This is a genomic window from Chitinolyticbacter albus (assembly GCF_024437655.1).
GTDB lineage: Bacteria > Pseudomonadota > Gammaproteobacteria > Burkholderiales > Chitinibacteraceae > Chitinolyticbacter > Chitinolyticbacter albus.
This window is the reverse complement of sequence record NZ_JANBVF010000004.1, coordinates 54853-110109: the sequence shown is the minus strand read 5'-3', so window position 1 is coordinate 110109 and position 55257 is coordinate 54853. Positions and strand designations below refer to the sequence as shown.

Genomic DNA, 55257 nt, shown 5'->3' with positions numbered 1-55257 from the left:
GCTCGAGTCGCTGAACAAGATCGTCTCGCAGCAGCAATTGCAGCTTGATGCGCAGCAGGAACAGCTGCGCGAGCTCTACCGCCAGCTGCAAGCCATGGAATTCGGCCCGCGCGGCGCGCCGCAGCAGGAAATTCCGCCGCATTACTGAGCGGGCAGCGCCACCGTAGCCTCGCTCGACACGGCATAGACGCTCTCGTCATGGCCATTGGTGGCGAGCACCAGCCGGATCGTGTTGTCGCCCGGGGAGAGCGGCGGCAGATAGAGCGGCTTCTCGTTGACGATGGGGCCGATCAGCCTGCCGTTCACGTAGAGGTGCACGTGCCCTTCGCCGGCGATATGCGCGCCGCCGTAATGGGCTTCGGAGAGCAGCAGATCAGTCTTCGCTGCCACCGTATAGAGGCCGCCCTCGGTCTGGATCACCGTTTCCAGCTGGTAGCGATGCGGTTGCGGCGCATCGCTGGTGCTCGTTGCCTCATCGCAATGTGCGGCCCAGCCGACCGGTGCAAGCAGGCTGCCCAGCAGCCAGAACATCGTCGTCTTCATCGTTTCTCCACGCCTCGCGCTATTGCCAGGGATATGACGATGGACTCTAATTGCCGGCTTCATTTCGATACAGCGCACGACGAAAGCAAAATCGTCCTTTTGCTTTCGCGACGAAAGGAAAACCATGGTGGACCATATCGATCGTCGCATCATCGCGCTGCTGCGCAAGAATGGCCGGGCGCAGTGGAAGCAGATCGGTGACGAGATCGGCATGAGCGGCCCGGCGGTGGCCACGCGGGTGCAGCGCCTGGAAGAAACCGGCGTGCTGGAGCGCTATACCGTCGCCGTGAACGACAGGGCGCTGGGCGATACGCTGTGCGCCTTCATCACCGTGCAGATGCGCGACTACGCGCACACCAAATTCGAAGCCTTCCTCAAGACCCGGCCCGAAGTGAAGGAAGCGCATCGCGTCAGCGGCGAGCCGTGTTTCATCCTCAAGGTGGTGCTGGCGGTTCAATCGAAGCTGACGCAACTGCTCGACGAGATCCTGGTGTACGGCCACTACAAGATCAATATCTCGATGGCGCAGAGCATCTAGTCGCGGCTGGCTTGCCCCGCCTACGGCACCGGTTTGACGGTCAGCACCGTGCCTTGGCTGCCGGCGTAGAACACCACCAGTTTCACCGGCCCCGTGCCCACGTTGCGGCCGTTGTGCAGCGTGTCGACCACCTCGGCCAGCGCCTCGCCGGCCTTGATCCGGTTCTTCCTGCCATTCTTGAGTGACACCTCCAGCTCGCCTTCGAGCACATAGCCGAACGACGGTACCGGGTGGCTATGCCAGCCCGTTTCGCCGCCGGGGGCGATCGTTATCAGCAGGCCGCTGATCTCGGCTACGCCCGCCGGATACACCAGCGGCGTACCGTTCCAGCTGGTAGTGGTCTTCAAGATCGGCGTGGCCTCCACGCTGACCGGGAGGTCGAGCGCCTGGGCGGAAGCGTCGAGGGCAAGCAGCAGCAAGGTGACGGGGATCAGGCGCATGGCGGGTTTTCCGGGTCGTCGATGCGCCTAGCATAGCCGAGCGCCATGGGGAGCAGCGGCCATTGCGGCATCGCGATGGTGGCAGCGATCGGCGGCGAGGTCTGCGGCTTGGCGTGCGGCACCGCCGGGCAAGGCGGCGCTGCGCGATGCGGGTGTGACTCAACGCAGCGCCTGCTGCAGAAAATCGATGAGGCTGTGCAGCTTGGGCCGCGGGCGGGGGTCGGGCAGGTAGACGAGGTGCACCGGCAGCGGTGCGGGGACGTAGTCGGCGAGGATGGCCTGCAGCCGGCCGGTGGCCAGATCGTCTTCCAGCAGCACCTGCGGCTGGCGCAGGATGCCGTGGCCGGCGAGTGCTGCCTGGCGCAGCGCGTGGCTGTCATTGCTGGCGTAGCGGCTTTGTACCGGCCAGGTATCACCGTTGCCGTCGATGAAGCCGGTGCGCTCGTTGCGCTCGCCCTGCAGGAAGTGGGTCAGCCAATGGTGGTGGATCAGCTCGGATGGATGATCGGGCGTGCCGTGGCGTGCCAGGTAGGCGGGCGCCGCGCACACGGCGAAGCCATACTGCCGCAGCGGCCGCGCCACCAGATTCGCTTCACCCAGCGGGCCGATGCGGATTGCCAGATCGAACCCGTCCTCGATCAGGTCGATCCGCCGGTTGCTGAGCATCAGCTCCACCTGCACCTGCGGATAGGCCGCGAGGTAAGCGGCAAGCAACGGCGCGATCACCATCTGCCCCAGCGTGACCGGCGCGCTCAGCCGCAACAGGCCGCGTGGCGCCGCCTGTAAGCTTTCCACGCCGGCCTCGGCCGCGCGCACCTGCTCCAGTACCTTGCGGCAATCACCATAAAAGGCCTCGCCCGCCGGCGTTGGCCGCTGGCGGCGCGTGGTGCGCTCCAACAGGCGTGTGCCGAGGCGTTCCTCCAGCTGGCGCACATGCTTGCCCACCATCACCGCGGAAATGCCGAGCACGCCGGCCGCGGCGGCAAAGCCACCGCGCTCGATCACCGCAACGTACACCTCCATGCTGCGCAGCCTGTCCATCACTAACCTTTGGTTCGGAATGAACAAATTCTAGCGTCATTTATCGACATCGATGGTTTGGCAGAGACTGCGTGCATCGCGGCCCGGCCGCTTCGCTTGGGAATGACCATGGATATCGACGCGCTGATCGAACAACGCTATTCCGCCAACCACTTCGATGCCACGCGTCATGTCGACGACGTCACGCTGACCGAGTTGCTGCGGCTGGCCACGCTGGCGCCCAGCGCCTTCAACGCGCAGAACCGCCGCTTCGTGGTGGCGAGCAGCGTTAAGGCCAAAGAGCGGCTGCTGCGCCACGCCAACGGCCAGGACAAGGTGGTGCACGCCGCCGCCACGGTGGTCGTCGTCGGCCGGCTGGCACCGCACGCCACGCTGGCGGCCGCGCTGCAGCCCTCCGTGGACGCGGGCGTGATCGATGCCGACTTGCAAGCCACCTTGGTGCATTACGCCGATGCGATGTACCGCGACCAGCCGCAAAACCAGCGCGACGAAGCGATCCGCTCCGCCTCGCTATCGGCAATGACACTGATGCTGGCGGCGCAGGGCGCGGGGCTCGTCTCCTGCCCGATGATCGGTTTCGATGCCGCCGGCGTGCACCGCGAGTTCGGGTTAGGCAATGACGAGATCCCGGTGATGCTGGTCGCCATCGGCCATGCCGCCGCAGGCAACTGGCCGCAAAAACCGCGGCTGCCGCTGGCCGACGTGCTGGCCTGGCAATAGCCGGGTAGGGTGGAGCGGGCACGCGGCCCGCTCCACCTTAACGCCTTACGGGCAGACCTGGCGCCAGGCGCTCAGCTCGCGTCGCTTGAGGATGCCGGAGTAGCCCAGCTGCGTGGCCTGCGGGCAGAACTTGGCGGTACTGCCGGTCAGATCGGTGTACTCAGCCATGAACACCGCCTTGCCCGCCGTCACGTAGGGCTTCAGATCGGCGCACCAGTCGTAATACGCGCAGTCCTCGGTCATCGCCCAGTCGTACACATCGATCAGCGCGGTAGTCAGCTCCGGTGCGTTCTTCTGGCCGATGGACAGGCCGCGCGCATGCGCCTCGGCGGCCAGCCAGCGGTTGTACGCGATCTGGTCGGCCCGGGTCAGCGGGTAGCCGGTGTTGTTGGTGTAGCCCTCGATATTGTCCGGCTCCACGCCATCGAAGCCCTTGTCACGGCACAGGTCCAGCCGCGCGCGCATGATGGGCGCGAGCAGCTCGATCTGGCGGATATCCAGCCAGCGCTCGCCTTCCCAGCCCTCGTATTCCTTGCCCAGCACCGAGGCGGGGAAGGCATCCTTGTCCTCGCGGTATTCCTCCCAGGCGCCGGCGTTCAGGTAACAGATCACCCGCTTGCCCTGTGCCTTCAGCTGCGCCACCCGCTGCGCCGAGGTCTCGAACAGGTCCAGATCGTAGACAGCCGCCTCCTGCGTGGCATCGAAATTGCCCTGCAGCTGCCATTGCCAGGTGGTGCCGGGCTTGGGCAGCCAGCGGTTGGCCACCGGGGTTGGCACGGGCGTCGGACTCGGTACCGGAGTGGCGATGGGTGTCGGTCGCGGCGTGGGCACCGGAGTGGCGATGGGCGTCGGCCGTGGGGTGGGCACCGTCGTGATGATCGGCGTCGGCCTTGGTGTCGGCACGGCCGTGATGATCGGTGTCGGCACCACGGTCGGGCGCGGCGTCGGAGTCGCGGTGGGCCGGGGCGTGGGTTGCGGCGTGACGCGCGGGGTCGGTGTGGCCGTCGGCCTGGGGGTGGGCGTGGCCACGCGGCTGATGCGGTAGGACGAGGCGGTGTCGTTGAAGCGCAGCTCCACCAGGTTGGTCGCATTGCCGGTCAGCGTGAGGCTGCGCCCGCCCTGACTGACGTGCTCGAACAGTTGCAGCTGGTAGCCCGGCTCCAGCTTCACCGAGGAAATCCGGTCGTTCCAGCGGCGCAGGTCCACATTGGCCGCGCTCTCGCCCGCGCAGAAGCTGGCACCGGCGTAGCCGACGTGTTCGAAGAAGCAGGCCGGCGCGGCACCAGCCAGGCTGGGCAGGCCGATCGCGGCGACGGCCAGCGCGAGTAGCGCCTGGCCACGCGCGCGGCGTAACGGGAAATGGTTCATGGGTGTTCTCCTCAAGACGGCATGGATGAACACACTGCGACCCGACTCCGACCATCCCGCGCGCGATGCGCGAGCCGGGCCCTGTAGCGGGCCTCTGGCGTGGCAGCCTGCCGACAGCCGGCGCACCACGCAAGCGGGGCAGGACGGCTACCCGGATTTGCCGCATGAGCGGTCGTTTCCCTGACGATGGCGGCCCGGCCGATCGCGAGCTGCCGTGTGTGGCGCCCGAACCGCCACGAGCCTGTAGGCTGGGCCGAAAATGGCTGTCTACTATGTTGCACGTGGTTCCCTCCCCTTGGTGCAAGGGGGTAGAGGCTTAGCGCCTGCGGCGCGGCGTTGGGATGCCGGTTCCGCCCGGCGGACGGGTTCATTTCTTTTGCTTCGCCAAAAGAAACGAACCAAAGAAAAGGCGACCCCGCCTTGCGGCCCTCCGGGCTGCCCTCAGTCGATCGCGAGCCTAGGTCTCGCTCCGCTCCTTCGGCGCTTGGCACAGGGGGTGGAAAACCAAGCGCCGGGATGTGTGGCAAAGCTCATCAGCATGGAGGGCGCCACTTCTTTTCCACCCGACAAAGCGCGACGGCGGTGAGCGAAGCGCGCTGCTTGATGCAAAATAAACGCCCCACAACGTGAAGATCACGCGCCGATGAAATGGCTTTTGCTGGTACTGGCTTTGGTTGTCGGGCTTGTCGTTGCCGTGGTACAGCCTGCCGTCCAGGAGGACATGCAGCGCAAGCACGTGAAAGCGGCGCTCGCGGCAGCGAAGCGGCTGGCGCCGCAGCTTGCCGCCTACCGCACAACACACCAACACTGGCCGGCCACCTTGGCGGAGGCTGGGCTGGACGGCGGGTTTTACGATGCCGAGCATGGGCAAAGCGGCAAGCTGCAATGGCATGCTGGCCGGGCCGAATTGTCCGCCCAGTTCGACAACATTCCAGGTGCAGCGCTGTATTACCAGGCGGTATCTGGTGGCGACGCAGGAATGCTGTGGCGCTGTAGCCAGCGCGGCCTGCCCGAGCGTGCCAGTCATTGGCATCTGGATTGCGAAGCCGTCCGATAGATAAAAGGCGGGATGTGTAGCGCCTGCGGCGCAGTGTTTTCATGCCGGTTCCGCCCGGCGGACGGGTTCATTTCTTTTGCTTCGCCAAAAGAAACGAACCAAAGAAAAGGCGATCCCGCCTTACGGCCCTCCGGGCTTCCCTCAGTCGGTCGCGAGCCTAAGGTCTCACTCCACTCCTTCGGCGCTTGGCAAAGGGGAGGAAACCATGTGCCAACGCTTGGGCCATGATGAAGTGCCTTTGAATCTGGCAATTCGTGATCGCCCCACTGTTTACATCATGTGCGCCCCGCTGGTCATTCGATCAGAAGTCAATTTGTCAGCTTGCCAGCCATAGCGGATGTCGCTACGCATCGACCCTGGCGTCCGCTTCCGACCCAGTGCGGTTCTTTGACCAGTCATGCTGAGTGACTGCTAAGTAGTAGTGGATGCTGTTTGTCCGCCGTTTGAGAGCTAATTGGCTTGCTGGCCAAGGGCAAGCATTGCCCAATGACCGGTTACGGCTCTCCCAAGCTCAGCACTACCCACCAGCTCAATTGGCCTGCCTTAGCTACCGGCCAGTACGATCAGTCAAGGGGACTGAAGTGCTAACCTCGGTTGAATTTCAAAGCCCTTAGGCATAACTAGGTCGATATCTGTACTGATTGGCGGATCGGTTTCAATGGTAAACGCCCATTTGGGGATCGCAAGCTCATCTGAAATTTGATCTCGTATGTGCTCTGGGCTGATTTTTGCCGTGCGGAGCATGCGTGACCAAATGTTCGGCTTCTTAGGCTCTGATTCGTGCAAAAGCTCCACGCCGTCAAACAAGACCGAGCGAATCTCGTGAGTTGGCGGGAAAGGTAAGCCTTCGAAGGTCTGTGAAGCATCGGTTGCGGGGATCGGCAATGGTGCCGCAACAACATGGATCAACTTGCGAGCCTGGTCCCCGGGCATGAACGTGAGACGATCCCCTTGATTTCGCAAGTAATAGTTTATGAATTCCAGCACATCAGCGAACTCCGCATTCGTTGCCACTGAGAGTGGCTTGTCGGCATAGCTAAATTTGACCTCATCTCGGAACTCGCCGCGTGAGTTGAAATACACCTCGAACAGCATTCCGGCGAGTAGGTGCTGGGCAGTATCCTGCGGAAACTGTCGGAGCTGCGATTCGAGCCCTGCCATGAATTCCATCGCCTTCTGGGAGTTGCCGCAAGCTGTCTGATAAATGTTGCGACCGAGAACAAACCACGAAGAGGGGGGGAACTCATCCTGCCGGATGGCACGAATTCTGGTAATGGCGGGATTCTGGGTGTACCAATTTAGGGACTGTAGATCACGGATGATCTCGTTTATTGCAGTGGGAGCATCTGCCTGGTATTCACGGTCTCGGAGCGCCTCCTGCTCGTATACGAGTCGTGGCGCCGTAGGGTCGACAGGCTCTGGCTGCGCTTTAACTGGCGGTAGGGCAGCGTCGGCGGCAGCTTCCTCCGGTTGCCCGTTGATTGGCGCCTCCGGTTCATTGGCTGGGGGTAGTACGGATGCCAACTGCTCAATGTTAATTTGAATCGCTGCTGCTAAGTGGGCGAATAGCGCGGAGTTGGCCTTTGATAAGCCCTCAACGAGGGTGTCAATGCTAGCTATTGTTATGTTGGTATGTCCGGTCGCACGGCGAAACTCAGTGACGAGTCTTGGGTCTGCGAGTTTGATTTCGGGGCGGGAGTTGCCGACAGCCTTACGGTCGCCCTGCACCAGTTCCATGCGCATCTTAGGCGCATAAACCCAGTCATTCTTCTCGTCTCTACTGATGAAAAGAACCTTGGGGAAGGTCTTCGCACTGCTGGCGGACTTTTCGAGTATCTCGAACCAGATAATGAGATCGCCAAGGCGATTCTCAAGTTTGTCTGCGTCACGAAAGCCCGGGGGCAGCCTGTGTTCAAATCTTCCTGCGCCTTCTTGAGTAGCGCGCACACAAAGGGCCGCAAGATCTGAGTCTAGAATAGCCGGCGACAAGTGTGCCTCGATCTGTTGGTGTATGACCCCGGAGTCAAAGTCCTGCGAGAAAACACGCGTAAACGGGGCCAGCGCGTCGATAGCTGCGCGGAACCCTGTGATAAAGGTCGCACGATCCTTGGAATAACCGATCCTCTTAAGCGAGGTTTCGTCAACGAACAAGGATGCTGTTTCGAAGAGGCCGTCGAGGATCTTCGTCGCTTGGTTGGCCTCTTTACTTTTGGGCGTGTAGGAGTCGAGTGTTTTAGATGTCACTCTGGCCAAGTACTCGTTGGCAGCCCATGCCGGAACGACCATCCGGTTTGCTGCTAATACTGCGTCTGACCAAGCAAAGAACTCACGTCGCGCCGCTTCGTGCAGCTTGTATAAGTACGAGAGGATGTTGGTATCGAGAAAAATGAGCGTCTGCGAATCGTTTGCGAGATTGGCAATATCGCGGACATGCTCATCAACGGTCTTATCAATGGAGTGGTGGCCAAACAGCATCCAATGCTTCCCTTCTATTGAATAATGCCGAGTTATGTGGAGGCGATGTAGCCTGTATGCGCCACTTAAGTCAAGACAGGGGGCTCTAGTACAAGCGGATAACATCCGCTTCGGCCGATTAGCAGCTTTTGAGAGTACAGATCATCTCCGAGAAGCGAGGTTATTACGAGCGCTAGAAAGGATGCTCACGAGTGACGAGCTTCCCCACTCCTACAAGGGGCATAGAATGCCTAAGGGCACCTTGCGTTCAGAGGCTTACGCTTTGGCAGCGATGTTTGTGCGGGGTCTTCTCCCCCCTGTGCCAAGCGCCGAAGGAGTGGAGCGAGACCTTAGGCTCGCGACCGACTGAGGGTAGCCCGGAGGGCCGTAAGGTGGGGGTCGCCTTTTCTTTGGTTCGTTTCTTTTGGCGAAGCAAAAGAAATGAACCCGTCCGCCGGGCGGAACCGGCATGCAGACCCGGCGCCGCAGGCGCTAAGCCGAATATCCAGCAGTGGCACGCACGCAAAAGCAGGCAGCTCGTTCAGCCAAATCCCCCCTCGCCCCCCTTGCGCCAAGGGGGCGCAGTCAGGCTCGGATCATGCGCTCAATGCTGGAGCGCAAGCGGGCTGACCAATCAGCCCAGCCCCTTAATCCACCCCTTCACCCCTTCCCCCGCCTGCCTGCCACTGGCAAAACAACCCGTCAGCAGATAACCCCCGGTCGGGGCTTCCCAATCGAGCATTTCGCCGGCGCAGAACACGCCGGGCAGGGCGGTCAGCATCAGCTGGTCGTCCATTGCATCCCAGCGCACGCCGCCGGCGCTGCTGATCGCCTCGGCTATCGGGCGCGGGGCGGTCAGGCGTAACGGCAGCGCCTTGATCGCCTGGGCGAGCGCGGCGGTGTCGGTGAAGGTGTCCTTGGGCAATAGCTCGCGCAACAGGCCCGCCTTCACGCCGTCGATATGTGCCTTGCGCCGCAAGTGGTTGGCCATGGAATCGGCACCACGCGGGGCGGCGAGCTCCATGGTCAGCCGCTCTAACGTACGCCCGGGGGCGAGATCGAGCGTGACGGTGGCGTGGCCGTCCCGAGCAATCGCGTCGCGCAAGCGGGCGGAGGCGGCGTAGATCAGGCTGCCCTCGATGCCGCCGGTGGTGACGACGAATTCGCCCTGGCGCTGCCAATCGTCGTGGTGCAGCACTACGGCCTTCAGCGGCTGGCCCGCGTGCTTGTCGGCAAACCAGGGGCTCCAGCCCACATCAAAACCGCAATTGGCCGGCTGCAGCGGGGCGATCGCTACACCGCGCGCGGCGAGCAACGGTACCCAACCGCCGTCCGAGCCTAGCCGAGGCCAGCTGGCGCCGCCGAGCGCCAGTACCGTGGCATCGGGCTGCACGGTGAATTCGCCGTCGGGGCCGGCGAAAAGCAGCGCGCCTTGATCGTCCCAGCCCAGCCAGCGATGCCGTACGTGAAACGCCACGCCGGCCGCCTTGAGCCGGGCGAGCCAGGCGCGCAGCAGCGGAGCCGCCTTCATTTCGCGCGGGAATACCCGCCCGGAAGTCCCGACGAAAGTCTCGATGCCCAGGCCATGGATCCAGGCGCGCAGCGCGTCGGCATCGAAGGCGCGGACCATCGCTTCGAGCTGCGGGCGAGCGTTGCCGTAGCGATCTAGCAGCTGCTCCAGCGGTTCGCTGTGGGTGATGTTCATGCCGCCGACGCCGGCGAGCAGGAACTTGCGGCCGACCGAGGGCATGGCGTCGTACACGTCCACCCGGTGGCCGGCGCTGGCCATTACTTCGGCGGCCATCAGCCCGGCGGGGCCGCCGCCGATCACGGCGATGCGTGCGGTTTTTGGGCCTGTGCTCATGCCGGGCAGGCGCCAAAGCGCTCGGCAAGGCTCTCCAGGCCGAGGGTATCGAGCAGCTCAGTGAGCCGCGCGGCGGGCTTGGCGCGCGGCAGGCCCTTGTATTCGGCGACGATCAGCTCGTTCTTCATCGAATGCTCCCAGCCGACGAGCTCGGTCACCGTGACCTGGTAGCCGTGCGCCTCCAGCTCCAGGCAGCGCAGCACGTTGGTGATCTGGCTGCCGAACTCGCGGGTATGGATGGGATGGCGCCAGATCTCGGCCAGCGGGCTTTTCAGCGCACGAGTCTTGTTCTGCCGCAATACGCTGGCCACTTCGGCTTGGCAACATGGCACCAGCACGATGTGGCGCGCCTGCTTTTCCAGTGCGAAGCGGATCGCATCATCGGTGGCGGTATTGCAGGCATGCAGCGCGGTCACCACGTCGACGGTGGCGGGCAGCTTGTCGGACGTGATCGAATCGGCGACCGACAGGTTGTAAAAGCGCATGCCCTGGGCAAAGCCCAGCTTCTGCGCCAGCGCCATTGAGCTTTGCACCAGCTCGTCGCGGGTTTCGATGCCGTAGATGCGACCCTCAGGCGCGCGGTCCTTGAAGAACAGGTCGTAGAGGATGAAGCCGAGATAGCTCTTGCCGGCGCCATGATCGACCAGCGTGATGTCGTCATGCTCGGCCACCCGCTCTGCCAGCAGCGGCTCGATGAAATTGAACAGGTGATACACCTGCTTGAGCTTGCGGCGGCTGTCCTGGTTGAGCTTGCCGTCGCGGGTGAGGATATGTAGTGCCTTCAGCAGTTCAATGGACTGCCCGGGGCGGATGTCGTGTTTCTCGGTCATGGTGGCGTTCCTCGCTGCCGGCATTGTACCGCGCGGCTTGCGGTGCGGATCGGTACCGCGGCTCGATCGAGGGTGGGCGTTGTAAAACTACCGGTATTAATGCCTTGAGACTGAAACATAACTACAGTAGATTACGTAGCAATACTACGTAGACCAGGAGTTGCATCATGTACTCGTTCTTTGCCGCCATCGTGAACTTCGTGTTGGGTCATCGTGACAACATCGCCGTCAACGCCCGCGTCAACCGCACGGCCGGCCTCGACGGCGCCGAGAGGATCGACGGCCGCGTGCTGAAGATCTTCGGTGATCGGGCTCGCGTCTGCTGGCCCACCGGTCAGAAGACCAACGAAGAGCTCGCCAGCCTGGTGCTGATCGCCGAGTAAGCCGCACGCTGGCCAGATCGCCAGCTGCCTTATCGCAAAGCCGGGTTCTACCCGGCTTTTTGCTGCCTGTCGGCTATGTGGGATTCAGATTGCCCAGCGCTGCCACAGCATATCGAAACAGCCCTGGAAGGCGTGCACGAGACCCGGGTCGTTGCAGACCACCAGGTTTTCCTCGTTGGTGGTAGCGGCAGAGCGCGTCCAGTTGTAGCTGCCGTTGATCAACCAGCGGCCGTCGATCACGGCAAACTTGTGATGCATATGGGCGCTGCTGCGATCGCACGCCAGTGGTACCCCGGCATTGCGTAGCCAGTCCACGTCACTGCCGGCGTCGAGCGCCTTGTCGTCGTCGGTGACCACGCGTACCGCCACGCCCCGGCGATGCGCGGCGACAATGGCTTCGGCAATGCTGTCATCCGAGATGGTGAACACGCAGATGTCCGCCGTGCCGCGTGCCTGCTGCAGCCGCTGGACAATGGCGGTGCGGCAGGCGGCGCCGGGGCTGAAATGGGCATGTGCCTCCGGAATGACTTCGCCCGCGCGGGTGAGGTCCAGCGTACGGACTATGCCTTCCAGCCACTTCAGCGCGCCCATCTGTTCCGGGCTTTGCAGCGTGCCGCGCAGCGTATCGAATGCGGCGTTGCGCAACCGGCGCAGGCCGTCCTCGGGCGGATTGGCTTCGCGCAGCGCGGTGGCGAAGGCGCGGCGCTCGTCGTCGGAAAGCTTCAGATCGGCAAAGCTGGCGTCGATCTGGGCAAGCAGCTGCTGCATGGGCATGGAAGATACCGTCATCCGGATGGCATGCAGCGTAGCGGCTGAAGCGGCGGATTACAACGCGCCCACGGCTGTTTGCCCTGCTGTGGCGCGCTGATTTGCGTGCAGATCAGCACACCTCGCCGGGCGGTGCGGATCAGGGGATGCGCGGCTCGGCAGACTTACCTGAAGTTGACCATATCCTGTTATTCTCCGCCGCTTTGCCCACGCGGAGAAACTCAAGATGTATGCTCGCCACCTGATTCCGGCCCTGCTTGCCGGCCTGCTGATTTCCAACGTCCACGCCTTCGATCTGGGCGGTATGGTCAAGGCCGGTTCCAAGGCGGTCCAGGCCGCCACGCTGTCCGATGCCGATGTGCAGAGCCTGTCCGACCAGGCGTGCGTGCAGAGCGATGCCGAATCCAGTATCGCCCCGGCCAAGGACAAGTACGCCAAGCGTCTGGACAAGATCGCCAAGGGCCTGGGGAGCGAGATCAACGGCCGCAAGGTCAACTACAAGGTCTATCTGACCAGCGAAGTGAACGCCTGGGCGATGGCCAACGGCTGCATCCGTGTTTACAGCGGCCTGATGGACCTGATGACCGACGACGAAGTCACCGGCGTGATCGGCCACGAGATCGGCCATGTGGCGCTGGGCCACACCAAGAAGGCGATGCAGACCGCCTACGCCGTGTCCGCCGCGCGCGATGTCGCCTCGTCGTCCGGCACCCGCGCCGCCACGCTGGCTGATTCGGAGTTGGGCAACTTCACCGAAAGCCTGATCAACGCCCAGTTCTCGCAATCGCAGGAAACCGATGCGGACAACTACTCGTTCGATCTGTTGACGCAGAGGAAGCTCAAGCGCGAAGGCCTCGTCACCGCGTTCCAGAAGCTGGAACAACTGGGCGGTGGCGATCACAGCATGCTGAGCTCGCACCCGGCCTCCGCCGATCGCGCCAAGAACATCGAACAGCGCCTGGCGGCCGAGAAGAAGTAATCCAACGACGGCCCGGGGGAACATGGTGTTCGAACTTGCCTTCCAGTTCTGGTGTGTTGCCGGTCTGGTGATGCTGATCGCCGCGGGCGTGCTGTGGCATCGAACCCGTACGCCGGCCACGCTGATGTTCTTCCTGGCGCTGCTGGGCCAGAATGCAGGGCAGCTGTCGTTCTGGCTGATGCTGGACTTGATAACCCCCACCGGCATGCTGTTGCTCGGTACCTGGGGCCTGGTTGTCACCAGTGTCGTCGCCAGTGCCAGCTTGCTCGCCCATGTATTGAGCCTGCCCCGGCGCAGCCAGCACTGAGGCCGTCGCCAGACCAACAACAACGGGAGCCTGGGCTCCCGTTGTTGTTGGTTCAGCTCACCGCGCGCACGCGGTAGGCCACCCAGATTGCCGCAAGGCCGAATGCGCAGCTCATCAGGCCCACCCAGCCGTAGCCGAGCAGCTCGCCGTGCGGGCCCTGGCTCATCATCCACCCTGCGACAAAGGCGGCGACGCCGGAGGCGAAGTTCTGTACCGCCGAGTTGAACGCCATCAACCGGCCGCGCAGCCGGGCCTCGGTGGCGCCGGTGACGAGGGAGGACGCGGGAATGAAGCGGCCGCTGACGAACACGAAGAACAGTGTGGAGAACAGCAGCTGCCAGGCGAACGGCAGCGGCAACGTCTGCGTCACCAGCACGATGGGCACGAAGCTGGTGAGCACCAGCACCGCGAATACGTGTGCGTGGCGGTGGCGGTCGACCAGGCGCCCCACCAGCGGGCGCGTGAACAGCGTGGCACCGCCGCCGACGAAATAGACCCAGGCCAGGTAGCGTGGATCGAGGCCGACATTGGCGACCAGCGACGGCGAAATATAGGGAATGACCGAGAAGCCGGACAGCATGGTCAGCGCGGTCACGCCGCAGGCCCACCAGTGGTTGGGCACCGCCAGCAACTCGCGGTAGCCCTGCCACAGGCCGGTCGGGGCCTGCGCCAGGTGGCCACGCACGGCCGGCACCAGCCGCCACACCGTGAGCCAGACCAGCGCGCTGGCCCCGGCGAGCACGGCAAACGGCGCGCGCCAGCCGTGGTGCTCGGCGAGGAACAGGCCCAGCGGCACGCCGGCGACGGCGGCGAGCGAGAAGCCCAGCATCACCCAGCCCATGGCGCGGCCGCGCCGCGCCGGCGGCACCACGTCGCCGACGATGGCCAGCACCACCGAACCGATCACGCCGCCAAATACGCCGGCTACGGTGCGGGCGATCAGCAGCGTATAGAAGTCCACCGCCAGTGCGCAGCCGAAGGTGGCGACGGTGAGGCCGGCAAAAGTGAACAGCAGCGCGTGGCGCCGGTCGTAGCGATCAGCGATCGATGCGGCCAGCAGTGATGCCGCGCCCGCGGCGAGCGAGTAGGCCGATACCAAGAGGCCAAAGCGCGGCGGGTCGACCTGGAACTGGGACATCAAATAGGGCGAGAGCGGCATCAACACCATGAAATCGACGATGGTGATGAACATCACGGCCGTCAGCAGCAGTAGCAGGCCCAGCTCGCGGCGCGAGTCGAGATCGGTCATGGGGGCTCCAGGCAATCCCCGAATCTAGACCATGTGCATGACACGCCGCGTAACGCTTGTTGCACAGCGCCGGCAATACGCTTGAAACGCGGGGATTGGGGTTTTCGCCAGCTGCATGCAGCGGGGCGCACCCGACTACAGTGTAGGGATGCCGATTGCAGGACGACGCACGATGCTGCAGCAAGACCCGCTGATGGAAGCGCTCGACGCCGGCTTCGGCCAGGCCCGCGCCCTGGCGCAGGCGATACTCGATGGCTTCGACCATCACTACCGGTTGTTCCGCGCGGTGAGCCAGGCGGCGCAGGCGCATTTCGAGGCGGGCCAGGCGCAGGCGCAGCGCGATGCGGTGCGTGACCGGATCGCCTTTTACGACGCCCGCGTCTATGAAGCCACCGAGCGCTTGATCAGCGAATTCGGCGCGCAGCGGCTGACCGACACCACCTGGGCGCGGGTGAAGACCGAATACATCAAGCTGTTGATCAACCACAAGCAGCCCGAGCTTGCCGAAACCTTCTTCAACTCGGTGTGCTGCCGCATCCTTCACCGCAGTTATTTCCACAACGAGTTCATTTTCTACCGGCCTGCTGTCTCGACCGAATACATCGAGGCCGAGACACCGGCGACCTACCGCACCTACTATCCGGCCGAAGCGGGGCTGGCCGCGACCATCTCGCGCACGCTGCGCGATTTCGGCTTCACCTTGCCGTTCGAGGACGAGGCGCGCGACGTACGCCGCGTGCTGCGCTCGCTACACCGGCATCTGGGCCACTGGCCCAAGCTGGCGTTCAACGCCCATATCAAGGTGCTGGCGACGCCGTTCTTTCGCGGCAACACCGCCTATCTGATCGGGCGCGCGGTCAATGGCGACCTGGAGCTGCCGTTCGCGCTGGCGCTGTACCGCAGCAGCGACGGCGGGCTGTATGTCGATGCCGCGCTGTTCGAGCATCGCCATATCCGCCACCTGTTCTCGCTGTCGCGCGCCTATTTTCTGGTCGACATGGAAGTGCCGTCGGCCCACGTGCGCTTTTTGCAGAAAATGCTGCCCGACGTATCGCGCGCCGAGCTCTACACCATGCTGGGGCTGGGCAAGCAGGGCAAGACCATGTTCTACCGCGAGCTGTTTCACCACCTGAAGAACACCAGCGATCGCTTCGTGTTCGCGCCCGGCATCAAGGGCATGGTGATGATCGTGTTCACGCTGCCGTCCTACCCCTTCGTGTTCAAGGTGATCAAGGATGTGATCCCGCCGCCCAAGGATGTATCGCGCGAGACGGTACGGCAGAAATACCTGATGGTGAAGCGCCACGACCGGGTGGGCCGCATGGCCGATTCGCTGGAATTTTCCGACGTGGCGCTTCCGCGCGTGCGCTTCGATCCGGCGGTGCTGGCCGAGCTCAAAGCGCTGGCGCCGTCGATGATCGAGGAGGATGGCGACGATGTGGTGATCCGCCACCTCTATATCGAGCGGCGCATGCTGCCGCTCAATATGCTGCTCGATACCGCCGCGCCCGATGTCGTCGACACCGTGATCCAGGACTACGGCAACGCGCTGCGCGAGCTGGCGATCGCCAACATCTTCCCCGGCGACATGCTGTTCAAGAACTTCGGCATCACCCGCGCCGGTCGCGTCGTGTTCTACGACTACGACGAGATCGAATACATGACCGATTGCAGCTTCCGCCGCATTCCGCCGCCGTTGGCGCCGGAATACGAGCTGTCGGGCGAGGCGTGGTACACCGGCCACAAGAACGAGGTGTATCCGGAGGAGTTCGCCACTTTCCTCTTGGCTCGGCCGGACGTGCGCGCGGCCTTTATGCGCCACCACGCCGATCTGCTCACGCCCGGGTTCTGGCAGCGCGCCAAGGCCAATATCGAGGCCGGCATCGCCGAGGATTTCCACCCCTATCCGCAGGCGCTGCGCTTTCGCCGTCCGGCGCGCTGAACCCGCGCAGAGCCGACGCTGCGCTGCGCGAGCGCGCAGGCCGTGGCGGCAGCGCTTTTGCCGCATAGGGAGGATGGCCCCGCCGCGCGACAACGATGCGAGGGAGGCGCGACGGCTCACGTCCCAACGCTGGAATTTCGATGCAAACAGACGGCCGCCGAATGAGCCGGCGATGCCCCGGGTCTTTACGTTCAGCAGGTTTTGCCGCGATCAGTCGCCGCGCTGCGCCGCTTGCGTTAAGCTGCGCCCCGACTCCCCCTTGTGTCATACGCATGAAATATCTACTCGTACTCTGCGCCGTCCTACTGGCAGGCTGCGCCACCCAGGTCCAGCAGCCGGGCGAAGGCCATGCCATGCCCACGGTTTCCTTCCAGCAGCAGGGCCTTGCGCCGCGCAACGGCGGCCAGCTGGTCGATATGAGCGCATTGGCGACCGGCGATATCCTGTTGTCCGCCACCAATGGCATCACCTCGGCCGGCATCCGGCTGGCCACGCTGGCGCCGGTGAGCCACGCCGCGCTCTACATCGGCGATGGTCAGGTGGCCGAGGCCGTCGGCAGCGGTGTGCGCGTACGGCCACTGGCCGACGCGCTGGCGGAGGAATCGGTGGTGGTGGCGTTCCGCCGCGACGAGCTGGACGAGGCCCAGGCTGCGGCGCTGCGCGCCTTTGCCCAGGCCCAGGTCGGCCGGCCGTACAACTATGTTGGCGTGGTGCTGCACGCACCATTCTCGCTGCAGCGGCGCATCTGCGAGTTGCCGCTGTTGCCCGAGATCACGCGCGATGCCTGCCTGCGCGGCATTGCCACCATCCAGCTTGGCACGCCCGACAATCAGCGCTTCTTCTGCTCGCAGTTCGTGCTGGAGGCGTATGCGGCAGCCGGCCTGCCGATCAGCGCGGCCAATCCGGCGTGGATCAGCCCGGCCGACATCCTGCACATGCGCGAGGGCGATGTGCCGGCGATGCAGGTGCATCGCCCGCTCACCTATATCGGTCACCTCAAGTTTCCGCCGCCGTCGCAGCTGGTCGAAACGGTGCGCCATTGATGGCGTGAAGCATGGCCCTGGCGTGCGTGCTGCATGCCGGCATCTCGCCGCGTCGGCGGCTGGCGCGATGGCCCCAGCCGCTGGTGCTATTCGTACTGCCAGCGGCCGGATTCTTGCGCGCTATCCTGAACTACCCCGAACGCAGCTGTGAAACAATGGATGGCACGCCCTAAACAATCTGCCGCTAGACGGAAACACCATGTCCCAGGATGAACTGACCGCCGAGCCGGTCTCCGCGCGCATCCGCGCCCGTATTCGCGCCGCCGGCGCGCGCTTTCACGCCAACGACAATATCGCCGACTACCTCGAAGGCGACGAGCTTGATGCGTTGCAGGCGGAGGTCGCCAGCAAGCTCGAAGGCGTGCTCGAGAGCCTGGTGATCGACACCGAGAGCGATCACAACACGCAGGACACCGCGCGCCGTGTCGCCAAGATGTTCGTGCGCGAGGTGTTCCACGGCCGTTACCGCGCCGCGCCGCCGGTGACCGAGTTCCCCAATATCGAGCGGCTGAACGAATTGATGATCGTCGGCCCCATCACCGTGCGCAGCGCCTGCTCGCACCATCTGTGCCCTATCCTGGGCAAGGTGTGGGTTGGCGTGATGCCCAACGAGCACTCCAACCTGATCGGGCTATCCAAGTACGCGCGGCTGATCGAATGGATCATGAGCCGGCCGCAGATCCAGGAAGAGGCGGTGTCGCAGCTGGCCGATACCTTGATGGACCGGCTGCAGCCCGATGGCCTCGCCATCGTGATGGAAGCCGATCACTTCTGCATGCACTGGCGCGGCGTGAAGGATATGGAAGCCAAGATGACCAACAGCGTGATGCGCGGCTCCTTCCTGCGCGATGCCAACCTGCGGCGTGAATTCCTCGCGCTGATGAACAAGGGGTGATGCCATGCTTGTCCGCCTGATCTACGCCAGTCGTGCCAGCGCGCCGATCACCGTCGAATCGGTGGAGGCGATCCTGCAGGCGTCGCGCGCGCGCAACCCGGAACTCGGCCTCACCGGCGTGCTGTGCTACACCGGCGACGTGTTTGTGCAGGCGCTGGAGGGGGGGCGCGAGCAGGTGAATGCGCTCTACAACCGGCTGCAGCGCGATCCGCGCCACCGCGACCTGGTGCTGCTCGATTACGCCGAGATCCCGGCACGGCGCTACGCCAGCTGGAGCATGGCCAAGATGCGGCTGGACAAGGTCAATGTCTCGCTGCTGCTGAAGTATTCGGCCACGCCGACGCTGGACCCCTACACCATGCCAGGGCCCGCCACCGCTGCGCTGCTGGAGGAACTGGCGGCGACGGCGTCGTTCTGCGGCTAGCGATGGAAATTATCCTGGGCTTTGGTGCGGGGCCGGTCCGTTTCGGCATGACCGAGGTGGAGACTCGTGCGCTGCTCGGCACTCCGGACAAGATACTCACAACCGAGTGCCAGAATCGGGATTGGATCTTCAACCGTGCGAAGCTGGTGCTAAAGTTCGAGCCAGCCAACGATTATCGACTGGGCTGGTTGGAAATCCATCACCGCAAAGCGCGATGGAATGGCATCGCGATTTTCGAAGCTGGCCAAGACCAGTTGCTCGCTGAGTTGTCCAGTGTGCTCGGTGAACCATGGCGCCACGACGATTACGGGACGCTGGACACCTATTTCTTCGCAGATAACGGGGTAGAAGTCCAGTACGAGCTGGGTGCGTTGCGTTGCTTCAATTTCGGGGTGGCCTACGATGCAAACGACACCCCGCTCTGGCCGATACAGCACTGAATAAAAAAACGCCGCGATTGCGGCGTTTTTGCTTGAGTGGACCCACTTACTGCGGTGCCACTTCGTCGATCATCTTCTGCAGCTCGCCGTTGGCGTAGAGCTCTTTCATGATGTCTGAGCCACCGACGAACTCGCCCTTGATATAGAGCTGCGGAATGGTCGGCCAGTTGGCGTAATCCTTCACGCCCTGGCGGATATCCTGGTCGGCCAGCACGTTGACGGCGGCGACGCTGGCGCCGCAGTTCTTCAAGAGCTGGATGGCGGCGGCCGAGAAACCGCACTGCGGGAAGGTCGGCGTGCCCTTCATGAACAGCACCACCGGGTTCTCGGTGACGATCTTGTGGATTTCGGCCTGGATGTCGCGTTCGCTCATGGCGGCTTGCCTCGAATTAGTCGATCAAATTAGTCGGGAATTGTAGCGATTCGGCATGCACTCGACAAGCGAGGCTTACAAGCGGATGCCGCCGCTCACGCGGTCCAGCCCAGCCAGATCCTGCCAAGTCTGCGTTGCGGAAAAACCGGCGGCAGCGAGCAGCATACGGCTGGCGGGGCCCTGGTCGTAGCCGTGCTCGAACAGCAGCCAGCCGCCGGGATGCAAACGGGATACGGCGCCGGCGATGATGGTGCGGATATGCGCCAGGCCATCGGCATGGTCGGTCAGCGCGGCGATGGGCTCGAAGCGCAGGTCGCCCTGGGTGAGGTGCGCGTCGCCCGCGACGATATAGGGCGGGTTGGAGACGATGAGGTCGAACCGCTCCTCGCCAAGCGCGGCATACCAATCCGATTGCAGCAGCCTGATCTTGGCACCGAGCCCTTCGGCGTTGCGCGTGGCGATGGCGAGCGCGTCCGCGCTGATGTCGAGCGCGGTCACGGCGAGGTCCGGGCGCTCCAGCTTGAGCGTGATCGGGACGCAGCCCGAGCCGGTGCCCAGGTCCAGCAGCGATGCGCCTTGCGGCGCGCGTGCCAGCGCCAGCTCGACCAGCAGTTCGGTTTCCGGCCGCGGAATCAGCACGCCGGGGCCGACGCTGAAATCACGGCCATAGAATTCACGCACACCCAGCAGATACGCGATCGGCTCGCCAGCGCGGCGCCGTACCGCCAGCGCCTCGAAACGGGCGACGGCGGCGGCTTCGAGCGCGTCGTCGTCGTGCGCGACGAGCCAGGCGCGGCTCACGCCGAGCGCGTGTTGCAGCAGCAGGCGGGCGTCGACGCGATCGAGGCCGCAACTGGCGAGCAGGGTGCGCACGGTGGGCATGGGTGGGTTCCGCAGAGAGAGGCCGCGATTGTCCGATCTGGCTTGCGCCATCGCAAGCACAGGCGGTCGGGCGATGATGTTGTCGGCATGGAACACGCCGCAAGAAAGCGCTTTCATTGGCGCGCCGCCTGTAGTAAAAACACCACCGCCGGAACGGAAACGGCTTGTCGGGATAGGGCCGGCATGTCGAGAATCGGCACCTGTTAGAAAACGACCCCGACGAGGGTCGAGCCGCCCAAGAGCCAGAAGGCCGGGGCGTTTATAAAGCCAGAGAGTGTGGATAAAACCCGGCGCTAGCGCCGCGGCCTGTCGTGTGCGCCATCGCGCCGCGTCCTGGCCCCTCTTCGGCACCAATAACCGCGCTATGCGGGCCGGAGAGTGGACAAGTGAAACAATTCCCCAAGCTGAAGACACTGTTGCCGTCGCTGTTTGCGCTGGCCGTCGCTGGGTTTGCCATCGATGCAAGCGCCGCCTGCCGCGGTGGCTGGGCCGAAGGGAATACCTATCAAGCCGGTGACACCGTGACCTATGCCGGTGGCACCTGGACCGCGCTGGTGACCCACGTCGCCCACGCAGGTGCGGGCTGGAATCCGCAATCGACGCCCAGCCTGTGGCGCAACGGCGGCAGCTGCAGCAGCACGCCGCAACCGACCCCCGCTCCCACCCCCGCGCCTAGCGGAACCGCCTGCTTCTTCGAGCACGTCGACTATCAGGGCACGTCGACCTGCGTCGGCGTCGGTAGCGGCAACCTGCCGGGTGGCTTCAACGACAAGGCATCGTCGGTGCGGGTGCAACCGGGCTACATGATCGATCTGTTCGAGCACGCCAATCTCGCCGGCCGTGGCCTGACGCTGCTGGCCAATGAGTCCAACCTGGTCAACCGCCAGTTCAACGACATTGTGACCTCCTACCGCGTCGCCGCGGCGCCGGCACCGACGCCGACTCCCGTGCCGATGGGCGGGGCCGTGTGCTTCTTTGAAAACGACAACTACGGTGGCAACACGTTCTGCGCGGGTGAGGGCGCGGCCGAAGTGCCCGCGGGCTGGAACGATATCGTCTCGTCGGTGAAGGTGCAGGCCGGCTACCAAGTCACGCTGCGCGAGCACACCGGGCATGGCGGGTTGTCCACCACGCTGCGTGCCGATACACCGAATCTGGCGGGCATCGCCTTCGACAACCTGCTCACCTCGTTCACCGTGGCGCGCGCCGGTGCGCCCTGCACGCAGAACTGCGGCGGCGATGCCGACGTGACGGCGGTGGCGATCACCAATACCAGTGGCGGCGCGCCGGCGAAGGGCGATGCCTTGCGACTGCGCTTGACCGTGCGCAGCACCAGCGGCGGCACCTTCGCGCTGCGGCCCACGCTGACCAGCAAGCGTTTCAATGACTTCAACGGCGTGGCGCTGGGCCAGACCAGCATCGTGCTGGCTCCGGGCGAATCGCGCCAGATCGTGCTCGATGCCGGGCCCTTCCTCAACGACACCGGGCTGCGCAAGCAATACGCGATCGGTCGCGGCGACTACCGCGTCGAGGCGGTGCAGATCGGGCTGCAGGATGGCCGCAGCGTGGCCGACAGCAGCTTCTCGGGCCGGGATTTCAGCGTGGGCGCCAGCAACGTGGTGTTCAACGCCGTGGTCTACAACCAGGACTACTTCAACAAGATCAAGGAAACGCGCGGCGTCGCGGCGTATCTGACCGAAGCGTTCACCCGGGCGTCCGACCTGTTCACGCCGAGCAACCCGGAGGCCACCGCTGGCAGCTATGCGCGCTACAACGGCGGCTTTGACCAGATCGAAAACGTGCGTCAGCGCTTTCACGGCATCCCCGGCTACAACAGCGCCGCCAACACCGGCCTCGGCCATTGCGAGCGCGCGGCGGAATACGCCACGCAGACGCTGGGCCTGACCCGCACCTGGAACCCGGGCAGCACACCGACCCACGTCGATCACCATGGCTTCGACCTGGTGGTGGCGCTCGATGGCGCCTTCGGCGGCGGCGTGGCGTGCTCGTGGCTGAATACGCAGGTGAGCGGCCTGTTCGATTTCGATCTCAGCCGCAACCGCTCGCAGATCGTCGCAGTGCACGAGACCGGCCACGTGTTCGGCGCGCCGCACTGCGACCCGCTGCAAAGTTATGTGATGTGCGCGGGCGAGAAGCACGCGCGTTACCAGAACGAAGGCATTTTCGTCTGGCTCAAGGATTCGGTGGACAAGATGACGAAACGCTTCGACTAAAACCTGGTCCGTTCCGGGACGTGATCTCGCAGACATGGCCCCTGGTGCTGGAACCGCAATAGCCGGTTCCACGCCAGGCGGACGCGAAATCCGAGTCGCACTTCCTGAATGGATCGGGTACCACCCCGATTTCGGGCTCGCTACCCGTACCCTGCGCACTCTGCGCGACTCCAGGACCACCCCACGGTCAGTCGGCGAGGGCTGACCGCCATGGTCCCATCCTGTTACCCCCTCCCTCACGGGAGGGGGTTTTTTTTGCCACCAAGCCGCTGATCGGCTGTTTTCTAGACGATCGGTCTAGTCTGCGCTAAGCTGCCGCCATGAAATCCGATCGCACCACCGACACCCGTGATCATCTGCTCGCTACCGGCACCGACATCATCCTCGGCAAGGGCTTTGCGGCGGCGGGGCTGTCCGAGATACTCGGCGCTGCCGGCGTGCCCAAGGGGTCGTTCTACCACTACTTCGAATCCAAGGAAGGCTATGGCGTCGCCTTGCTGGAGCGCTATTTCGAGGCGTCGCTGAGCCGTATCGACCAGTTGCTGGCCGATCGCGAGCTCGACGGCCGTGCCAAGCTCGATGTCTATTTCGACGCCTGGCATCCCGAGCACGGCGCCACCGAGAATGAAACGAGCTGTTCGTCGCGCTGCCTGGCGGTCAAGCTGAGTGGCGAGGTATCGGATTTATCTGACGACATGCGCCGCGCGCTGGAGCATGGCATGGCCCGCATCGTCGAGCGCCTGGCGGCCATCATCCTGATCGGCCGCGCCGACGGCTCGATCGGGCCCGGCGAGGATGCCGGCCAGCTTGCCGCCGCGCTTTACCAGCTGTGGCTGGGCGCGGCGCTGGTCGGCAAGGTCAGGCACAGCACGCAACCCTATGCAATCGCCCGCTCCGGCACGGCGGCCCTGCTCAAACCCAAGGAGACATGACGTGCCCTATGTGAATATCAAGGTGACCCGCGACGGCGTCACTTCGGCGCAGAAATCGGAACTGATCGCCGGCGTGACCGAATTGCTGCAGCGGGTACTGAACAAGAATCCGGCGACCACCGTGGTCGTGATCGACGAGGTGGATGCCGACAACTGGGGCATCGCCGGCGAGCAAGTGAGCGAGCGCAGAAAGCGCGGCGGCTGAATCCGAACGATCCTGAATGATCCCCTATGCCTTCGGGCATTTTTTTGAAGTCCAAACTAGACGACCGGTCTATTAAATGGAGCATCACATGGCACTTGATAAATTGCTTACCCCCGTACGCATCGGCAACCTCTCCGTCGCCAACCGCGTGTTCATGGCGCCGCTGACGCGCTCACGCGCCGCCCAGCCTGGCGATCTGCCCACCGAAATGAACGCACGCTATTACGCGCAACGCGCCAGCGCCGGTCTGATCGTGACCGAGGCGACGCAGATCTCGCGCCAGGGGCAGGGCTATGCCTGGACCCCGGGCATCTACACCGATGCGCAGCAGGCCGGCTGGAAACAGGTGGTCGATGCCGTGCACGCGGCCGGCGGCGCCATTTCGCTGCAACTGTGGCACGTCGGCCGCATCTCCAACCGGCTGTTGCAGGAAGACGGGCTGGACCCGGTCGCCCCGTCCGCGATCCGTGCGGCCACGTCCAAGAGCTTTGTGGTGCAGCCCGATGGCACCCCCGGCAATGCGCCGACCGATACGCCGCGTGCGCTGGAAACCGCCGAGCTGCCCGGCATCGTCGCCGACTATGCGGCCGCGGCACGCCGTGCGGTGCAAGCCGGCTTTGATTTTGTCGAAATCCATGCCGCCAACGGCTATTTGCTGCACCAGTTCCTGGCTACCGGCGTGAACCAGCGCGGTGACCAGTATGGTGGTGGCCTGGAAAACCGGGCCCGGCTGTTGCTGGAAGTGATCGACGCCGTGGTCGCGGAGATCGGCGCGGACAAGGTGGGCGTGCGGCTGTCGCCCAATTTCGTTGCGCACGATATCGAGGATGCCGAGTCCGAAGCGATGGCGATCCATCTTGCGCAGCAGTTCAGCCGCCGCAAGCTGGCCTACCTGCATATCGCCGAACCGGACTGGGTAGGCGGCCCGGTGCTGACCGCCGAATTCCGCACCGCGCTGCGCCAGGCTTTCAGCGGCGTGCTGGTGTTCTGCGGCAATTACAGCGCCGAGAAAGCCGATGCGCTGATCGCCGCGGGCACGGCCGATGCCATCGCCTTCGGCCGCCCCTACATCGCCAACCCGGATCTGGTTGCGCGCTTCACCCAGGGCGCGGGCCTTAACACGCCGGACCAGAGCACCTTCTATGGCGGAGCCGAGCAAGGCTATACCGACTACCCGACGCTGGCGGCCTGAGGCAGGGCCTAAGCCAGCAGGCGGCGCAAAACGCGCCCTGCTGGCTGGCCGCAGCATTGCGCGGCATCTGGCGGCGAGCGGACCGATCCGATTGGCAGGGCGAATCGGTCCCCCTATTCTGGCCACGCCGAGCTGGACCAACGCCCCGGCCTAGCGACGATCCTGCGCTTGGGCAATTGCGCTTAGCAGCTCGCCATTCGGGTCGTGCGCGTATTCCCAGATCGTCAGTCCGCCCAGACCTTGTTGCCGCAGGTAGCGCACTTTCTCGCGCAGGCTCTCCGGGTCTTCGTAGCTGACGAAGGTGTCGCCGTTGTACAGCCATGGCGTTTGGGCGGTGGCATCTCACTAGCGGTTAAAGCCTGGCTCGCTCAGGTAATGGGTCTTGATCTCGCTCGACGCGCCATCGGCGGGTGCCGATTTGAATTTTTGGAACAAGGCGATGTGGGCGTTGGTTACGCCATCCAGAACGGGCCGTAGAACGGCGCGCACCGCATCCCGCGTGAATTTTCGTTCATCCCGCGTTGAGCAAGCTGCAAGGCGGCGACGCACAGAATGCCGTTCACCGACCGCCCATTCAGTCGGCTTCCAATATCTCAACAGAGGACTATCCAAATGAACATCGCTACCAAGCTCGCCGCCGCCGGCGTGATCGCCACCCTGGGCGTAACCGCATTCGCTGCTGATCCGACGCCGACCCCGGCGGCCACCAAGCAGGCTCCGGCCAAGCACAAGGGCGCTCACAAGACCGGCGCCGCCAAGACTGAAACCAAGACCAACGCCAAATAAGTAGGCGTCAATCCGGTCGGGGTGGCCGCGCTCCTCCCCCCCTGTGCGCGATGTGCCGGCCCCTCCACCCCTGGCATTGCTCCCCGAACGGCTTCCTTGCGCGGTACCCCTATGCCGGCTTTCCCCTGGGCTGTCAGGCGGGTACCGCTTTTCACTGGCTCGCCGCATTGCCAGCCGGTGTGGGGCAGGCAACAATTGAACGACCGCATTACACGAGGATCACCGTGCGCATACTCGTCGTCGAGGACCAGGCGGCCCAGGCCGAATACACGCAAAAGGCGCTGAGCGAGGGCGGCCACGCGGTCGATCTGGCCCGGGATGGCAAGGAAGGACTGTTTCTTGCCACCACCGAGCAATACGACGCCATCGTGCTCGATCGCATGCTGCCGGTGGTCGACGGCCTCACCTTGCTGCGCACGCTGCGTGCGTCAAAGATCGTGACACCAGTGCTGCTGCTCTCGGCGCTGGCCGAATCGGACGATCGCGTCGAAGGCTTGCGCGCGGGTAGCGACGATTACCTGCCCAAACCGTTTTCCACCGCCGAGCTGCTTGCCCGGCTCGACGCGATCACCCGCCGCGCCCAGCCCAGTGCCGCCGCGCAGGCGCAATGGCTGCAGGTGGGCGATCTGCAGCTCGATCGGCTGGCCCGCCGCGTGAAGCGCGCCAACGCGACCATCGATCTGCAGCCGCGCGAATACCAGCTTCTGGAGTTCCTGATGCGCCACGCCGGGCAGGTGGTCACGCGGACCATGCTGCTCGAAGGCGTATGGGACTATCACTTCGATCCGGGCACCAACGTGATCGATGTGCATATCAGCAAGCTGCGCGCCAAGATCGATGGCCCGGACCTGCCGCCGCTGCTGCATACGGTGCGCGGCGCCGGCTATCGCCTGGGTGAGGCGTGAGCGGGGCGGCCGAGCTGTGGCGGCGCTGGCGCCGCTTTGCCAGCAGCCCGTTCAACCGCTTCGTGCTCATCCTGCCGATGTTCATGCTGGTCGCCACCGGCGGCTTCGTACTGCTCACCTATCACGAATCCCATCGCGCCTTGCTGGGCGAATTCCACGCTGCGCTGAGCGAAGAGGAAAACAACCTGGAGCTGGTATATCGCCAGCAGGGTCTGGGCGCCTTGCGCGAGGAGATCGCCCGTCGCGCCAGCCGCAGCGATGCGCTCTACCTGCTGGTCGCGCCCGACGGCACGTCACTCGCCGGCAACCTGGCGCACTGGCCCGACGGCGTGCCCACCACCAGCGCCCGCTCGATCTCTTTCGCCGACCCGGGCGACGGAAGCACCGTGGCCGCCGAGGTCTTCCTGTTGTACGGCAATTATCGCTTGCTGGTCGGCCGACGCGCGATCTACGAGCAGGTGGGCATCCACCTGCTGCGCAACTACCTGGCGCTCTCCGCAATCGTGCTGACCGCCTCGCTGGTCTGCGGCTGGATCTTCACCACATTGCTGCGCCGGCGGTTGGGCACGATCACGCAGACGGCCAGGGCGATTCGCGGCGAGGCCGGCCACACCCGCATCCCCGGCGGCAAGAGCGGCGACGAGATCGATGCGTTGATCGACGAGCTCAACGCCATGCTGGAGCAGCAGGACAAGCTGCTGGGCTATGCACGGCAATCGTCGTTCGCCATCGCCCACGATCTGCGGCACCCGCTCTCCGATCTGCGCAATGGGCTGTCCGACCTGGGGCACGGTCTCAAGGGGGGACCGCTGGCGGACCAGGTCGATGCGCTGACCGGCAACGTCGACCGCATCCTCGCCGTGTTCTCCGCATTGCTGCGGCTGGGCCGGCTGGAATCGGGGGCGCAGCAGCTGCAACGGCAGGCCTGGCCGCTCGATGAGCTGGTGGATGACGTGGTATCGCTCTACCAGCCACTGGCGGAGGATGCCGGGCGAGTGCTGCGGCTGACCACCGTGCCGTGCACGACCGAGGTGGATCGCGAGCTGCTGGGCCAGGCACTGGCCAACCTGATCGAGAATGCGCTGCGCTATGGCGCCGGGCGCATCGAGGTCGGCGTAGCCATCGAGTCGCGGCATATCGCGCTGTCGGTGCGTGACTACGGTGCGGGGCTCACAGAGGACGAGATGCTGCGTGTGACGGAGCCCTTCGTGCGGTTGGAATCGAGCCGCCACACCCCCGGCAGCGGCCTCGGCCTGACGCTGGTGAAGGCGATCGCCGAGGCACACGGCGGTGAGCTGGTGCTGACGCCGGCCGAGCCTGGCCTCAGGGTGACGATACGGCTACCGCGTAGCGGCCTTACGCCGGACGCATGACCCAAGTCACCACTGCCGCGACGGCAGTTGAGCTGCCAATGGCGCGCGTTTGGGCAGCCCGTGCGGGCTACGACGCCACGAGATGGCTGTGTCGTCGACTTTAGCGGGGTCGTACGTCGATCACGCCGTTTTCAACACGCGTCACCAGGCCGTGCCTGGCACCCAGATCGCTGGCGATGGCATCCCACGCGGTGCACGTGTAGCGCACGGCGGCGGAGCCGGTGACCGCGGGGGAAAGCGTCAGCCGGTTGCCGGAGAAATCGGCAATGATGTTGAACGCCACGGCAAGCGGGATATTGGCAAAGTCCATCGACATTTCCTTGCCCGTGCATTGCCTGCCTTTGGTGCGCTGGTCCGTGGCGGGCGCTGCGGCGGCGGGAGACGATTTCAGTGTCGTTTCCTTGGTGCCCGGTGCCTTGGCGCAAGGCGTTGCCTGATATTCCACCTTGCCGCTACCGGCATCGCACTTGTAAACGGTGGCCCATGCCATCGGCGTAATGGCCATCAGCATGGCCAGAAAGGTGGTCCGGATCATGTACAAAGCCTTGTTTGTCTCAAAGTGAATGCAGATTGCAGGCGTTGCCAGGTGCCTCAAAATTCGCAACCGGCGAGGAAGTAGCGATCTGTCTCGGGGCCTGACATCCCCTGGTAAACCGCCAGCCGCATCTCGTCGAGCTTGCGGCCGTTCACGTCCACCACCTTGCTGGGTTGTGGCTTGGTAAAGGCGTAGATCGGGAATTCAGGGTTGAAATCAGCGGTGGAGATGCCGAGGCGCTTGGCCGTCTTCATGATGTCGTCGGCCGGTTTGGGGCTCGGTACCACGATGAAGACGTGTAACCCGTCGCGAAGACCACATCGCCGCTGATGCCATTGGCGGTGATCGGCTTGGGCAATTTCTGGGCGCCGGAAGGAGCGGCCTTGCTGCGGACCAGCGGATGCTTGTCGCCCAGCGTGGGCAAGCCATCGAGTGCGGGGGCTTTCATGTCGGCGCTCTCGGGACGGCATTCGAGCAGGCGCACCAGCTTGGCTTCATCGAGCTTGGCTGCTGCAAAGGCGGTCGGGGAAAAGGCAGCCGTGGCAAGGACGGCAAATATGGTCAGGCGTTTCATGGCGACTCCGATTCGTTTGAATGCATGCTGATGGCAAGCGCCGGCATTCTGCCTAATCGTATCGTCGTCTGACAAATATTCGACATTGTTATGACTTATTAAGTCAGCTTTGGTTGATTCGATGCTTGGCTGCGGTAAAAAGAAAACGGGGCACGCCCGGATGCCCCATTTGACCGCCTGCGAACTCAGGCCGCATAACCCAGGTTCGGCGCCAGATCGCGCTCGGCCTGCGCCAGGCCCACGTCGCGCTTGGCGGCGTATTCCTCGACTTGGTCCTTGTTGACCTTGCCGACGGCGAAGTACTGCGATTGCGGATGGCTGAAGTAGAAGCCGGACACCGCGGCGGTCGGCAGCATGGCGTAGCCCTCGGTCAGCGTCATGCCGATGCTGTTCGCGTTGAGAATCTCGAACAGGCCGGTCTTGGCGGTGTGATCGGGGCAGGCTGGGTAGCCAGGGGCGGGGCGGATGCCGACGTACGCTTCGTCGGTCAGCTCGTCCACCGTTAGCGCTTCGTCGGTTGCGTAACCCCACAGCTCCTTGCGCACCTTCTCGTGCATGTATTCGGCAAAGCCTTCAGCGAAGCGGTCGGCCAGCGCCTTGACCATGATGGCGCTGTAGTCGTCGTTGGCGTCCTCGAACTGCTTTACATAGGGGTCGATGCCGATGCCGCCGGTCACGGCAAAGGCGCCGATGTAGTCCTGCACGCCGCTGTCCTTGGGCGCAATGAAGTCGGCCAGGCACCAGTTGGGCTTGCCGGCAGCCTTCACGTTTTGCTGGCGCAGGTTGTGCCACACCATCAGCGGCTCGCCGCGCTGGGCCGGATCGGAGTCCGGCGCGTAGATTTCGATGTCCTCGTTCACGCTGGCAGCCGGGAACAGGCCGACCACGCCGTTGCAGCTGAGCCAGTTCTCGGCGACCAGCTGACGCAGCATGGCCTGCGCGTCGGCGAACAGCGCGCGTGCCGATTCGCCGACCACCTCGTCCTGCAGGATCTTGGGGTACTTGCCGAATAGCTCCCAGGCGTTGAAGAACGGGCTCCAGTCGATATAGGGCTCGATCTCGGCGAGTGGCACGCCTTCGAACTTGAATACGCCCAGCTGCTTCGGCGCAGGCGGGGTATAGCTGTTCCAGTCAAAGCCGGTGGCCGGCGCGAAACCGTTGGCGCGGGCATTTTCCAGGCTCAGGAACTTGGTGCGGTCCTTGTTGGCATGGATGGTGCGAATGTTGTCGTACTCGGCCTTTACCTTGGCGATGAAGTCGGGCTTGAGCTCATCGGAGAGCAGGCTGGAGCACACGCCGACGGCGCGGCTGGCGTCGGGTACGTAGATCACCGAGCCGTTGTGATAGCCCGGTTCGATCTTCACGGCGGTGTGCACCTTGGAGGTGGTCGCGCCGCCGATCAGTAGCGGCAGGTCGAACCCGAGCCGCTGCATTTCCTTGGCGACGTGCGACATCTCTTCCAGCGAGGGCGTGATCAGGCCGGAGAGGCCGATGATGTCGGCGCCGACCTCGGTCGCCTTGTCGAGGATGGTCTGGCACGGCACCATCACGCCCAGGTCGAACACCTGGTAGTTGTTGCAGCGCAGGACCACGCCGACGATGTTCTTGCCGATGTCGTGCACGTCGCCCTTCACCGTGGCCATCACGATCTTGCCCTTGGCCGGCGCATCGGCGAGGCCCATGCGGATTTTCTCTTCCTCGATGAAGGGTTCCAGGTGCGCCACCGCTGCCTTCATCACGCGGGCGGATTTCACCACCTGCGGCAAAAACATCTTGCCGGCGCCAAACCGGTCGCCGACTTCATTCATGCCCGTCATCAGATGGCCTTCGATCACGTGGATGGGCCGCTCCACGCTCTGGCGCGCCTCTTCGGTATCCTCGACGATGAAGGTGGTGATGCCCTTGACCAGCGAATGAGTGATGCGCTCCTGCAGCGGCAGCGTGCGCCAAGTCAGATCCTCGCCAGATTTCTGCGCGGCGTCGCCACGGAACGATTCGGCCAGCGTGATCAATGCCTCGGTATCCGCCATCGGATCACTACCATCCATCAACACCACGCGCTCGATGGCGTCGCGCAGGTTGGCCGGTACCTCGTCGTAGTTCTCCAGCGCGCCGGCGTTGACGATGCCCATCGTCATGCCGTTCTTGATGGCGTGGTAGAGGAACACCGCGTGGATGGCCTCGCGCACCTTGTTGTTGCCGCGGAAGGAGAACGACACGTTGGAGACGCCGCCGGAAATCTTGGCGTGCGGCAGGTTCTGCTTGATCCAGCCGGTGGCCTCGATGAAGTCGAGGCCATAGCGCGCGTGTTCCTCGATGCCGGTGGCCACCGCAAAGATGTTGGGGTCGAAGATGATGTCGGCCGGGTCGTAGCCGACCTCGTCGACCAGGATGCGGTAGCTCTTCTCGCAGATCTCGACCTTGCGCGCGTAGGTGTCGGCTTGGCCTACCTCGTCGAACGCCATCACGATCACGGCGGCGCCATACATCTTCAAGAGGCGCGCGTGATGCTTGAACGCTTCGACGCCTTCCTTCATCGAGATCGAGTTGACGATGGCCTTGCCCTGCACGCACTTGAGGCCCGCCTCGATCACATCCCACTTGGACGAATCGATCATGATGGGCACGCGGCTGATGTCGGGCTCGGCGGCGATCAGGTTGAGGAAGGTGACCATGGCCTTGTGGGCATCGAGCATGCCCTCGTCCATGTTGATGTCGATGATCTGCGCGCCGTTCTCCACCTGCTGACGCGCCACTTCCAGTGCGGCCGGGTAGTCGCCGTTCAGGATCAGCCGAGCGAATGCCTTGGAGCCGGTGACGTTGGTGCGCTCGCCCACGTTCACGAACAGATCGCCATCGCCAATGTTGAACGGTTCAAGGCCGGAGAGCCGGCACCTGGGTTCGATCTGCGGAATCCGGCGCGGCGGTAGATCCTTTACCGCCTCGTAGATTGCCTTGATGTGCGCCGGCGTGGTGCCGCAGCAGCCGCCGATGATGTTCACCAGCCCCGATTCGGCCCATTCCTTCACCTGCGGAGCCATGTCCTCCGGCAGCAGGTCGTAGCCGGTGGGGGCCAGCGGATTGGGCAGGCCGGCATTGGCATGCACCGAGACGAAGGTGTCGGAGATGCGGCTCATCTCCTCCACGTACGGGCGCAGCAGGTCCGGGCCCAGTGCGCAGTTCAGGCCGAACGAGATCGCGTCGGCGTGGTGCAGCGAGTTGTAGAACGCCTCGGTGGTCTGGCCGGTGAGCGTGCGCCCGGACTGGTCGGTGATGGTGCCGGAGATCATCACCGGCAGCGCTTCAATGTCTGGGCGATCGGCAAAGTATTTCTTGATCGCGAACACGGCTGCCTTGGCGTTCAGCGTATCGAAGATGGTCTCGACCATCAGGATGTCGGCGCCGCCGGCCACCAGGCCATCGATCGATTCCAGATAAGCCTCGACCAGCTCGTCGAAGGTGACGTTGCGATAGCCCGGGTCGTTCACGTCCGGGCTGATCGACGCGGTGCGGCTGGTGGGCCCCAGGATGCCGGCGCAGAAGCGCGGCTTGGCGGGATTCCTGGCTGTTTCGGCCACGCACAGCTCTTTGACCAGGCGGGCGCTAGCGTGGTTGATCTCCCACACCAGCGCTTCCATGTCGTAATCGGCCATGGCCATGCGGGTGGCGTTGAAGCTGTTGGTCTCGATGATGTCGGCGCCGGCCTCGAGATACTGCTGGTGAATTTCCGCGATGATCTGCGGCTGGGTCAGCACCAGGAGGTCGTTGTTGCCCTTCAGATCGCTCGGCCAGTCAGCGAAGCGCTCGCCGCGATACTGTTCCTCGGTCAGCCGGTACTGCTGGATCATCGTGCCCATGCCGCCGTCGAGCATCAGGATGCGTTGGTTCAACAACTGGTGCAGCTGGGCGGTACGGGTGGACATGGTCGATTGATTCGTAAGCGAAAACGGGCAATTTTAACACAGCCATCACGCCATTCCGCCCCGCACACGCTACCTTGGTGGAGCGACCCCATCCGGCATCAGAGGGTCACATTGCACTGCAACAATATTTACTTGTGCCGGGCGTACGCAGCTGCCATAACTTCGATGTGCTGCTTTGCCCGGCGGCCCGCTTTCGATTGGAGTTTCCCATGCAGATGGACCATGAACGCATTGCCTCCGCCACCACATTGCCGTGGCGCCTGGGCCTGGTATGGCAACGCCGCATGCTGGATGCGGCACAGCAATGGTGGGGTGGGCAGAGCGCGCCACCGCAGGTGCAGATCAGCAATCCCATCGCTGCCGCCTGGGATTACTTCAGCGATGGCGTGGAGAGGCAAATCCTGTTCTGGGATACGTTGCGCCAGCGCGGCGACGATTACATCGAGCACAACCAAGCCGGCAAGCCGCCGCTGCTGCACTTCGACTACGTGCCAGTGCTCGATGGGCGCAAGTTCGCGCGGCCGGTGAATTACGAGCTGGTGCGTATCACGCCGCCCGCTGGCGTCGTGGTCCATGAAAACGAGCGCCCCTATGTGATCCTCGACCCGCGTGCCGGCCATGGCCCGGGCATAGGCGGCTTCAAGGACGATTCCGAAGTCGGCATGGCGTTGCGCGAAGGCCATCCGGTGTATTTCTGCGTGTTCTTCCCCGAGCCTGAGCCGGGGCAGACGCTGGAAGACGTGACACTGGCCGAGGCCGAGTTCCTGCGTGAAATCATCCGGCGCCATCCCGATTCCCCCAAGCCTGCGCTCGTCGGCAATTGCCAGGGCGGCTGGGCGGCGATGCTGGTGGCGGCGCACGCGCCCGAACTCGTCGGCGCGCTGGTGGTCGCCGGTGCACCGATATCGTACTGGGCCGGCAACGATGGCAAGAACCCGATGCGCTATGCCGGCGGCTTGCTCGGCGGGGCCTGGACGGCGCTCTTCGCCTCCGACCTGGGCGGGGGCAAGTTCGACGGCGCCCACCTGGTACAGAACTTCGAGAAACTCGATCCGGCCAACACCCTCGTCAAGAAGAGCTATCACCTCTACGACCAGGTCGATACCGAGCCGCCGCGCTTTTTGGAGTTCGAGCGCTGGTGGGGTGGCTACTACCTGATGAACGAGGAAGAGATCCGCTGGATCGTCGAAAACCTGTTCGTCGGCAACAATCTCACCGAGGGCCGGGCGCAGGCGCGGGGTGAGGTCTACGACCTGCGCAAGATCCGCGCGCCCATCGTGGTGTTCGCCTCGTTCGGCGACAACATCACGCCGCCGCAACAGGCGATCAACTGGGTGCTCGATCTCTACCCGAGCACCGATGCGCTCAAGGCCGCCGGGCAGGTGGTGGTGGGCCTGGCGCACCAGACCACCGGCCATTTGGGCATCTTCGTCTCGGCCAAGATCGCGTTGCGCGAGCACGCGCAGATCGTCGAGCTCCTGGAGGCGATCGAGACGCTGACGCCGGGCCTGTACCAACTGCAGATCACCGACGAGATGGTGGACGGCAAGCTGACGCATATCGCCACCTTGACCGAGCGCAGCGTCGAGGAGCTACGTGGCCTGCAGCAGTATCAGCGCAACGACGAGACGCCGTTCGCCGCGGTCGAGGCGATTTCGGAGTTGACCACTGCCGCCTACAGCACGCTGGTGCGGCCATGGCTCGCGCCCTGGCTGCGCAATGGCGCGGCCGAGCTTGGCCGCCAACTGCACCCGTTGCGCGTGCAGCACTGGGGCTGGTCCAGCCTGAATCCGCTGGCGGTCATCAACCGCCATGCCGCCGAGCAGGTGCGCCAGCTGCGCACACCACGCCAGCCTGAATGGCGGCAGTGGGAGCGCTATGGCGTCGACCAGCTTGCCAGTACGCTCGACGTCTACCGCGAAGTGCGCGACGCGGCGACCGAGGCGCTGTTCTTCGGCATCTACGCGCCGGCCGCCCTCGGCGGTGTGGGCAGTGCCGATGTCCCCGACTACTTGCGCCACACCCAAGAGGCCCCGCTCGGTATCGACGATGCCGCGCTGTTCAAGCAGCTGGGCCAGGGCGATGCGGCCGATGGCCTGATCCGCGCCGCGCTCTTGGTCCGCAAGGGCCTGCCGTCGATCAGGCTCGATCGCCGTGCGATCGCATTCGAGTGGCTACGGGCAGATCCGGTGCTGGCTGAGCTGGCGCGGGATGATCTCAACGCGCGCATCCGCCAGCAGTCGTTGCTGGTATGGCGCTTCCCGGCCGAGGCGCGCAAGGCGCTCCCGGCGCTGTTTGCCGATGAAGCTGGCTTGCGCGGTGCGTTCGAGCGCCTGTCCGGCCTGGCGCAACTGATACCCGAGGCGACCGAGGCACTGGCCAATCTGGCCCAGCTCGAAGCCGACGTGCTCGGTGCCGTGGTGCCCGACACGGTGTACGCGCTGCAGCGGGAGACTGAAGCACCGCCCGCAGTCAGCGCAGCGAAGGTGCAACCCGTGGTGGCCGCCGGTTCGGCCAGTATCGCCGCGCCGGCCAGGCCCGCAGCGCCCAAGCGTACAGCCAAGCCTGCAACAGCCAAGCCACACGCCCCCGCCTCGAACGGCGAGGCGCCCGTGCAGCCGGCGCGCCAGCGCTCCGCAAGCGAAACCGCAGCCCAGCCCAAGGCTGGTCCGGAAACCGCCAAGCCCGCAACGCGCCGTCCGCGCGCCACCAAGGAGTCATGACCATGAGCACGCTTGCAGGCAAGATCGCCCTTGTCACTGGCATCGCCAACGAACAGTCGATCGCCTACGGCATTGCCCGCGCCCTCAAGGCCCGCGGCGCCGAGCTGGTGATCACCTACGCCACCGACCGCACCCGCGACTTTATTGCGCCGCTGCTGCCCGAGCTGGCGCCCGCCATTGTCACCAAGTGCGACGTGACCGCCGAAGGCTCGCTCGAAGCGGTGTTCGACGAGATCCGCCAGCGCTTCGGCCGACTGGACATCGCCGTGCACTCGATCGCCTTCGCGCCCAAGGACGACCTGCACGGCCGGGTGGTCGACACCAGCCGCGACGGCTTCCTGCAGGCGATGGATATCTCGTGCCATTCCTTCGTGCGCCTGGCGCACCTGGCCGAGCCGCTGATGACGGAAGGCGGCACGCTGATCACCATGAGCTACTACGGCGCCGAGAAGGTGGTACCCAACTATGGCGTGATGGGGCCGGTGAAGGCCGCGCTGGAAGCGACCACGCGCTATCTGGCCTACGAGCTGGGCAAGAGCAAGATCCGCGTGCACGCGGTCTCGCCCGGCCCCGTGCAGACGCGCGCCGCCAGTGGCATTCCCGAGTTTGCATCGATGTTGGAGGACGCCGTCGAGCGCTCGCCGCTGCAGGCACTGATCGATATCGACGATGTCGGCGCTGCCACCGCCTTCCTGTGCGAACCGGGCGCGGCCATGCTTACCGGCTCGGTGTTCCACGTCGATGGGGGCCTGCATATCCTCGCCTGAGCGGGAAGTTACTTCTCGTGAATGCGTTCTCGACACGGTTGATCGGGCTTGTGCGTTGCCGTGTGCGCGGTGCATCTTCTTGGTGCGGCCTCGCTGCGCGGTCTAAGCTGGGTTACCAAGACTGCCACATGGGTCCACCCGACCTGCCAGTACAATGGCGGCAAGCCCAATCCTTCCTGATCACCGATGCCCCAGACCGCTCGCCAGATACGCATCACTAGGCACGGCACGCCCGACGTGCTGGAACTCGTCGATAGCACCCTGCCCGAACCCGGCGCTGGCGAGGTGCTGTTGCGCCACACCGCCATCGGCGTGAACTTCATCGACACCTACCATCGCAGCGGCCTCTATCCGCTGGCGCTGCCCGCGGGCCTGGGGCAGGAAGCTGCTGGCGAGGTGATGGCGGTGGGCCAGGGCGTGGCCGAGTTCCAGCCCGGCGACCGGGTCGCTTACGCGGGCGGTGCGCCCGGCGCCTACGCCAGCCACCGCATCGTACCGGCCGCGCGGCTGGTGGCCGTTCCCGCTGAAATCCCGGACGAGGTGGCCGCCGCGACGCTGCTGCGCGGCATGACCGCGCAATACCTGCTCAAGCGCACCTTCAAGGTCGAGCCTGGCATGACGGTGCTGATCCATGCCGCTGCCGGCGGGGTCGGCCAGATCGCATGCCAGTGGGCGCGCGCACTCGGCGCCACGGTGATCGGCACCGTCGGGTCACAGGCCAAGGCGCAGCTGGCAGCGCCGTGGTGCGATCACGTGCTCGATTACAGCCAGCCGGGCTGGGTGGAACAGGTGCGCGCGATCACCGAAGGCCGAGGCGTGCCGGTGGTGTACGACGGCGTGGGGGCAGATACCTTCGCTGGCTCGCTCGACAGCCTGATGCCGCGTGGCATGATGGTCAGCTTCGGCAACGCTTCGGGCGCCGTGCCGCCGTTTTCGCCGGGTGTGCTCGCCAGCAAGGGCTCGTTGTTCCTGACCCGGCCGACGCTGGGCCACTACACCGCCACGCGCGAGGAACTGGTCGATACCGCGGCCGACTATTTCACGGTGGTGACGCGCGGCGAGGTCATCGCCAACATCGGTCAACGCTACGCGCTGGCTGACGCCGCCCAGGCGCATCGCGACCTGGAAGCGCGCCGTACCACCGGCTCCACGCTATTGCAGCCCTGAGGCGTTCATGGTCCACCTGGTCTACCTGCATGGTTTCCTGTCCAGCCCATTCTCGAAGAAGGCGCAGGAAACGGCTGTCTGGATGGTTGAACAGGGTCTGGCCGACTACTTCCACTGCCCCGATATCCCGATGGAACCGCATGCCGCAACCGAGGCACTGCTTGCCGCGCGCTCGCGCCTGCAGGGCGAGGCGGTGTGCTACATCGGCAGCTCGCTCGGCGGCTACCTCGCCACCTGGCTCGTCGAGGAGCACGGTGATCGCGCGGTGCTGATCAATCCGGCAGTCCACCCCTATGTGCTGCTCAAGCAGTATGTCGGCCCGCAGCACAACTACTACACCGGCGAAATCCACCAGATCGACGCGCGCTACGCCGATGATCTGCGGGCGCTGGATCGGCCGGTCAGCGATCCGTCGCGCTACTGGCTGCTGACGCAAACGGGCGATGAGGTGCTCGATTATCGCGAGGCGGTGACCAAGTACCAGGGGTGTCGCCAGGATGTGATACCGGGCGGTGACCACGCTTTTCAGGATTACGGCCAATGGCTGCCGGCCATCTGGGCCTTCGCACAGGAGTCCACTGCATGACGACGCCGCAAAGCGCCATCCTGCCGCTTGCATCGTGCCACGCCTTGTTCGTGATGCTGCGTCGTCGCCTCGGCCGGCGTGGTGACGATGCTTTGCGCCGGTTGCTTGCCAGCATTCCCGCCCGGGTCGATTCCGCCGCTGCCGAGAACCCGGCCAGCCTGACCTTGGGCTGCGTGGGCATCGGGAGCGATGCCTGGCATGACCTGGTCGGTGCGGAGCGGCCGCGACTGTTGCGTCCTTTTCCGCGTATTCCGGGGGCCATCCACCCGGCGCCGATCATCGATGCCGACCTGATCCTGCATCTACGTGGTGAACGCTACGACCTGCTGTTCGAGCTGGGTGAGCGGCTGGTGGCCGACCTTGCCGAGTGGTTCGATGCCGTGGAAACGGTGCCGTGTTTCCGCTATCGCGATCTGCGCGATCTGACCGGTTTTGTCGACGGCAGCGAGAACCCGGAGGGTGAAGCGCGTGCTGCCGTGGCCCTGGTGGGGGCGGACGATGTGGCGTGGGCCGGTGGTAGCTATCTGCATGTGCAGCGTTACGTGCACCGGATGAAGGACTGGCACAAGCTGCCGGTGAAACAGCAGGAAGCCGTGGTCGGGCGCAGCAAGGAGGCTAACGAGGAAATGTCCGATGACGACAAGCCGCGCACGGCCCACATCAGTCGCGTGGTGATCGAGGAGCATGGAAAGGAGCTGGAGATCCTGCGCCATTCGCTGCCCTATGGCACCCCGGGCGGCGAGATGGGCCTGATGTTCGCCTCCTACTGCGCCACGCCCGTCCATTTCGAGAAGATGTTGGCGCGCATGATCGCCCCAACGCACGATGGCCGGGTCGACCACTTGCTGAACTACACGCGCGCGGTCAGCGGCGCGGCCTTCTTCGTGCCCAGCCGCGAGGTGCTGCAAGGATTGGCGAGTTGAACCGCCATTGCCGATAACAAAAAGCCCGCATTACGCGGGCTGTTTGTTGGCTGAGCCGTTGATCACAGTCGGAAGCGGCTGACCACGTGGTTGAGGCTTTGCGCGACGCGTTCGATCTCCTGCGCGGTATCGGCTGCGCGATGGATCGATGCCGTGGTTTCCTCGACCATCTGCGAGATGTCCTCGACCCGGCTGGCGATGCTGTTGCTGGCCTGGCTTTGCTCGCGGGTGGCGGTGCTCATCTCGTGCAGGCGGTGCAGCGTGCCCTCGGCACCCGAATGGATGTGGTTGAGCGAATCGGCCACGTGGCGGGCCAGCTCCACGCCGTTCTGCACGCGCGGCAGTGCTTCATCCATCACCTGCACCACCGAATCGGTCTCGCCCTGGATCGAGGCGAGCATGTTCTCGATATCGATGGTGGCGCTGCTGGTGCGTTCGGCCAGCTTGCGTACCTCGTCGGCCACCACGGCAAAGCCGCGGCCCTGCTCACCGGCGCGTGCCGCCTCGATCGCGGCGTTCAGCGCCAACAGGTTGGTCTGGCCGGCGATTTCCTTGATCACGGCGGCGATGCTGGAAATCTCACGAGCCTTGCTGTCGAGCTCACGAATCTGGCCCGACGCCTGCGACACGCTCTCGGCGATCGTTTCCATCGCGTTGGTCGCGCTGTTCACCTGGCTCACGCCTTCGGCGGCGAGGCCGGTGGCTTCGCGCGATGACTGTTCGGTGTCGGCGGTATTGTCGGAAATATGGTTGATGCTGACCGTCAGCTCTTCCATCGCCGCAGCCATCGACGCCGTCGCGTCGGTCTGGCGGCCGGCGGCGACCGAGATTTCGCGGCTGGCGGTGGAGATCAGCGACGAGTGCTGCGCCAACTGGCTGGCATCGCGCTGGATTTCGGAAACCATGTCGTGCAGCGATTTTCTCATACGCAGCACCGCGCTCAGGATGCTGCCCTCGGTGACATAGCGGTAACGCGCGTCGTCGGCCAGATTGCCGTCGGCCACGCGGGTGACCATGGCGGTCACGGCATTGGGTTCACCGCCCAGCGTTTGGATCAGCTTGCGTGCCGAGAGCACCAGCAGCGCGCCGGTGATTCCGGCAAAGATCAGACAAACGATGACCTGCCAGCGTGCGTTGCCCCAGAAGCGGGCGTTGGCCTCGTCCATGCCGATGCCGTTACCGACGGCCCAGCCCCAGCGCGGTGTGCGCACGGCGACAGAAAGGACGTCGGTCACGACGCCGTCGCGCGAGCGCTTCCACTGGTATTCGGTCAGCGCGCCGCCCGATTTGTCGAGCGCGGCCTTGACGACGTGGCCGACACCGTTGCCGCCGGCATCCTTGAACTCGTTGAAGCTGGTGCCATGCAGATTGGGTTCCAGCGGCGTGGCGACGAAGTTGAGTTTTTCGTCCACCACCCAACAGTATTCGGAGTCGTGGTACTTGTTTTCGCGCAGGATCTGCGCGGCGATGGCCTTGGCTTGATCTTCCGGCAGCTTGCCCTCGGCCGCCATGTTTTCCAGCTGCACGACGGTGCTGTAAGCGCTCTTGAGCAGCTGCTTCACGCGGGCGCGGTTGTCCTGGTCGCTGGCCTCACGCAGCACGTAGAGCCCGACCAGCATCATGCCTAGCAGGAACACGAGAACGATGACGGTGAGGCTCCAGGCTTTCTGACGCAAGGTCATGGTGCTACTCCCTAGGAATTGCGATCACGGCGTATTTTTTCCGACTCTGCGTAAGAATACGCTGATATTGACAAGCCGTGTGCGCGATACTGTTCTTGGTTGTAGCCAATAAATCCATGATTTGCAGACCGATCCTGCATGGTGACAAGGAAGAAACCGGCTCAGGCATCGCGCCATACCTGCTTCCAGTGTTGGTAAGCTGATTGGGGCGCCCGGTGCGATGCCTGGCGCCGTGGTTCAGTTGCGGTTCACCACCTCGGCACCCTGGCCGAACAACACTTTCTTCTCCTCGTCGCTCAGCGGTTGGGGCGGATTGATCTGCTGGGCCTTGGCGTAAGCGCGCTCAGTGGCTGGGCGTGCCGCGATGGCGTTGAACCAGCGCTTCAGGTGCGGGAAGTCATCGAGATTCTGGCCCTGTGCCGTATGCGGCACCACCCACGGGTAGCTCGCGATGTCGGCGATCGAATAGTCGCCGGCCAGATACTCGCGATCGGCGAGGCGCTTGTTCATTACCGCATAGAGGCGCGCCGTTTCCTTGGTGTAGCGCTCAATCGCGTACGGCAGCTTTTCCGGCGCGTACTGACTGAAGTGGTGGTTCTGCCCGGCCATGGGCCCCAGGCCGCCCATTTGCCAGAACAGCCATTGCAATACCTCGGCGCGGCCGTGCAGGTCGGACGGAATCAGCTTGCCGGTCTTATCGGCAAGGTAAAGCAGGATGGCGCCCGATTCGAACAGCGAAATCGGCGCGCCGCCGCCCGTGGGCGCCTGATCGACGATGGCCGGAATGCGATTGTTGGGCGCAATCTTGAGAAAGTCGGGTGCGAACTGTTCGCCACGGCCGATGTTGACCGGGTGGATGCGGTAGTCGAGGCCGGTTTCCTCGAGGAACAGCGTGATCTTGTGGCCGTTGGGGGTGGTCCAGTAGTAGAGGTCGATCATGGCGGGCTCCGCGCGGGTGATGGGACGGTTCGGCATAGATGACGCCGCTTGCCCAAGCTTCAAGCGGCACCGCTTCAGCGCCCGCCGCGCGCAGCCTCCGCCAGCGTGCGCACGGCCAGGTTGAAGTGCGGCAACAGGGCGGGATCGAACTGGTCGGCGCTGGCGTTCACCTCGGTGGCAGCGCGCAGCATGGCGCTGGGCAGGCTGCGGTGGGCGTGCTTGACCATCACTGCCTCGAAGGTATCGACCAGCGCGAGGATGCCGGCGCCCTGGCAGATCTCGCCCTGCCGTAGTCCTTCCGGGTAGCCCGAGCCGTCGGCGCGTTCGTGGTGCTGCGCCACCATGCGCGCGGCGTCCTGCCAGCCGGGCATGCGGCCGATCAGCCCTGCGGCCCAGGCTGGGTGCTGGTGCAAGCGCATCCGTTCGCGCTCGGGCAGCGCGTCGGTGGTCAGCCACAGGTGTTCGGGCAGCAGCATCATGCCGATGTCGTGCATATAGATGGCGGCGCTGAGCTGGGCCGGGTCGACCGGATTGCCTGCGGCTTCGTTGGCGGCCAGCGCCAGCGCCAGGTTGCGCTGCGTGCGGCCGACCAGTGGCGGCGCGTGCTGTTCCAGCTGCAGCGCCAACGAGCGAAAGAATGCCAGGTCGCCATCCGGGTCGTGCGCCGGCTCCGGCTGTGCGCCATCCGCGCCGTGGATCAGCGCCACCACCAGCTGCTGCGCTTCGGCCTCGAAGCGGCCGGCATCGACCTGCTGCAGCTGGGTCAGGCCCGTAGTCAGGGCGTCGAACGGCACCTGATCCACCGGCTGACGATCTACGGCGAGTTCGGTGGCTTCCACGACGCGATCGAGCGCCAGTAGCAAGAGCTGGCGCATGCCTTCACCAAACGGCTGTTTGCCCGAACGCACTCGCTCCAGCAGCGATTCGACGGCGTGCATCACCGGTACCGCCCAATACACGCGGCATAGCGTGGCGTCGCCCTTGACGTTGTGTAGCAGGCGGAACAGGTCCGCCACCCGTTTCGGGTCGTCGGGCTGCTGGCGCAATGCTTCGATCAGCCGTTCGGCTTGGGGGGCATAGTCGGCAAGGGCTTCGTGGAAGTCGGCCAGGCCGACGAAATCGTTGCCGGGGGTGGAGGGTGCCACGCTGTGGGTTCCGATCGGAAATGGGGCGCCCGCGCCATGTCGGGCCGGGTGGTGTGCATGCTAGCTCCACTATAGGCAAGTCGGCCAGCGGCACCATGGCGCCGGCTGTCGCAGCCGGACGTGGCGAGCCCGGCATAAACATTGAAATGCGCGATCAGGACAAATCGTATTGCGAGGTTGCGACATTCATTGTGTTTCTTCATTGGCTTAACGTTGCATCCGGATGGGATGAAACAGATGGTTCAAGACAATGAGGGGCCAGCCGTATAGGCGAGAGCACCTGCACGGAGCGCGGATGGGCCAGTCGGCCCGCGCGCGTCCAGCGACGCCGCCACGGTGTCGGACCTGACGCAAGACCGGGCGATTGCCCGGCGCCACGAGGAGCTATACATGAGCACGCATACCGTCGGCAGGCTGGCCAGCCTGCCATTGGCCCTGTTGCTGATCGGGCAGGGCCTGTTCGCCGCCGATACCCCCAAGACGCTGACTTGGTCCGGCCATACCTGGGAGGTGCGCGCCGGCGGCGGCGGGCCCGGCCCCAATGTGTGGGATGACCGCAATGCCTGGGTGGACGAGAACGGCTACCTGCACCTGAAAATCGCCAACCGTGACGGCGTCTGGTCATCGGCCGAGATCCAGCTCGCCAACCTGCAGCGGCTGGGCTTTGGCACCTACCAGTTCAAGATGCTCGGTCGGCCGGATCTGCTCGACAAGAACGCGGTGTTCGGCTTCTACACCTATCCGCCCAAGGACGTTGGCGGCGATGCCACCAACGAGATCGACATCGAATTCTCACGCTGGGGCAACGATTTCGCCCTGCTCGGCAATTACACGGTATGGCCGGCGGTGAACGGCGCCAACCGCAGCTGGTACGGTTTCGACTTTACGCTGCCGGACAACCGCTCGACCCATCGCTTCGTCTGGGAGTCGGAGCGGGTGACCTGGCAATCGATGACGGGCTTTACCGACGTGGGCCGTAACGATGGCGAATTCATCCGTCGGGTGTTCGATCCGCGCATGCCGCCGCTCAACACCGATACCCGCGACACGCAGTTCTACTGTCGCTCCGGTGATCCGCTGCAGTGCATCGCGCAAAAGCCGCAGTACTTCCTGATCAATCTGTGGCAGGTCGGCGGGCGTGCACCGTCGGACAACCAGGAAATCGAACTGGTACTGACCGAATTCACCCATGTGCCGAACGGCACCGCGCCCAGCCCGACGCCGGGGCCGTCGCCCACCCCGGGCCCGACGCCGTTGCCCACGGTCACGCCGACCCCGCGCGTGACACCGACTCCCGGCCCTACCGCCACGCCAACGCCGGTCGGGCAGTATCAGGCCTGGTCGGCCAGTGCCGTCTACACCACCGGCCAGCGCGTCAGCTACCAGGGTGTGAACTACGAGGCACGCTGGTGGACGCAGGGCAACAACCCGGCGCAGTCCGGCGAATGGGGACCATGGAAGCGGCTCGACGGCAGCAATCCAGCCACACCGACGCCGCAAGTGACGCCGACCCCCACCCCGGTGCCTGTACCGACTCCGACCCCGGTGGCTACGCCCACGCCGGTAGCGGGCGTCGCGCCGTGGACCGAAGGCGTCTACTACGCAGTGGGCGACGTGGTGAGCTACCAGGGCAAGCGTTACCGCGCGCTGATCGCACATACCGCACCCGTGGGCGGTGGCTGGACGCCGGTGGTGGTGCCGGTGCTCTGGCAAGCGCTTAACTGATCGTCGCGTACCCATCCTTCCGCGACTTGGGCCATGCCGTCACCGGCATGGTCTTTTTTACGTCCGCCGACTTGATCCAGATCAAGGGTCGGGCAGGGGCTGGACCGCACACTCCCGCAATAACCATTCCGGATACATATCATGCTTGCCCACGCCTTCAAACCGCTGATCATCAAGGGCCGCGCGCTGCTGCCCATCGTACAGGGGGGCATGGGGGTCGGCGTGTCCGCGCACCGGCTGGCGGGCAGCGTCGCCCACGAGGGCGCGGTGGGTACGTTGGCCTCGGTCGATCTGCGCCACCATCACCCGGATCTGCTGGAGCGCTCGCAACAGACGCACGACCAGGCTGAGCTCGAGGCGCTGAACAACGAGGCGCTGGCGCGTGAAGTGCACCAGGCCAAGCAGCTGGCGCAGGGCAATGGCATGGTCGCCGTCAACGTGATGAAGGCGGTCGATGCGCATCCGCAGCTGGTCCGCTCGGCGTGCGCCGCGGGCGCAGACGCCATCGTGATGGGCGCCGGCCTGCCGCTTGATCTGCCGGAGCTCGCTGGCGAGCATCCGGATGTGGCGTTGATACCCATTCTGTCGGACGTGCGCGGCATCGCCGTGCTGATGAAGAAGTGGCTGAAAAAGGGCCGCCAGCCCGATGCGATCGTGATCGAGCACCCGGCGCACGCCGGCGGCCACCTGGGCGCCACGCGCATCACCGATATCCGCGACGCCAAGTTCGAGTTCGAACGCGTGGTGCCCGAAACGCTGGCGCTGTTTGACGAGCTGGGCGTGACGCGCGATTCGGTGCCGCTGATCGTCGCCGGCGGCGTGAACAGCCACCAGAAGGTCGGCCACTACCTGGGTCTTGGCGCTGCCGCGGTACAGCTGGGCACCGCCTTTGCCGTGACCGAGGAGGGCGATGCCCACCCCAACTTCAAGGCGGTGCTGGCGGGCGCCAAGCCCGAAGATATCGTCGAGTTCATGAGCGTGGCCGGCCTGCCGGCGCGTGCCGTGCTCACGCCGTGGCTGAAGAACTACCTCAACCGCGAGGAGCGGCTGCAGGGCAACGCCAAGGCCGATCCGCGCCGCTGCACCCAGGGCCTCAACTGCCTGACGAGTTGTGGCCTGCGCGATGGCATCTCGAAAATCGGCCAGTTCTGCATCGACCTCAAGCTTGCCGCCGCCATGCGCGGCGAAGTCGGCAAGGGCCTGTTCTTCCGCGGCGCCGACCCGCTGCCCTTCGGCGACGCCATCCGCCCGGTGCGCGAGCTGATCGATTACCTGTTGACCGGACGGCGGGCGGAACTGCTGGGCTGATGCACTGACCGCACCGGCTTCCGATGCGGCAACGGCAGTTGTTCCGATTGGTTAACTTGCCGTGCCGATCCCTGGTGTTGCGTGTCTGGCCGCCGCTGGAAACCACGGCGGCCGGATCGCGCTAGGGCAGAGGCGCAATGTGGATAGGGTCACTTGCCGTGCATTGATCGCCATCCTCGCGATTACACAGCAGCAAGCGGTAGCTGCCCGGTTCACTCACGATGAATGGTGTAATCGGTAGATCGGTATCCGGATTGCGTTCGCGCTGGTAGTAGCACTCTGCTACTGCCTCACCGTTCGGCCCAGGCGGGCAGCCCTGCGTTTCGATCAGGGTCTTCGCATTGCCCCACAGCACCCCCTGCTCGGGTGGGCCAAGACGGACCACCTTTATGCCGGTTGCCAGCGCGCGCGGATCGGAAATCAACGGAGTTCGATACTCGGTGCTGGCCTCGGTTTGACCCCATTGGTTCTTGCTCAGCACCACGGTGAATGCTGGCTTGGGTGGCGGCAGCGGTACCACCGGTGCCACGTCCACCTGCCAGTTGAATGGCGCAGACACATAGCACTGCTGGGTCGGGCCATCGCACAGCCGCAGCGTCAGCGTGCTGAGGCCGGCTCCCAGGTATAGCGTGCCTCGACCCAATACGGCGTCTTGCAGCAAGGGCGGGTTTTCGCAACCCCGGCTCTGTCCGGTTCGGGGATCATAAACGGGGTCACAGGGGTAAGCCTGGCGGTTGCGGCTGATGGCCTCACTGCGATAAACCAGCTGCCCGCCGGCCCAGACTTCCCAATGATCGGTGCCGGTGTCGGTGCCGGGAATCAGTGCGGATGGAAACGGCCCGCCGGGCACAGGGTGCAACAGGTCGCTGTACCAGTTCAATGCGGTGGTGTGGCTGGCATTCTGGCCAAGTTGCCAGCGTACGCCAGTCAACGGCAGATCGGTCTTCGTCACCGGCCCCAGCAAGGTCCAGGCGCCCCATTCGTTGCTGCCTGGCTCCTCGCCCTGAGTCCACCACTTGGCCTCATAACGGTTTGTGCCATGTACGACTTGCTGGCCTTTGACGTATGCCACCGTGGCTTGCCAGACCGCGTCTTCGCCAGCCACTGGCACCAGCGCCCACGCTCCCCATGCCGCGCCGGGCACTTCGTTTTGTGTCCACCATTTCGCCGTATAGGTCTGGCCCGCGTGACTGACAACCGCGCCAGCGTTGTAAACGGCATCTACCTGCCATGCTGGGGCCGCGGCCATCGCGCCCGTAGTCAGCAGCATGGCTGCCAAGCCAACAAATATCTGTTTCATCTCCTGCTCCTCGTATTGGTCTAGTCGCGCCGCATACGGTGCACGGCGCGACGACAAGTTAGCAAGGGAAGGCGTTGCCGGCCATGGCTGAGCAAATGACTGTGGCATATATCGGTACGAATGGTAAGCGATGGTCCATTCGGTAAGCATCTAGTCCACCTGTCGTAGTCGGCACAGTTGGTAAATGTGACGCTCGGACTTGTCCGAAACGCCAGCAATCACGAATCGCTGATTGGTGCGCGCGGCCTGGACGACCCCCATTGCAGCTGGCGAGGTCAAGCCGCAGGGCAGGCCGGGCAGTTGCCACGCCGATCGCGGTGAGGCAGCGTGGCGGTTTTGCCCGCTCGTGCCATGACCGCCGCCCTCGATACCTACCTAGACCAACTTGCCGCGCACGCCGAACTGCATGGCGTGATCGCCGTGTTCGCCGACGGCGCGCCGTTGGCACAGCGCGCGTTCGGGTTGGCCGATAGCCAGGGCACGGCGCGTAACGGGATCGATAGCCGCTTTCGCGTCGGCTCGCTCAGCAAGAGCTTTACCGCCGCCGCCATCCTCACCCTGGCGCAGCAGGGCCAGCTGGATCTCGCCGACCCGGTCACCCGCTACCTGCCCGAGTGCGGGCTCGATCCGCGGATCACGCTGCACCAGCTGTTGCGCCACCGCAGCGGGCTGGGCAACCACACCGCGCTGCCGGACTACTGGCCGACACTGATGCAGACGCCGCAGGCGCCGGAAGTGCTGATCCGGCGGGTGGCGGCTGCGCCGCTGCTGGCCGAGCCAGGCGACGCATCGCACTACAGCAACACCGGCTACCTGGCGTTGGCTCGCGTGGCCGAGCGGGTGAGCGATCAGCCTTTCCACGCCTTGCTCGACGCGCTGTTCTGGCGGCCGCTGGGGCTATCACAAACCGGAGCAATGGCAACCGCGACAAACCGCGGGCACCAGTTGCTGGCGGGGCGACCCCACGCGTTATCGCTCGATCCCAGTGTCGCCTTCGGAGCCTACGATCTTGCCGCCTCGGCCGGCGATCTGGCGCGCTGGTGGCTGGCATTGAACGAAGGCGCAGTGCTCGATGCACAACACACGGCACTGATGATGGCAGGGCCGACGGGCGACTTCGGTTGTGGCTGGTGGCTGGATGAGCTCGTCGTCGACGGGCAGCGCTGGCGCAGTGTTGGCCACATGGGGGACGTGAACGGCTATACCGCCATGCTGCTCGGACTACCGGCGCGCCGTACCTGTGCCGTCGTGCTGTTCAACACCGCCTCAACCCCGGCACTGGCCACGGCCCGCCGCGTGCTGGGGCTGGCACTCGGTGAAACCCGGCCGGCTTATCCGCCCGCCATCGCCGCGACCGCTCCTTGGGCTAGCGATCGCTACCGGGATGGCGCGGGTACGCAAGTGCAACTCGATGCCGAGCGTGGTTGGCTGGATAGGGCACGTGATTACGGCGCACCGTGCCGTTACCGCATCCGCCCCCATGCAGATAACGGATTGGTCCAGTACTGGCGGGCCGACGCCTTCGACGAACGGCTGGAGCTGCATCGTGACGGCTGGCTGCGCGTGATCGCACCTGATGGCGCGACGCGCGATTACGTGCGGGAAACGGCCCGATAACGCGTCGGATCAGGCACGCCGGCAGCCTCGAAGCCGGCGCGGCGCAGCCGGCACGCGTCGCAAGCGCCGCAGGCGCGACCGTCGTCGTCGGCCTGGTAGCAACTCACGGTGAGGCCGTAGTCGACACCAAGCTGGGTGCCGGTCTGCACGATCTCGGCTTTGGAAAGCTGGATCAGCGGGGTGTGGATGGTCAGGGGCGAGCCCTCGACGCCGACTTTGGTCGCAAGGCGGGCCATGGCCTGGAAGGCGGCGATGTATTCGGGCCGGCAGTCCGGGTAGCCGGAGTAGTCGACCGCGTTCACACCGATGTAGATGTCGTCGGCCTTCAGCACCTCGGCCCAGGCCAACGCGTAGGAGAGCAGGATGGTGTTGCGCGCCGGCACGTAGGTGACGGGAATCTCGCCGTCGACCACGCCATCCACAGGCACGTCGATGCTGGCGTCGGTCAGCGCCGATCCACCAAAAGCGGCGAGATCGATGCGCGCGATACGGTGCTCGACGGCGCCGAGCGCGGCGGCGACGCGGGCGGCGGCCTTGAGTTCAGCGTTGTGGCGCTGGCCATAGTCGAACGACAGCGCGTACGGCGCGAAACCGGCGCCGCGCGCCAAGGCGAGGCAGGTAGCTGAATCGAGCCCGCCCGAGAGCAGGATGATGGCGGGTTTGGCTGTGGTCATGGTTAGTCCTTGTCGCTGACCAGCGCCGCAGGCGCGGGCACCAGGGCCTTGAGCGCGGGCTCGGCGAGGGGGTGATAGAGAGGGGTCCGGAAGAAGCGGGCGATCACGGCGCCGCCGCCCCACAGCACCCGCGTGGCGCGGGTGCGCTCGGGCTGATCGCGGAAACGGACCAACAGGCATTTGAGCGGCATGGTGGGCAGGCGGAGCGGGATAAGCCAGTTTAGGCGCAGGCCCGGCACTTGCCGGGCTTCGGTGCCGACATGCTTATACGCCGGGTTTCTCGCCCCACAGGATCTTGTGCAACTGCACCTGCATGCGCACCGGCAGTTTGTCCGCCACCACCCATTCGGCGAGCCGGGCCGGCGGCAGCGTCTCCCACACCGGCGAGAACAGCACTGGCGCGATATCGGCGAGGCCACGCTCGGCGATTACCTGGCGCGCCCAGTCGTAGTCGCCGCGATCGGCCAGCACGAACTTGATTTCGTCATTGCGCGTGAGCACATCGAGGTTGGACCACAGGTTCCTGGCGACTTCGCCCGAGCCGGGGGCCTTGAGGTCGACGATGCGCGACACGCGCGGATCGACTTCGTCCACCGGCAGCGCGCCGCTGGTTTCCAGGCTGACGCTGTACCCGGCGTCGCACAAGCGGGTCATCAGTGCATGCACGGGTTTTTGCGCCAGCGGCTCGCCGCCAGTGACGCAGACATGGCGGGCGCCAAAGCCCGCGACGCGCTCGACGATGGCATCGAGCGTCATCGTTTCGCCGCCGGTGAAGGCGTAAGCGGAATCGCACCAGGTGCAGCGCAGTGGGCAGCCGGTGAGGCGCACGAACACGGTCGGCAGGCCGATGCGGCTGGTCTCGCCTTGCAGCGAATGGAAAATCTCGGTGATGCGCAGGCTGTCGACGCGCATGGGAAGCTCCTTGCCGGGTAGACAGCCCGACGGACGGTGGAAAACACAACGGCCGCCCTTGCAGGAAATCGCCTGCGGTACGGCCGATGCGTATTGTAAGCCGGGTGGCGAAAAAAGTCTCGCCGAATCAGCGGCTTGCCGCTGCGATCAATCGACGGCGATCAGCGCCTTCTTGGCCGCTTCGGCCTTGTCCGAATCCGGATACTTCTCGATCAGCTGCAGCAGGTAGCCGCGCGCGCCCTTCTTGTCGCCCTTGGCGTTGGAAACGACCGCCAGGCCGAACAGCGCGTCGGGCGCCACCGGATCATTGGGTGCGACGTTCACCACCTCGCTGTACGAGGCGGCCGCGCCCTTGTAGTCCTTGAGCGCGGTCTGGCTGGTGCCCAGCCAGTACATCGCTTCGGGGGCCTTGTCGCTGCCCGGGTTCTGCGTGAGGAAGCGCTTCAGTGCCGGCACTGCCTCCTTGTGCTTGCCGTTGCGCGACAGCGCAATGGCCGCATCGAGCGACTGGGTGTTGGCGGCCTGTTGTGCCTGGGCCTGCTGCACCGCGGCTTCCTCGATCGCGCGTACCCGGTTGTCGAGGTCGACATACAGATCCTTCTGCCGCTTCTCGGTCGCCTGCGCGTTGTACTGCAGCACCTCGACCTGACCGCGCAGGTTGGCGATCTCCTGCTTCAGCGCCTCGATCTGGTTGGTCAGATCGACAATGCGGCGCGACGCGGCTTCCAGCTGGGTCAGCTTGTCCTGTTGCTGCTTCACCTGGGTCTGCAGCGTTGCGATGTCCTCGCGGGCCTGACTATCGGACAGGAAGGCATGGGCCGGCATGCTAAGGGCGAGCGCGGTGGCGAGTGCAAGCAGTCTGAGTTGCGGCTGTTTCATGGGCGGGTTCCGTTCGTGAAAGCGGCGACGGCAAGGCCGTCGCCGCAAGACTAAGAGGGCGCGTCGCGCGGGGCAAGCGTCGCGACGCGGCCGAGAGCCTGTTCAACGCCTTTTCGCCACAGCGCCGGCCCGTCGGGATCGCTGCAGGCACTGCCCCGAACGCTGCGGTGAAATGACATTGAACAGGTTCTTACTGCTGCTCGCCGGGGTAGACGATCTCGGCGCGACGGTTGCGTTCCCACGCCTCTTCGGTATCGCCCTGCTCCAGCGGTTTTTCCTCGCCGAAGCTCACCGTCTCGATCTGGGCATCCTGCACACCGTAGGCGTTCATCAGCTTCTTCACGGCGTCGGCGCGCTTCTGGCCCAGCGCCAGGTTGTATTCGGCGGTACCGCGGTTGTCGGTATGGCCCTGGACGATGACGCGCGCACTCTTGTTGTCGAGCAGGTACTTGGAATGGGTTTCGACCAGCGGGGTGAAATCCTGCTTGACGACGAAGGAGTCGTAATCGAAATAGACGCGGCGCTGCGATAGCGGATTGTTCGGGTCGGTCAGCGGGTTGTAGCCCTTTTGCGCAAGATCGTTGCCGCTGGTGCCGTCGCCGCCGGCACCCGAAATGACGGTGCCGTTGGTGACCGGTGCCTGGGTCTGGCCGCTGCCATCGGTCTTGGGCGTGCTCGAGCATGCGGCGAGCAGGGCGGTCATCATCAGGCTGAGTGCTATCTTCTTCATGGTATTTGCTCCTACGTCATCGTGATTGCCTGCACGGCGCTCGCCGTGCGCATGGCTGGATTCCTGTCCGGCCTGAACTTGCGAAAGCCTCAATATAGCTGGCGGAGCTTACAGGTCCGGGCGGCATGCTGACATGCCATTCGCCCCCGCTTAACGGACCATGGGGCCCCACGCCGGCTGGCGTACGTCACCGGCCTGCGCGCGCAGCCGCTGCTTGACCCGGCCATCGCGCGAGACGGCGGCCAGCGTGCCGCGACCGCCGATATCCGTTTCGTACAGGATCATGCGGCCGTTGGGCGCGAAGGTTGGCGAATCGTCGAGATGGGTATCGGTCAGCACCTGAACCTGGCGGCTGGCCATATCCATCACCGCCACGCGGTAGCCGCCGTCGCGGGTGATGTAAGTGAGCGTCTTGCCGTCGCGCGACAGCTTGGGCGAGGCGTTGTAACCCCCGCTGAAGGAGATGCGTTCGGCCGCGCCGCCAGCGGCTGGCATCTTGTAGATTTGCGGGCTGCCGCCGCGATCGGACGTAAACAGGATGCTGCCACCGTCCGGCGTGTAGTAGGGCTCGGTATTGATTTCACCGGTGGTGGTCAGCCGGCGTGGCGTGCCGCCCGCGACCGGCACGGTGAAGATCTGGCTGCCGCCATCACGCGTCAGCACCACGGCCAGCGTCTGGCCATCCGGCGACCAGGCGGGCGCCGAGTTGCTGCCCTTGAACGCGGCCGCCTGCCAGCGCTTGCCGGCGGCGAGCTCCTGCACGTAGACGATGGGCTTCTTGGCCTCGAACGACACATAGGCCAGGCGCCCGCCTTCGGGCGACCACTTGGGCGACATGATGGGTTCGTTCGATGCGACGAGGGTCTGCGCACCATAACCATCGGCGTCGGCTACCTGCAGCTGGTAGCGCGTACCGGTCTTGACCACGTAGGCGATGCGGCTGGAAAAGGCACCGGGCTCGCCGGCGATCTTCTCGTAGATCATGTCGGCGATCTGGTGCGCCACGCGACGCAGCTGGGTGGGCTTGGCGCGTTTCTCGTGGGCGATCAGCGTCTGCTTGGTCGCCAGATCAACCAGCCAGAACTTCACCGCCAGCGTGCCGTCGCCTGCCGGCGTGACCTGGCCGACCACGGCGTGCTGTGCGCCGCGCGTGGTCAACTCGCCATGCGGCACCTGCGCGTCGGTATAGGGCACGGGGGAGAGATTGCCGGCGCCGATCACTTTGAACAGGCCGCTGCGCGCCAGATCGTCGCTGATCACGGTGCTGATCGGTTGCGACTGGCTCACCTCGTTCTGGAATGGTGCGACGGCGATCGGATACTGATTGGCGCCGACGCCGACCACTTCGATGGTCATGTCGGCGCGGGCGGTGGCGGCGAGCAGCAGGCTCGCCATCGTCCATTTCAGCAGGGCTCTCAGCACGCGTTTCTCCTGGTCATTTCCGCCGCGTCAGTCGCGCAGGCGAAAGGTAATCGTCCATTCACGCTCGCCGCCGGTGAACGGCTTGTTCGACGGTAGCGGCGGGAACTGGCCCAGCGCCATGATGGCGCGATACGTGGCCTCGTTATAGGCGGCGTCGCCCGAGGAGCGCACCAGCGTCGCACTCTGGATTTCTCCGCTGGGCAACAGACTGATCTTGTAGACCGCGTTCGGGTTCCCGGCGCTCGTGTCGTCGTAGATCAGGCGGGAACGGATCAGGTCGCGCACACGGCCGGCGTAGCTCTCCAGCCCGGAAGCGCTGCTGCCCCGCCCGGTGCTTCCCGCCGGTGCATCCGGATTGCTGCCCTGGCCGCCGGCCTTGCCGCCCGGCTGCGGCTTGGCGCCGGGCTTGAGCAGGTTGTCCATCGACAGTGCATCGTCCATCTCGCTCTTGGGCTTGGGCGTCGGTTTGGCCTTGGGCGGTTGCGTCGGCGCAGGCTTCGGCGTCGGCGTGGCCTTGGGCGCTTTTGTGGGCGTGGGCTTGACCGGCGTCGGCTTGGGCTTGACGCGTTCGGTGGCGATGTCCGGATCCTTGACCTCGGGCTGTGGCAGACGCGGCGGTTCCGGCCGCACCTTTTCCGGCTTCGCATCGCGCTGCTGGGCGGGCGCCGCTGGCGGCGGCCCCCATAGCTCGACCACCACCGGCTCGGGCTTCTGGGTCTGCCATTGCACCGAGATCAGCAGGAAGGCGCCGAACAGCAGGTGCACGACGATGGCGAGCGCGAAGCTCAGTCCCTGGTGCGCCTCGCGCGCTTGGAGCTGGAGTCGGGGGCTCATTGTCCCGGCTTCTGCTCCACCAGGAGACCCACGCGCGGCACCTGGGCACGGCGCAGGGCGTCCATGGTCTGCATCACCACTTCGTACTTCACGTCCTTGTCGGCGGCGATCACCACCGGCCGATCCGGCGTGGCAGCGAGCTGGCCCTGGATGGCGGCAACCAGCGCGGTATTGTCGGCGGCGGCGCTGCTGGCGCCGTCGACGATCAGCTTGAGCTGGCCGCTGCCGTCGATCTCGACGCGCAAGGGCTTGGCGGCAAGTTCGCGGTCGGTGGTGGCGCCCACCGAGGGCAGGTTGATCGTCCCTTGCTGCATCATCGGCGCGGTCACCATGAAGATGACGAGCAGCACCAGCATCACATCGATGTAGGGCACGACATTGATGTCGTTCATTGCGCGACGGGGGCGGCGGTGTCCGGCCATGGCGTTCCCCTTACTTCGCGGCCTGCCGCTGCAGGATGTTGAGGAATTCCTCGGAGAACGCATCGAAGCGGTTGGCGAGGCCATCGACATCGTGCGCGAAGCGGTTGTACGCCACGGTCGCCGGAATCGCGGCAAAGAGGCCAATCGCGGTGGCGACGAGCGCTTCGGCAATGCCGGGCGCGACGGTGGCAAGCGTCGCCTGGCCCACGTTCGCCAGGCCGCGGAAGGCATGCATGATGCCCCAGACGGTGCCAAACAGGCCGATATAGGGCGAGACCGAACCGACCGAGGCGAGGAAAGCCG

Annotated in this window: 55 protein-coding genes and 1 pseudogene (2 of these 56 cut by a window edge); 27 read left to right on the top strand and 29 right to left on the bottom strand. The window is 64.8% G+C overall.

The window, feature by feature from the left end:
- Positions 1-148, top strand: the 3' portion of a protein-coding gene (locus NLI84_RS03050; protein ID WP_255988096.1) for a SlyX family protein. 53 nt of this gene lie to the left of the window's left edge; 148 of the gene's 201 nt are visible here — the last part of the coding sequence; its start codon lies beyond the left edge, outside the window; its stop codon occupies positions 146-148.
- Here NLI84_RS03050 and NLI84_RS03045 read toward each other — a convergent pair.
- On the bottom strand, positions 142-543 hold the full coding sequence (locus NLI84_RS03045; RefSeq protein ID WP_255988095.1) for a hypothetical protein: 402 nt from the start codon (positions 541-543) through the stop codon (positions 142-144). The two genes, NLI84_RS03050 and NLI84_RS03045, sit on opposite strands and share 7 nt — an antisense overlap.
- Before the next feature lie 124 nt (positions 544-667).
- Here NLI84_RS03045 and NLI84_RS03040 point away from each other — a divergent pair, with 124 nt between their 5' ends.
- The gene (locus NLI84_RS03040; protein ID WP_255988094.1) at positions 668-1081 is read left to right on the top strand and encodes an Lrp/AsnC family transcriptional regulator; all 414 of its coding nucleotides are present in this window, start codon (positions 668-670) and stop codon (positions 1079-1081) included.
- 20 nt (positions 1082-1101) lie between these two features.
- On the opposite strand, the gene NLI84_RS03035 is transcribed toward NLI84_RS03040, so the two are convergent.
- On the bottom strand, positions 1102-1521 hold the full coding sequence (locus NLI84_RS03035) for a cupin domain-containing protein (RefSeq protein ID WP_255988093.1): 420 nt from the start codon (positions 1519-1521) through the stop codon (positions 1102-1104).
- Positions 1522-1680: 159 nt separating this feature from the next.
- On the bottom strand, positions 1681-2562 hold the full coding sequence (locus tag NLI84_RS03030; protein WP_255988092.1) for a LysR family transcriptional regulator: 882 nt from the start codon (positions 2560-2562) through the stop codon (positions 1681-1683).
- Positions 2563-2664: 102 nt separating this feature from the next.
- On the opposite strand from NLI84_RS03030, the gene NLI84_RS03025 reads away from it, so the two are divergent.
- Positions 2665-3282: a nitroreductase family protein gene (locus NLI84_RS03025; RefSeq protein WP_255988090.1), complete on the top strand. Its 618-nt coding sequence runs from the start codon at positions 2665-2667 to the stop codon at positions 3280-3282.
- Positions 3283-3327: 45 nt separating this feature from the next.
- Here NLI84_RS03025 and NLI84_RS03020 read toward each other — a convergent pair whose 3' ends face one another.
- Positions 3328-4650: an endo alpha-1,4 polygalactosaminidase gene (locus NLI84_RS03020; RefSeq protein ID WP_255988088.1), complete on the bottom strand. Its 1323-nt coding sequence runs from the start codon at positions 4648-4650 to the stop codon at positions 3328-3330.
- Positions 4651-5293: 643 nt separating this feature from the next.
- Here NLI84_RS03020 and NLI84_RS03015 point away from each other — a divergent pair.
- Entirely contained in the window at positions 5294-5707 is a 414-nt protein-coding gene (locus NLI84_RS03015; protein WP_255988087.1) for a hypothetical protein, read from the top strand.
- Positions 5708-6274: 567 nt separating this feature from the next.
- Here the strand turns inward: NLI84_RS03015 and NLI84_RS03010 are convergent.
- The 3 genes from NLI84_RS03010 to NLI84_RS03000 form a co-directional block, all read right to left on the bottom strand.
- Positions 6275-8182 (bottom strand): PIN-like domain-containing protein, encoded by a 1908-nt coding sequence (locus NLI84_RS03010; RefSeq protein ID WP_255988086.1) that lies wholly within the window; start codon positions 8180-8182, stop codon positions 6275-6277.
- Between the two features lie 613 nt (positions 8183-8795).
- Positions 8796-10025, bottom strand: a complete 1230-nt coding sequence (locus NLI84_RS03005; protein WP_255988085.1) for a TIGR03862 family flavoprotein — start codon at positions 10023-10025, stop codon at positions 8796-8798.
- Entirely contained in the window at positions 10022-10855 is an 834-nt protein-coding gene (locus tag NLI84_RS03000) for a class I SAM-dependent methyltransferase (RefSeq protein WP_255988084.1), read from the bottom strand. The genes NLI84_RS03005 and NLI84_RS03000 overlap by 4 nt, the downstream gene beginning before the upstream one ends.
- A 167-nt stretch (positions 10856-11022) precedes the next feature.
- Here NLI84_RS03000 and NLI84_RS02995 point away from each other — a divergent pair, with 167 nt between their 5' ends.
- Positions 11023-11238, top strand: coding sequence for a hypothetical protein (locus NLI84_RS02995; protein ID WP_255988082.1), 216 nt, complete (start codon positions 11023-11025; stop codon positions 11236-11238).
- 84 nt (positions 11239-11322) lie between these two features.
- On the opposite strand, the gene NLI84_RS02990 is transcribed toward NLI84_RS02995, so the two are convergent.
- Complete coding sequence (locus tag NLI84_RS02990; protein ID WP_255988080.1) at positions 11323-12012, bottom strand: phospholipase D-like domain-containing protein; 690 nt, start codon at positions 12010-12012, stop codon at positions 11323-11325.
- A 220-nt stretch (positions 12013-12232) separates the two neighbouring features.
- Here NLI84_RS02990 and loiP point away from each other — a divergent pair, with 220 nt between their 5' ends.
- Together loiP and NLI84_RS02980 are read left to right on the top strand one after the other, a co-directional pair.
- Positions 12233-12985 (top strand): metalloprotease LoiP, encoded by a 753-nt coding sequence (gene loiP, locus NLI84_RS02985; protein ID WP_255988079.1) that lies wholly within the window; start codon positions 12233-12235, stop codon positions 12983-12985.
- Positions 12986-13007: 22 nt separating this feature from the next.
- Entirely contained in the window at positions 13008-13292 is a 285-nt protein-coding gene (locus NLI84_RS02980) for a hypothetical protein (protein ID WP_255988078.1), read from the top strand.
- Positions 13293-13344: 52 nt separating this feature from the next.
- On the opposite strand, the gene NLI84_RS02975 is transcribed toward NLI84_RS02980, so the two are convergent.
- Entirely contained in the window at positions 13345-14541 is a 1197-nt protein-coding gene (locus NLI84_RS02975) for an MFS transporter (protein ID WP_255988076.1), read from the bottom strand.
- Between the two features lie 172 nt (positions 14542-14713).
- On the opposite strand from NLI84_RS02975, the gene aceK reads away from it, so the two are divergent.
- The 5 genes from aceK (at position 14714) to NLI84_RS02950 (ending at position 19285) form a co-directional block, all read left to right on the top strand.
- A complete protein-coding gene (aceK, locus tag NLI84_RS02970; protein ID WP_255988075.1) occupies positions 14714-16483 on the top strand; it encodes a bifunctional isocitrate dehydrogenase kinase/phosphatase in 1770 nt (589 codons plus the stop codon).
- Positions 16484-16755: 272 nt separating this feature from the next.
- Positions 16756-17526 carry a YaeF family permuted papain-like enzyme gene (locus NLI84_RS02965; RefSeq protein ID WP_255988074.1) on the top strand — a complete coding sequence of 257 codons (771 nt, stop codon included), beginning with the start codon at positions 16756-16758 and terminating at the stop codon, positions 17524-17526.
- A 199-nt stretch (positions 17527-17725) separates the two neighbouring features.
- Positions 17726-18421 (top strand): GTP cyclohydrolase I, encoded by a 696-nt coding sequence (folE, locus tag NLI84_RS02960; protein ID WP_255988073.1) that lies wholly within the window; start codon positions 17726-17728, stop codon positions 18419-18421.
- 4 nt (positions 18422-18425) lie between these two features.
- Positions 18426-18845: a BLUF domain-containing protein gene (locus tag NLI84_RS02955; RefSeq protein WP_255988071.1), complete on the top strand. Its 420-nt coding sequence runs from the start codon at positions 18426-18428 to the stop codon at positions 18843-18845.
- A gap of 2 nt (positions 18846-18847) precedes the next feature.
- A complete protein-coding gene (locus tag NLI84_RS02950; RefSeq protein ID WP_255988070.1) occupies positions 18848-19285 on the top strand; it encodes a hypothetical protein in 438 nt (145 codons plus the stop codon).
- A gap of 46 nt (positions 19286-19331) precedes the next feature.
- Here the strand turns inward: NLI84_RS02950 and grxD are convergent, their stop codons facing one another.
- Together grxD and prmC are read right to left on the bottom strand one after the other, a co-directional pair.
- Complete coding sequence (gene grxD, locus NLI84_RS02945) at positions 19332-19658, bottom strand: Grx4 family monothiol glutaredoxin (protein WP_255988069.1); 327 nt, start codon at positions 19656-19658, stop codon at positions 19332-19334.
- A gap of 75 nt (positions 19659-19733) precedes the next feature.
- A complete protein-coding gene (gene prmC / locus NLI84_RS02940) occupies positions 19734-20540 on the bottom strand; it encodes a peptide chain release factor N(5)-glutamine methyltransferase (protein ID WP_255988067.1) in 807 nt (268 codons plus the stop codon).
- 386 nt (positions 20541-20926) lie between these two features.
- Between prmC and NLI84_RS02935 the strand changes: the two genes are divergently transcribed.
- The 4 genes from NLI84_RS02935 to NLI84_RS02920 all read left to right on the top strand — a co-directional run bounded on the left by NLI84_RS02935 (position 20927) and on the right by NLI84_RS02920 (position 25103).
- Positions 20927-22774 (top strand): peptidase inhibitor family I36 protein, encoded by a 1848-nt coding sequence (locus NLI84_RS02935; RefSeq protein ID WP_255988066.1) that lies wholly within the window; start codon positions 20927-20929, stop codon positions 22772-22774.
- A 320-nt stretch (positions 22775-23094) separates the two neighbouring features.
- On the top strand, positions 23095-23706 hold the full coding sequence (locus NLI84_RS02930; protein WP_255988065.1) for a TetR/AcrR family transcriptional regulator: 612 nt from the start codon (positions 23095-23097) through the stop codon (positions 23704-23706).
- Position 23707: 1 nt separating this feature from the next.
- Positions 23708-23911, top strand: a complete 204-nt coding sequence (locus NLI84_RS02925; protein WP_255988064.1) for a 2-hydroxymuconate tautomerase family protein — start codon at positions 23708-23710, stop codon at positions 23909-23911.
- Between the two features lie 88 nt (positions 23912-23999).
- Positions 24000-25103: an alkene reductase gene (locus NLI84_RS02920; RefSeq protein WP_255988062.1), complete on the top strand. Its 1104-nt coding sequence runs from the start codon at positions 24000-24002 to the stop codon at positions 25101-25103.
- Positions 25104-25253: 150 nt separating this feature from the next.
- Here the strand turns inward: NLI84_RS02920 and NLI84_RS19210 are convergent.
- Positions 25254-25433, bottom strand: a pseudogene (locus NLI84_RS19210) (glycosyl hydrolase family 18 protein); the annotation flags it as partial.
- A gap of 282 nt (positions 25434-25715) precedes the next feature.
- On the opposite strand from NLI84_RS19210, the gene NLI84_RS02915 reads away from it, so the two are divergent.
- The 3 genes from NLI84_RS02915 to NLI84_RS02905 all read left to right on the top strand — a co-directional run bounded on the left by NLI84_RS02915 (position 25716) and on the right by NLI84_RS02905 (position 28167).
- On the top strand, positions 25716-25889 hold the full coding sequence (locus NLI84_RS02915) for a hypothetical protein (protein WP_255988061.1): 174 nt from the start codon (positions 25716-25718) through the stop codon (positions 25887-25889).
- Between the two features lie 224 nt (positions 25890-26113).
- Entirely contained in the window at positions 26114-26794 is a 681-nt protein-coding gene (locus tag NLI84_RS02910; RefSeq protein WP_255988060.1) for a response regulator transcription factor, read from the top strand.
- A complete protein-coding gene (locus NLI84_RS02905) occupies positions 26791-28167 on the top strand; it encodes a HAMP domain-containing sensor histidine kinase (protein WP_255988059.1) in 1377 nt (458 codons plus the stop codon). The genes NLI84_RS02910 and NLI84_RS02905 overlap by 4 nt, the downstream gene beginning before the upstream one ends.
- Before the next feature lie 100 nt (positions 28168-28267).
- Here the strand turns inward: NLI84_RS02905 and NLI84_RS02900 are convergent, their stop codons facing one another.
- From NLI84_RS02900 to metH, 4 genes are all read right to left on the bottom strand, one after another.
- On the bottom strand, positions 28268-28702 hold the full coding sequence (locus tag NLI84_RS02900) for a DUF4124 domain-containing protein (RefSeq protein WP_255988058.1): 435 nt from the start codon (positions 28700-28702) through the stop codon (positions 28268-28270).
- A 56-nt stretch (positions 28703-28758) separates the two neighbouring features.
- Positions 28759-28956, bottom strand: coding sequence for a hypothetical protein (locus NLI84_RS02895; protein WP_255988057.1), 198 nt, complete (start codon positions 28954-28956; stop codon positions 28759-28761).
- Entirely contained in the window at positions 28953-29276 is a 324-nt protein-coding gene (locus NLI84_RS02890; RefSeq protein ID WP_255988056.1) for a hypothetical protein, read from the bottom strand. The genes NLI84_RS02895 and NLI84_RS02890 overlap by 4 nt, the downstream gene beginning before the upstream one ends.
- A gap of 185 nt (positions 29277-29461) precedes the next feature.
- On the bottom strand, positions 29462-33199 hold the full coding sequence (metH, locus tag NLI84_RS02885) for a methionine synthase (RefSeq protein WP_255988055.1): 3738 nt from the start codon (positions 33197-33199) through the stop codon (positions 29462-29464).
- A gap of 209 nt (positions 33200-33408) precedes the next feature.
- On the opposite strand from metH, the gene NLI84_RS02880 reads away from it, so the two are divergent.
- The 5 genes from NLI84_RS02880 (at position 33409) to NLI84_RS02860 (ending at position 39365) form a co-directional block, all read left to right on the top strand.
- The gene (locus NLI84_RS02880) at positions 33409-35922 is read left to right on the top strand and encodes a DUF3141 domain-containing protein (protein ID WP_255988054.1); all 2514 of its coding nucleotides are present in this window, start codon (positions 33409-33411) and stop codon (positions 35920-35922) included.
- A gap of 2 nt (positions 35923-35924) precedes the next feature.
- The gene (fabI, locus tag NLI84_RS02875; protein ID WP_255988053.1) at positions 35925-36689 is read left to right on the top strand and encodes an enoyl-ACP reductase FabI; all 765 of its coding nucleotides are present in this window, start codon (positions 35925-35927) and stop codon (positions 36687-36689) included.
- A 186-nt stretch (positions 36690-36875) separates the two neighbouring features.
- Positions 36876-37856, top strand: a complete 981-nt coding sequence (locus tag NLI84_RS02870; RefSeq protein WP_255988052.1) for a quinone oxidoreductase family protein — start codon at positions 36876-36878, stop codon at positions 37854-37856.
- A 7-nt stretch (positions 37857-37863) separates the two neighbouring features.
- On the top strand, positions 37864-38442 hold the full coding sequence (locus tag NLI84_RS02865) for a YqiA/YcfP family alpha/beta fold hydrolase (protein WP_255988051.1): 579 nt from the start codon (positions 37864-37866) through the stop codon (positions 38440-38442).
- Positions 38439-39365 carry a Dyp-type peroxidase gene (locus NLI84_RS02860; RefSeq protein ID WP_255988050.1) on the top strand — a complete coding sequence of 309 codons (927 nt, stop codon included), beginning with the start codon at positions 38439-38441 and terminating at the stop codon, positions 39363-39365. The genes NLI84_RS02865 and NLI84_RS02860 overlap by 4 nt, the downstream gene beginning before the upstream one ends.
- A 62-nt stretch (positions 39366-39427) precedes the next feature.
- Here the strand turns inward: NLI84_RS02860 and NLI84_RS02855 are convergent, their stop codons facing one another.
- The 3 genes from NLI84_RS02855 to NLI84_RS02845 form a co-directional block, all read right to left on the bottom strand.
- Complete coding sequence (locus NLI84_RS02855; protein ID WP_255988049.1) at positions 39428-41047, bottom strand: methyl-accepting chemotaxis protein; 1620 nt, start codon at positions 41045-41047, stop codon at positions 39428-39430.
- Between the two features lie 237 nt (positions 41048-41284).
- Complete coding sequence (locus NLI84_RS02850; RefSeq protein ID WP_255988048.1) at positions 41285-41986, bottom strand: glutathione binding-like protein; 702 nt, start codon at positions 41984-41986, stop codon at positions 41285-41287.
- A gap of 74 nt (positions 41987-42060) precedes the next feature.
- A complete protein-coding gene (locus tag NLI84_RS02845) occupies positions 42061-43131 on the bottom strand; it encodes an HD domain-containing phosphohydrolase (RefSeq protein ID WP_255988047.1) in 1071 nt (356 codons plus the stop codon).
- A gap of 390 nt (positions 43132-43521) precedes the next feature.
- Between NLI84_RS02845 and NLI84_RS18920 the strand changes: the two genes are divergently transcribed.
- The gene (locus NLI84_RS18920) at positions 43522-44856 is read left to right on the top strand and encodes a carbohydrate-binding protein (RefSeq protein WP_284699780.1); all 1335 of its coding nucleotides are present in this window, start codon (positions 43522-43524) and stop codon (positions 44854-44856) included.
- 141 nt (positions 44857-44997) lie between these two features.
- Entirely contained in the window at positions 44998-46164 is a 1167-nt protein-coding gene (locus NLI84_RS02835; RefSeq protein ID WP_255988046.1) for an NAD(P)H-dependent flavin oxidoreductase, read from the top strand.
- A 121-nt stretch (positions 46165-46285) separates the two neighbouring features.
- Here the strand turns inward: NLI84_RS02835 and NLI84_RS02830 are convergent, their stop codons facing one another.
- A complete protein-coding gene (locus NLI84_RS02830) occupies positions 46286-47614 on the bottom strand; it encodes a carbohydrate-binding protein (protein WP_255988045.1) in 1329 nt (442 codons plus the stop codon).
- A gap of 201 nt (positions 47615-47815) precedes the next feature.
- Between NLI84_RS02830 and NLI84_RS02825 the strand changes: the two genes are divergently transcribed.
- On the top strand, positions 47816-49081 hold the full coding sequence (locus tag NLI84_RS02825; RefSeq protein ID WP_255988044.1) for a serine hydrolase domain-containing protein: 1266 nt from the start codon (positions 47816-47818) through the stop codon (positions 49079-49081).
- On the opposite strand, the gene queC is transcribed toward NLI84_RS02825, so the two are convergent.
- The 9 genes from queC to tolQ form a co-directional block, all read right to left on the bottom strand.
- Positions 49057-49755, bottom strand: coding sequence for a 7-cyano-7-deazaguanine synthase QueC (gene queC / locus NLI84_RS02820; RefSeq protein ID WP_255988042.1), 699 nt, complete (start codon positions 49753-49755; stop codon positions 49057-49059). The genes NLI84_RS02825 and queC overlap by 25 nt on opposite strands.
- A 2-nt stretch (positions 49756-49757) precedes the next feature.
- Complete coding sequence (locus NLI84_RS02815; RefSeq protein ID WP_255988041.1) at positions 49758-49946, bottom strand: hypothetical protein; 189 nt, start codon at positions 49944-49946, stop codon at positions 49758-49760.
- 73 nt (positions 49947-50019) lie between these two features.
- Entirely contained in the window at positions 50020-50667 is a 648-nt protein-coding gene (queE, locus tag NLI84_RS02810) for a 7-carboxy-7-deazaguanine synthase QueE (protein ID WP_255988039.1), read from the bottom strand.
- Positions 50668-50814: 147 nt separating this feature from the next.
- On the bottom strand, positions 50815-51546 hold the full coding sequence (gene ybgF / locus NLI84_RS02805; RefSeq protein ID WP_255988038.1) for a tol-pal system protein YbgF: 732 nt from the start codon (positions 51544-51546) through the stop codon (positions 50815-50817).
- Between the two features lie 190 nt (positions 51547-51736).
- On the bottom strand, positions 51737-52276 hold the full coding sequence (gene pal / locus NLI84_RS02800) for a peptidoglycan-associated lipoprotein Pal (RefSeq protein WP_255988037.1): 540 nt from the start codon (positions 52274-52276) through the stop codon (positions 51737-51739).
- 150 nt (positions 52277-52426) lie between these two features.
- A complete protein-coding gene (gene tolB, locus NLI84_RS02795; protein ID WP_255988036.1) occupies positions 52427-53698 on the bottom strand; it encodes a Tol-Pal system beta propeller repeat protein TolB in 1272 nt (423 codons plus the stop codon).
- 27 nt (positions 53699-53725) lie between these two features.
- Positions 53726-54532, bottom strand: coding sequence for a TonB family protein (locus NLI84_RS02790; protein ID WP_255988035.1), 807 nt, complete (start codon positions 54530-54532; stop codon positions 53726-53728).
- On the bottom strand, positions 54529-54924 hold the full coding sequence (gene tolR, locus NLI84_RS02785; protein ID WP_255988033.1) for a protein TolR: 396 nt from the start codon (positions 54922-54924) through the stop codon (positions 54529-54531). The genes NLI84_RS02790 and tolR overlap by 4 nt, the downstream gene beginning before the upstream one ends.
- Before the next feature lie 40 nt (positions 54925-54964).
- Positions 54965-55257 carry the final stretch of a protein TolQ gene (gene tolQ, locus NLI84_RS02780; RefSeq protein ID WP_255988031.1) on the bottom strand. The gene runs 364 nt beyond the window's last position, so only the last 293 of its 657 coding nucleotides appear in the window; its start codon lies off the right edge, out of view — the gene reads right to left on this strand; the stop codon is at positions 54965-54967.

Coding starts and splice junctions, on each gene's coding strand:
- NLI84_RS03045 (WP_255988095.1), bottom strand. CDS start 543: ATGAAGACGACGATGTTCTGGCTGCTGGGCAGCCTGCTTGCACCGGTC.
- NLI84_RS03040 (WP_255988094.1), top strand. CDS start 668: ATGGTGGACCATATCGATCGTCGCATCATCGCGCTGCTGCGCAAGAAT.
- NLI84_RS03035 (WP_255988093.1), bottom strand. CDS start 1,521: ATGCGCCTGATCCCCGTCACCTTGCTGCTGCTTGCCCTCGACGCTTCC.
- NLI84_RS03030 (WP_255988092.1), bottom strand. CDS start 2,562: ATGGACAGGCTGCGCAGCATGGAGGTGTACGTTGCGGTGATCGAGCGC.
- NLI84_RS03025 (WP_255988090.1), top strand. CDS start 2,665: ATGACCATGGATATCGACGCGCTGATCGAACAACGCTATTCCGCCAAC.
- NLI84_RS03020 (WP_255988088.1), bottom strand. CDS start 4,650: ATGAACCATTTCCCGTTACGCCGCGCGCGTGGCCAGGCGCTACTCGCG.
- NLI84_RS03015 (WP_255988087.1), top strand. CDS start 5,294: ATGAAATGGCTTTTGCTGGTACTGGCTTTGGTTGTCGGGCTTGTCGTT.
- NLI84_RS03010 (WP_255988086.1), bottom strand. CDS start 8,182: ATGCTGTTTGGCCACCACTCCATTGATAAGACCGTTGATGAGCATGTC.
- NLI84_RS03005 (WP_255988085.1), bottom strand. CDS start 10,025: ATGAGCACAGGCCCAAAAACCGCACGCATCGCCGTGATCGGCGGCGGC.
- NLI84_RS03000 (WP_255988084.1), bottom strand. CDS start 10,855: ATGACCGAGAAACACGACATCCGCCCCGGGCAGTCCATTGAACTGCTG.
- NLI84_RS02995 (WP_255988082.1), top strand. CDS start 11,023: ATGTACTCGTTCTTTGCCGCCATCGTGAACTTCGTGTTGGGTCATCGT.
- NLI84_RS02990 (WP_255988080.1), bottom strand. CDS start 12,012: ATGCCCATGCAGCAGCTGCTTGCCCAGATCGACGCCAGCTTTGCCGAT.
- loiP (WP_255988079.1), top strand. CDS start 12,233: ATGTATGCTCGCCACCTGATTCCGGCCCTGCTTGCCGGCCTGCTGATT.
- NLI84_RS02980 (WP_255988078.1), top strand. CDS start 13,008: ATGGTGTTCGAACTTGCCTTCCAGTTCTGGTGTGTTGCCGGTCTGGTG.
- NLI84_RS02975 (WP_255988076.1), bottom strand. CDS start 14,541: ATGACCGATCTCGACTCGCGCCGCGAGCTGGGCCTGCTACTGCTGCTG.
- aceK (WP_255988075.1), top strand. CDS start 14,714: ATGCTGCAGCAAGACCCGCTGATGGAAGCGCTCGACGCCGGCTTCGGC.
- NLI84_RS02965 (WP_255988074.1), top strand. CDS start 16,756: ATGAAATATCTACTCGTACTCTGCGCCGTCCTACTGGCAGGCTGCGCC.
- folE (WP_255988073.1), top strand. CDS start 17,726: ATGTCCCAGGATGAACTGACCGCCGAGCCGGTCTCCGCGCGCATCCGC.
- NLI84_RS02955 (WP_255988071.1), top strand. CDS start 18,426: ATGCTTGTCCGCCTGATCTACGCCAGTCGTGCCAGCGCGCCGATCACC.
- NLI84_RS02950 (WP_255988070.1), top strand. CDS start 18,848: ATGGAAATTATCCTGGGCTTTGGTGCGGGGCCGGTCCGTTTCGGCATG.
- grxD (WP_255988069.1), bottom strand. CDS start 19,658: ATGAGCGAACGCGACATCCAGGCCGAAATCCACAAGATCGTCACCGAG.
- prmC (WP_255988067.1), bottom strand. CDS start 20,540: ATGCCCACCGTGCGCACCCTGCTCGCCAGTTGCGGCCTCGATCGCGTC.
- NLI84_RS02930 (WP_255988065.1), top strand. CDS start 23,095: ATGAAATCCGATCGCACCACCGACACCCGTGATCATCTGCTCGCTACC.
- NLI84_RS02920 (WP_255988062.1), top strand. CDS start 24,000: ATGGCACTTGATAAATTGCTTACCCCCGTACGCATCGGCAACCTCTCC.
- NLI84_RS02915 (WP_255988061.1), top strand. CDS start 25,716: ATGAACATCGCTACCAAGCTCGCCGCCGCCGGCGTGATCGCCACCCTG.
- NLI84_RS02900 (WP_255988058.1), bottom strand. CDS start 28,702: ATGATCCGGACCACCTTTCTGGCCATGCTGATGGCCATTACGCCGATG.
- NLI84_RS02895 (WP_255988057.1), bottom strand. CDS start 28,956: ATGAAGACGGCCAAGCGCCTCGGCATCTCCACCGCTGATTTCAACCCT.
- NLI84_RS02890 (WP_255988056.1), bottom strand. CDS start 29,276: ATGAAACGCCTGACCATATTTGCCGTCCTTGCCACGGCTGCCTTTTCC.
- metH (WP_255988055.1), bottom strand. CDS start 33,199: ATGTCCACCCGTACCGCCCAGCTGCACCAGTTGTTGAACCAACGCATC.
- NLI84_RS02880 (WP_255988054.1), top strand. CDS start 33,409: ATGCAGATGGACCATGAACGCATTGCCTCCGCCACCACATTGCCGTGG.
- fabI (WP_255988053.1), top strand. CDS start 35,925: ATGAGCACGCTTGCAGGCAAGATCGCCCTTGTCACTGGCATCGCCAAC.
- NLI84_RS02870 (WP_255988052.1), top strand. CDS start 36,876: ATGCCCCAGACCGCTCGCCAGATACGCATCACTAGGCACGGCACGCCC.
- NLI84_RS02865 (WP_255988051.1), top strand. CDS start 37,864: ATGGTCCACCTGGTCTACCTGCATGGTTTCCTGTCCAGCCCATTCTCG.
- NLI84_RS02860 (WP_255988050.1), top strand. CDS start 38,439: ATGACGACGCCGCAAAGCGCCATCCTGCCGCTTGCATCGTGCCACGCC.
- NLI84_RS02855 (WP_255988049.1), bottom strand. CDS start 41,047: ATGACCTTGCGTCAGAAAGCCTGGAGCCTCACCGTCATCGTTCTCGTG.
- NLI84_RS02850 (WP_255988048.1), bottom strand. CDS start 41,986: ATGATCGACCTCTACTACTGGACCACCCCCAACGGCCACAAGATCACG.
- NLI84_RS18920 (WP_284699780.1), top strand. CDS start 43,522: ATGAGCACGCATACCGTCGGCAGGCTGGCCAGCCTGCCATTGGCCCTG.
- NLI84_RS02835 (WP_255988046.1), top strand. CDS start 44,998: ATGCTTGCCCACGCCTTCAAACCGCTGATCATCAAGGGCCGCGCGCTG.
- NLI84_RS02830 (WP_255988045.1), bottom strand. CDS start 47,614: ATGCTTACCGAATGGACCATCGCTTACCATTCGTACCGATATATGCCA.
- NLI84_RS02825 (WP_255988044.1), top strand. CDS start 47,816: ATGACCGCCGCCCTCGATACCTACCTAGACCAACTTGCCGCGCACGCC.
- queC (WP_255988042.1), bottom strand. CDS start 49,755: ATGACCACAGCCAAACCCGCCATCATCCTGCTCTCGGGCGGGCTCGAT.
- NLI84_RS02815 (WP_255988041.1), bottom strand. CDS start 49,946: ATGCCGCTCAAATGCCTGTTGGTCCGTTTCCGCGATCAGCCCGAGCGC.
- queE (WP_255988039.1), bottom strand. CDS start 50,667: ATGCGCGTCGACAGCCTGCGCATCACCGAGATTTTCCATTCGCTGCAA.
- ybgF (WP_255988038.1), bottom strand. CDS start 51,546: ATGAAACAGCCGCAACTCAGACTGCTTGCACTCGCCACCGCGCTCGCC.
- pal (WP_255988037.1), bottom strand. CDS start 52,276: ATGAAGAAGATAGCACTCAGCCTGATGATGACCGCCCTGCTCGCCGCA.
- NLI84_RS02790 (WP_255988035.1), bottom strand. CDS start 54,532: ATGAGCCCCCGACTCCAGCTCCAAGCGCGCGAGGCGCACCAGGGACTG.
- tolR (WP_255988033.1), bottom strand. CDS start 54,924: ATGAACGACATCAATGTCGTGCCCTACATCGATGTGATGCTGGTGCTG.